The organism is Vibrio ichthyoenteri ATCC 700023 (genome assembly GCF_000222605.1).
GTDB classification, from domain to species: domain Bacteria; phylum Pseudomonadota; class Gammaproteobacteria; order Enterobacterales; family Vibrionaceae; genus Vibrio; species Vibrio ichthyoenteri.
Genome location: NZ_AFWF01000278.1, coordinates 1 through 41,279, shown reverse-complemented (window position 1 = coordinate 41,279; position 41,279 = coordinate 1). Strand labels below are relative to the sequence as shown.

The 41,279-nt window shown below is 44.7% G+C and carries 39 protein-coding genes, 2 pseudogenes, 1 riboswitch and 1 other annotated feature; of the genes and pseudogenes, 14 read left to right on the top strand and 27 right to left on the bottom strand.

Annotated features, from left to right (window positions below; all coding sequences use genetic code 11):
* The 10 genes from RH85_RS18505 to RH85_RS18460 all read right to left on the bottom strand — a co-directional run.
* On the bottom strand, positions 1 to 1,701 hold a 1,701-nt coding region (locus RH85_RS18505; protein WP_006714247.1), incomplete at its 3' end, for a methyl-accepting chemotaxis protein.
* A 372-nt stretch (positions 1,702 to 2,073) separates the two neighbouring features.
* Positions 2,074 to 2,709, bottom strand: coding sequence for a bifunctional phosphoribosyl-AMP cyclohydrolase/phosphoribosyl-ATP diphosphatase HisIE (gene hisIE, locus RH85_RS18500; RefSeq protein WP_006714246.1), 636 nt, complete (start codon positions 2,707 to 2,709; stop codon positions 2,074 to 2,076).
* Complete coding sequence (gene hisF / locus RH85_RS18495; RefSeq protein WP_006714245.1) at positions 2,706 to 3,494, bottom strand: imidazole glycerol phosphate synthase subunit HisF; 789 nt, start codon at positions 3,492 to 3,494, stop codon at positions 2,706 to 2,708. The genes hisIE and hisF overlap by 4 nt, the downstream gene beginning before the upstream one ends.
* A complete protein-coding gene (gene hisA / locus RH85_RS18490; RefSeq protein ID WP_006714244.1) occupies positions 3,476 to 4,213 on the bottom strand; it encodes a 1-(5-phosphoribosyl)-5-[(5-phosphoribosylamino)methylideneamino]imidazole-4-carboxamide isomerase in 738 nt (245 codons plus the stop codon). Before hisA ends, hisF begins: the two co-directional genes overlap by 19 nt.
* 12 nt (positions 4,214 to 4,225) lie before the next feature.
* Complete coding sequence (gene hisH, locus RH85_RS18485) at positions 4,226 to 4,840, bottom strand: imidazole glycerol phosphate synthase subunit HisH (RefSeq protein WP_006714243.1); 615 nt, start codon at positions 4,838 to 4,840, stop codon at positions 4,226 to 4,228.
* A 9-nt stretch (positions 4,841 to 4,849) separates the two neighbouring features.
* A complete protein-coding gene (gene hisB / locus RH85_RS18480; protein ID WP_006714242.1) occupies positions 4,850 to 5,923 on the bottom strand; it encodes a bifunctional histidinol-phosphatase/imidazoleglycerol-phosphate dehydratase HisB in 1,074 nt (357 codons plus the stop codon).
* A gap of 91 nt (positions 5,924 to 6,014) precedes the next feature.
* Positions 6,015 to 7,055, bottom strand: a complete 1,041-nt coding sequence (gene hisC, locus RH85_RS18475; protein WP_006714241.1) for a histidinol-phosphate transaminase — start codon at positions 7,053 to 7,055, stop codon at positions 6,015 to 6,017.
* Complete coding sequence (gene hisD / locus RH85_RS18470; RefSeq protein WP_006714240.1) at positions 7,055 to 8,356, bottom strand: histidinol dehydrogenase; 1,302 nt, start codon at positions 8,354 to 8,356, stop codon at positions 7,055 to 7,057. The genes hisC and hisD overlap by 1 nt, the downstream gene beginning before the upstream one ends.
* Positions 8,357 to 8,360: 4 nt before the next feature.
* On the bottom strand, positions 8,361 to 9,257 hold the full coding sequence (gene hisG / locus RH85_RS18465; protein WP_006714239.1) for an ATP phosphoribosyltransferase: 897 nt from the start codon (positions 9,255 to 9,257) through the stop codon (positions 8,361 to 8,363).
* A 52-nt stretch (positions 9,258 to 9,309) separates the two neighbouring features.
* Positions 9,310 to 9,445 (bottom strand) — a sequence feature (His leader region).
* A gap of 214 nt (positions 9,446 to 9,659) precedes the next feature.
* A complete protein-coding gene (locus tag RH85_RS18460; RefSeq protein ID WP_006714238.1) occupies positions 9,660 to 11,255 on the bottom strand; it encodes a Na+/H+ antiporter NhaC family protein in 1,596 nt (531 codons plus the stop codon).
* A 110-nt stretch (positions 11,256 to 11,365) separates the two neighbouring features.
* Positions 11,366 to 11,549: riboswitch (Lysine riboswitch) on the bottom strand.
* 518 nt (positions 11,550 to 12,067) lie between these two features.
* Here RH85_RS18460 and RH85_RS18455 point away from each other — a divergent pair.
* A complete protein-coding gene (locus RH85_RS18455) occupies positions 12,068 to 12,475 on the top strand; it encodes an H-NS family histone-like protein (RefSeq protein WP_006714237.1) in 408 nt (135 codons plus the stop codon).
* 93 nt (positions 12,476 to 12,568) lie between these two features.
* Here RH85_RS18455 and RH85_RS18450 read toward each other — a convergent pair whose 3' ends face one another.
* Both RH85_RS18450 and RH85_RS18445 read right to left on the bottom strand, forming a co-directional pair.
* Positions 12,569 to 13,873, bottom strand: a complete 1,305-nt coding sequence (locus RH85_RS18450; RefSeq protein WP_006714236.1) for an inosine/guanosine kinase — start codon at positions 13,871 to 13,873, stop codon at positions 12,569 to 12,571.
* Between the two features lie 92 nt (positions 13,874 to 13,965).
* The gene (locus tag RH85_RS18445) at positions 13,966 to 14,235 is read right to left on the bottom strand and encodes a hypothetical protein (protein WP_006714235.1); all 270 of its coding nucleotides are present in this window, start codon (positions 14,233 to 14,235) and stop codon (positions 13,966 to 13,968) included.
* 337 nt (positions 14,236 to 14,572) lie between these two features.
* Here RH85_RS18445 and mnmA point away from each other — a divergent pair, with 337 nt between their 5' ends.
* The 3 genes from mnmA (at position 14,573) to purB (ending at position 17,861) form a co-directional block, all read left to right on the top strand.
* On the top strand, positions 14,573 to 15,694 hold the full coding sequence (mnmA, locus tag RH85_RS18440) for a tRNA 2-thiouridine(34) synthase MnmA (RefSeq protein WP_006714234.1): 1,122 nt from the start codon (positions 14,573 to 14,575) through the stop codon (positions 15,692 to 15,694).
* A 27-nt stretch (positions 15,695 to 15,721) separates the two neighbouring features.
* Positions 15,722 to 16,339 (top strand): high frequency lysogenization protein HflD, encoded by a 618-nt coding sequence (gene hflD / locus RH85_RS18435; RefSeq protein ID WP_006714233.1) that lies wholly within the window; start codon positions 15,722 to 15,724, stop codon positions 16,337 to 16,339.
* Positions 16,340 to 16,490: 151 nt separating this feature from the next.
* Complete coding sequence (gene purB, locus RH85_RS18430; RefSeq protein WP_006714232.1) at positions 16,491 to 17,861, top strand: adenylosuccinate lyase; 1,371 nt, start codon at positions 16,491 to 16,493, stop codon at positions 17,859 to 17,861.
* Positions 17,862 to 17,983: 122 nt separating this feature from the next.
* On the opposite strand, the gene RH85_RS18425 is transcribed toward purB, so the two are convergent.
* The 9 genes from RH85_RS18425 to htpX all read right to left on the bottom strand — a co-directional run bounded on the left by RH85_RS18425 (position 17,984) and on the right by htpX (position 25,165).
* Entirely contained in the window at positions 17,984 to 18,514 is a 531-nt protein-coding gene (locus tag RH85_RS18425) for a DUF3833 domain-containing protein (protein ID WP_006714231.1), read from the bottom strand.
* On the bottom strand, positions 18,511 to 19,086 hold the full coding sequence (locus RH85_RS18420) for a chalcone isomerase family protein (protein WP_006714230.1): 576 nt from the start codon (positions 19,084 to 19,086) through the stop codon (positions 18,511 to 18,513). The genes RH85_RS18425 and RH85_RS18420 overlap by 4 nt, the downstream gene beginning before the upstream one ends.
* Positions 19,064 to 19,570, bottom strand: coding sequence for a DUF2878 domain-containing protein (locus RH85_RS18415; protein ID WP_006714229.1), 507 nt, complete (start codon positions 19,568 to 19,570; stop codon positions 19,064 to 19,066). The genes RH85_RS18420 and RH85_RS18415 overlap by 23 nt, the downstream gene beginning before the upstream one ends.
* Positions 19,571 to 19,579: 9 nt before the next feature.
* Positions 19,580 to 20,821 carry an SAM-dependent methyltransferase gene (locus tag RH85_RS18410; protein WP_006714228.1) on the bottom strand — a complete coding sequence of 414 codons (1,242 nt, stop codon included), beginning with the start codon at positions 20,819 to 20,821 and terminating at the stop codon, positions 19,580 to 19,582.
* A gap of 4 nt (positions 20,822 to 20,825) precedes the next feature.
* On the bottom strand, positions 20,826 to 21,644 hold the full coding sequence (locus tag RH85_RS18405; protein ID WP_006714227.1) for a DUF1365 domain-containing protein: 819 nt from the start codon (positions 21,642 to 21,644) through the stop codon (positions 20,826 to 20,828).
* Positions 21,645 to 22,949 carry an NAD(P)/FAD-dependent oxidoreductase gene (locus tag RH85_RS18400; RefSeq protein ID WP_006714226.1) on the bottom strand — a complete coding sequence of 435 codons (1,305 nt, stop codon included), beginning with the start codon at positions 22,947 to 22,949 and terminating at the stop codon, positions 21,645 to 21,647.
* 12 nt (positions 22,950 to 22,961) lie between these two features.
* Entirely contained in the window at positions 22,962 to 23,687 is a 726-nt protein-coding gene (locus RH85_RS18395) for an SDR family NAD(P)-dependent oxidoreductase (protein WP_006714225.1), read from the bottom strand.
* Complete coding sequence (locus RH85_RS18390; RefSeq protein WP_006714224.1) at positions 23,684 to 24,103, bottom strand: nuclear transport factor 2 family protein; 420 nt, start codon at positions 24,101 to 24,103, stop codon at positions 23,684 to 23,686. Before RH85_RS18390 ends, RH85_RS18395 begins: the two co-directional genes overlap by 4 nt.
* A 192-nt stretch (positions 24,104 to 24,295) precedes the next feature.
* Positions 24,296 to 25,165, bottom strand: coding sequence for a protease HtpX (gene htpX / locus RH85_RS18385; protein WP_006714223.1), 870 nt, complete (start codon positions 25,163 to 25,165; stop codon positions 24,296 to 24,298).
* 349 nt (positions 25,166 to 25,514) lie between these two features.
* On the opposite strand from htpX, the gene RH85_RS23220 reads away from it, so the two are divergent.
* Positions 25,515 to 25,682 (top strand): hypothetical protein, encoded by a 168-nt coding sequence (locus RH85_RS23220; RefSeq protein ID WP_006714222.1) that lies wholly within the window; start codon positions 25,515 to 25,517, stop codon positions 25,680 to 25,682.
* Positions 25,683 to 25,744: 62 nt separating this feature from the next.
* On the opposite strand, the gene bioD is transcribed toward RH85_RS23220, so the two are convergent.
* The 4 genes from bioD to bioB are packed head-to-tail and all read right to left on the bottom strand — an operon-like array spanning position 25,745 to position 29,420.
* Positions 25,745 to 26,425 (bottom strand): dethiobiotin synthase, encoded by a 681-nt coding sequence (gene bioD / locus RH85_RS18380; protein WP_006714221.1) that lies wholly within the window; start codon positions 26,423 to 26,425, stop codon positions 25,745 to 25,747.
* On the bottom strand, positions 26,422 to 27,240 hold the full coding sequence (bioC, locus tag RH85_RS18375; protein ID WP_006714220.1) for a malonyl-ACP O-methyltransferase BioC: 819 nt from the start codon (positions 27,238 to 27,240) through the stop codon (positions 26,422 to 26,424). The genes bioD and bioC overlap by 4 nt, the downstream gene beginning before the upstream one ends.
* A gap of 4 nt (positions 27,241 to 27,244) precedes the next feature.
* Positions 27,245 to 28,384 (bottom strand): 8-amino-7-oxononanoate synthase, encoded by a 1,140-nt coding sequence (gene bioF / locus RH85_RS18370; protein ID WP_006714219.1) that lies wholly within the window; start codon positions 28,382 to 28,384, stop codon positions 27,245 to 27,247.
* Positions 28,368 to 29,420 (bottom strand): biotin synthase BioB, encoded by a 1,053-nt coding sequence (gene bioB / locus RH85_RS18365; protein ID WP_006714218.1) that lies wholly within the window; start codon positions 29,418 to 29,420, stop codon positions 28,368 to 28,370. Before bioB ends, bioF begins: the two co-directional genes overlap by 17 nt.
* A gap of 163 nt (positions 29,421 to 29,583) precedes the next feature.
* Between bioB and bioA the strand changes: the two genes are divergently transcribed.
* Positions 29,584 to 30,861 (top strand): adenosylmethionine--8-amino-7-oxononanoate transaminase, encoded by a 1,278-nt coding sequence (bioA, locus tag RH85_RS18360; RefSeq protein WP_006714217.1) that lies wholly within the window; start codon positions 29,584 to 29,586, stop codon positions 30,859 to 30,861.
* Positions 30,862 to 30,928: 67 nt separating this feature from the next.
* Here bioA and RH85_RS18355 read toward each other — a convergent pair whose 3' ends face one another.
* On the bottom strand, positions 30,929 to 31,576 hold the full coding sequence (locus tag RH85_RS18355; protein ID WP_006714216.1) for a YccT family protein: 648 nt from the start codon (positions 31,574 to 31,576) through the stop codon (positions 30,929 to 30,931).
* A gap of 87 nt (positions 31,577 to 31,663) precedes the next feature.
* Positions 31,664 to 32,656 (bottom strand): porin, encoded by a 993-nt coding sequence (locus RH85_RS18350; protein ID WP_006714215.1) that lies wholly within the window; start codon positions 32,654 to 32,656, stop codon positions 31,664 to 31,666.
* Between the two features lie 518 nt (positions 32,657 to 33,174).
* Here RH85_RS18350 and dinG point away from each other — a divergent pair.
* The 8 genes and pseudogenes from dinG to RH85_RS18310 form a co-directional block, all read left to right on the top strand.
* Complete coding sequence (dinG, locus tag RH85_RS18345; protein ID WP_006714214.1) at positions 33,175 to 35,247, top strand: ATP-dependent DNA helicase DinG; 2,073 nt, start codon at positions 33,175 to 33,177, stop codon at positions 35,245 to 35,247.
* Positions 35,248 to 35,288: 41 nt separating this feature from the next.
* Positions 35,289 to 36,067: pseudogene (locus tag RH85_RS18340) on the top strand (sulfite exporter TauE/SafE family protein).
* Positions 36,064 to 36,612 carry a primosomal replication protein gene (locus RH85_RS18335; RefSeq protein ID WP_006714213.1) on the top strand — a complete coding sequence of 183 codons (549 nt, stop codon included), beginning with the start codon at positions 36,064 to 36,066 and terminating at the stop codon, positions 36,610 to 36,612. The pseudogene RH85_RS18340 and the gene RH85_RS18335 overlap by 4 nt, the downstream one beginning before the upstream one ends.
* Before the next feature lie 2 nt (positions 36,613 to 36,614).
* Positions 36,615 to 36,779, top strand: a complete 165-nt coding sequence (rsmS, locus tag RH85_RS18330; protein ID WP_006714212.1) for a pleiotropic regulatory protein RsmS — start codon at positions 36,615 to 36,617, stop codon at positions 36,777 to 36,779.
* Between the two features lie 11 nt (positions 36,780 to 36,790).
* Complete coding sequence (locus RH85_RS18325) at positions 36,791 to 37,930, top strand: cupin domain-containing protein (protein ID WP_006714211.1); 1,140 nt, start codon at positions 36,791 to 36,793, stop codon at positions 37,928 to 37,930.
* 41 nt (positions 37,931 to 37,971) lie between these two features.
* Positions 37,972 to 38,778, top strand: a complete 807-nt coding sequence (gene xthA / locus RH85_RS18320; RefSeq protein WP_006714210.1) for an exodeoxyribonuclease III — start codon at positions 37,972 to 37,974, stop codon at positions 38,776 to 38,778.
* Between the two features lie 177 nt (positions 38,779 to 38,955).
* On the top strand, positions 38,956 to 40,635 hold the full coding sequence (locus RH85_RS18315; protein ID WP_006714209.1) for a type I secretion system permease/ATPase: 1,680 nt from the start codon (positions 38,956 to 38,958) through the stop codon (positions 40,633 to 40,635).
* Positions 40,628 to 41,279, top strand: a pseudogene (locus RH85_RS18310) (HlyD family type I secretion periplasmic adaptor subunit); the annotation flags it as partial. The gene RH85_RS18315 and the pseudogene RH85_RS18310, both read left to right, overlap by 8 nt.

The window sequence follows — 41,279 nt, the reverse complement described above, 5'->3', positions numbered from 1 at the left end:
ATCAATCTCATTAAGTGATTGCCCTGCTTTCCCCGCTTGATCAACTAAACGGTCGGTCGTCACAATGCTATCTTGCATACTCTTAACGGCCAATTTCGCCCCTTGTTGCAGCTCTTCAATAATATGCTTTATCTCTTCGGTTGAATGCTGAGTTCGACTAGCAAGAGCTCGAACTTCATCAGCCACAACCGCAAATCCACGTCCTTGCTCACCAGCACGCGCGGCTTCAATCGCTGCATTAAGTGCCAATAAATTGGTCTGCTCGGCGATGCTCAAAATAACCTCTAAAACGGTATCAATTTCTGAGCTTTGCAGTTCTAGTTTCTCCAAAGCTTGGGCGGTATGTTTTATTTCATCAGCCAATTGATCAATATTGCTTTCCACTCCTTGGACGATGCTCAGCCCCGCACTCGTGGCCTGATCAGCAAGCTCAGTCGATGCTGCAGCGTCAGTGGTATTGCGGGCGACATCCTGTACCGTGGCAATCATCTCATTCATTGCGGTAGACAGTTGCTCTATTTCAATTTGCTGCCCTTGTATATTGGCATTGGTTTGATCAGAGACATTGGCCAATTGGTCCGCTGACACGTTTAAGTTAAGAGCGACTTGTTTTGCATCAACGACGATGTCATGCACCTTTGTGGAAAACTGATTAAATCTCGCCGCAAGTTCGCCGATCTCATTGCGTGCGCTGTCATCAAGACGCGCGGTTAAATCACCATTACCATGCGCAATATCTTCCATCGCTTTAGCAGTACGGTTGATCGGATTAATAATGCTGACAGCAATAAAGTAGGCCACGAGTACACCGATAATCAGTGCAATCACTGCGCCCATTAGAGCATTAAGCAATAACTCAGATTCGGCCGCAACGTTATGGCTTGTATCCATAATGATTTCAATGACCGCTAAAGGTTGGCCGGAATAATCTGGTACAACGGCTAAGAAGGTTGTCACTGGAACACCGTTTAATTCACTACGAGCAGAAGCCGAGGCTTGCTCTCCCTTAAATACGGCTAAAATATCAGTTTGAGAAACAAGACCGACCTCTTTAGTGGTCGACGCGAAGGTATTAATCTTATCGCCGGTAAACGTATATAGATTGCTATCGACCCCAAACGCGACCTTAAACTGCTCAAAAAAACTTTGATTCAGTGACATGCCAAATTCAACAGAACCAACATGCTGCTGCTGATAATAAACCGGTACAATACCGCGAATACCGATCCCTGCCACTCCACGCTCAAGACCGGTAACGGGCTTTTGTGTTTGATTGGTTTGAATCACGGTTTTGCGGAACGACGACAGATCATCACCAAACTTTGCCGGGCTATGAGCACGGAAGAAAGAAGTCGCTGGCTCAGTATGAAACTGAAATTGTCGAACATTGAATTCTTGCTTTAGTTGCTCAAACATCGGCACAGTGCGCGCTGCCAACGCATCTCGGTCTCGATTGGCAAAATCACGCTGTACTTCTGGCGTTAGTGCCACAACCTCGGCAAGCGACGTGGCTAATTGACCACGACTTTCCATCTGTGCCAATGCAATATCGTATATTCCTTCAAGTTCACGTTGTTCCGCTTCGCGCAAGCTTTGATTCGATTTTGAAAAGGACAGACTGATCACTAATGCCGATATAAACACGACCAACAGCATGATAGAAACGATCAAACGGGTTTTTATTTTTAATTTGCTAAACATGACTTATTACTATTCCTGCACTTTTTGAACTAAAGAGTAAAACAGCTCACTTGCCAGCAAGTCGATGTCAAAATTGATTTGAAAGAGACGAACTCTAAAAGTAAGAACAACCAATCAATAACTATTTCCGGCGATGAATTCACTCACAAAAGTTACACACACTAATAACCACCCTATATTTCGAGTGGTAACATTTTTTACTATTTTATAAATTAAACAGGGGTTAAAGTGCGACACTGCCTGCATAGTGTTTGTTTATAATATTTGTCAATTCGATTAAAAATATGGATGGTTGCATTTATCCAGCCGCGATGAATAAAAAAAGCCGTAAGTATTCACTTACGGCTTAGTAAAGGAGAAACTTAACTGTAATTAACTATGGCGTTCTTTGAGTTTATTAATGACGTCATTTAACGACAGACCTTGGTCTTGCAGCAATACCAACAAGTGGTAAATTAAATCGGCAGATTCACACACTAGTTCCGCCTTGTCACCCGACGTTGCCGCAAGCGCAACTTCAACGCCCTCTTCGCCCACTTTTTGCGAAATACGTTTGGTACCACGAGCATAGAGGCTGGCGGTGTAGGAAGAATCTGGATCGGCATTTTTACGATCAGCCAAGAGTTGTTCAAGCTGATGAAGCCACACCAATTGCGACTCTTCTTGCTTGTCTGCATCCCAACACGTTGTCGTACCCGTATGGCACGTTGGCCCTACTGGCGTCACTTTAACCAACAAAGTGTCGTTATCACAATCTAGTGCGGCATTGACCAATTTCAATACGTTGCCAGAACTTTCACCCTTAGTCCAAAGTCGCTGCTTAGTACGCGAGAAAAAAGTCACGTGACCCGTTTCACCTGTCGTCACCAGCGCATCTTGGTTCATGTAACCCATCATCAGCACTTGGCTAGAAAGAAAATCCTGCACGATAACCGGGACTAAACCATCGACTTTTTGCCAATCGATACGCTCAATCAGGGTGTTCACATCGCTTGTTTGAAAACTCATAACTTCACCTCTACTGGCCTAGCTTCAACACCTTGACGGATCAAATACTGCTTTAACTCACCAATATTAATCACTTGTTTATGGAACACCGATGCAGCGAGTGCGCCATCGACATTGGCTTTATCAAATGCTTCAGCAAAGTGCTCCATCGCACCTGCGCCACCTGAAGCGATCAGTGGTACATGGCACACTTCGCGGACCATATTAAGTTGCTCAATATCATAGCCGTTGCGCACGCCATCTTGGTTCATCATATTCAATACGATTTCGCCCGCACCACGTTTCTGTACTTCCTGTACCCAATCACGAGTTTGCCACTGGGTTGCTTTGGTGCGTGCCTCGTCACCGGTGAACTGATAAACCTGATATTGGCCCGTCTCTTTATCGTAATAAGAGTCGATCCCCACCACGATACACTGCACCCCAAATTTATCGGCTAAATCCGTAATCAGTTGTGGATTAGCCAGTGCTGGAGAATTAATGGAAACCTTATCGGCACCAAACTCTAAAATACGTGCCGCATCTGCAGCCGACTTAATACCACCAGCAACGCAGAAAGGAATATCGATCACTTCGGCAACACGTTTCACCCAGCTTTTATCCACCACACGACCATCGCTTGAAGCGGTGATATCATAAAACACCAGCTCGTCAGCGCCTTCTTGCGCATAACGCTGTGCCAATGGCACGATGTCGCCAATGATCTCATGATTACGAAACTGAACGCCCTTAACCACCTGACCATCACGCACATCAAGACAAGGAATTATTCGCTTTGCCAACATGCAAATGCCTCCTCTGCAGTAAATTTGCCATCGAGCAGAGCACGACCAACAATCACACCCGCTACGCCAGAGCCTTTTAGGGCGGCGATATCATCGAGAGAACCAATGCCGCCTGACGACTGAAATTGCACTTGTGGGTATTGCTGGCAAAGATCGACATACAACTCAACGTTAGAGCCTTCCAACGTGCCATCACGTGAAATATCGGTACACAATACGTGCTTAAGACCCACGGTAAGATAATCATTAATCAAGGCTTCAATCGTGACACCTGAATCTTCTTGCCAGCCTGAAATCGCCACTTTACGCGTACCATTGGCATCGATGTTAATATCCAATGCTAAGACGATCTTTTCTGCGCCGTATTTTTCCATCCAACCTTTGACTAGCTCTGGTTGTTTAACCGCAGTTGAGCCGACGACAACACGTTGCGCACCCGCTTCTAGCAAATCAACTACATCTTGTTCGCTGCGTACGCCACCGCCAATCTGGATCGAAGCTGGTGTGCTGGCAAGTAGTTTGGCGATCAAATCCAATTGACGTGCCGTGGTATCTTTCGCACCGGTTAAATCCACCAAGTGCAGCCAATCTGCGCCCGCTTGATGATAAAGATTGAACTGCTCAGCTGGGTCGACTTTGTATTCAGTTACTTGCCCGTAGTCCCCTTGATAAAGGCGAACTACCTGTCCTTCAATTAAATCTAGTGCTGGAATAATCACAAATAATTCCCTTTATAAGTTTAAGAAGTTCTCAATTAGCTTTGAGCCCGCTTTGCTCGAACGTTCTGGGTGGAACTGCACACCGTAGTAATTACCACTTTGCACCGCCGCCGTGAACGGCTGGCCATAATCGCATTCCGCAATCGTGTACTCGCCCACTGGCATTGCAAAGCTGTGCACGAAGTAGAAGTATTCCCCCTCTTCGATACCTTTAAATAGCGGGTGTTCCGGTAGAGACTTAACGGTATTCCACCCCATATGAGGAAGTGGTAACGCGCCTGTTTCCATCCGTTTTACTTCTCCATCACACAGGCCCAAACACTCAACCAGTTGGTCTGCTTTTTGGCCTTTCTCTTGTGACGACTTACCGAGAAGTTGCATGCCAAGGCAAATACCCAATAGCGGTTTTTCAACTTGCTTAACCAAGCTGATCAAATCGCGCTCTTGCAGGTTTTTCATCGCTTCACTCGCCGTGCCAACACCGGGAAGAAATAGCTTATCCGCACTCAATACCACTTGCGGTTCTTTGGAGATTTCTACTGCGAAGCCCAAGCGTTCAATGGCGAATTTAACCGAAGAAACATTGGCACAACCGGTATCGATAATAACAACTTTCTGCTCGCTCATGACCACTCCTTACAATACGCCTTTGCTGCTTGGCAGCTCGTTACCTTCCACTTTGATCGCTTGACGCAGCGTACGTCCGAACGCTTTAAACAGACTTTCAATGATGTGGTGATCGTTATCCCCCGCTGACGATAGGTGCAAGGTACACGCTAATGTATCGGTCAATGAACGGAAGAAGTGCACTACCATTTCCGTCGATAAATCACCCACTTGATCGCGGCTAAATTGAGCATCAAATTTCAGGTATGGACGACCAGAAAGGTCAAGCGCGCATTGCGCCAAACATTCATCCATCGGCAGGCTAAAACCAAAGCGGCCAATACCACGCTTATCGCCTAGTGCATCTTTTAATGCTTGTCCTAGCGCCAATGCGGTATCTTCAATCGTGTGGTGATCATCAATGTGTAGATCACCTTCAACAGTACACTTCATTTGAAAGCCGCCGTGAGTGGCGATTTGATCGAGCATGTGATCAAAAAAGCCTAAGCCCGTGGAGATCTCATTGCCGCCCTGCTCATCCAAGTTAACCAATACTTTAATGTCGGTTTCTTTGGTGGTACGAATCACTTCCGCCACACGTGCTTTAACCGTCAAATCTTTGAGAATTTGCGGCCAACCCATCGTTTGCGGATGGTATTGAATACCTTGAATTGCCATGTTTTCAGCTAACTGAAGATCAGTGTGGCGATCACCAATCACAACCGAGTGTTGGAAGTCGACTTTACCGTTTTGTAGATACTCCTTCACCATACCGAGTTTTGGCTTGCGGCAAGAGCAGTTTTGCTCTTCAAAGTGCGGGCAAATCAACACGTCATCAAACTTCACGCCTTGTGATGCGAAGATTTCCATCATCATGTCATGTGGCGCATCGAAATCCGCTTGTGGATAGCTATCTGTTCCTAAACCGTCTTGGTTAGTGACCATCACTAAACGATACCCAGCATCTTGCAGCGCAAGCAAACTTGGGATCACAAACGGTTCTAGTTTTAACTTGTCTAAACGATCAACTTGAAAATCAACCGGCGGCTCAACAATTAAGGTGCCATCACGGTCAATAAAAAGTATTTTTTGCTGCTTGCTCACTCGAACATCCTTATTTCTATTTTTACCCTCTTAACTAAGCAAGAGGGTTTTCATTATTATTGCTATCCAAACGCCTAGCGTTTTAGAGGGATTAAGCGTAAAAATTCCGGATAAAACCAACCGTTTTTTCACACTCATCGCGGTTACCAACACTAATGCGCACACAATTTTCTATCGGTGAATTACGCAGAATAATGCCTGTATCCCATGCTCCTTTAAACAGAGCATCACCATCACTAAACTTAACTAATAAGTAATTACCCCAGCCTTCAAATACTTCGACGCCAGCAATCATCGATAGACCCACTTGTAAGTAAGCGCGGTTGGCATTGAGATCGAGCATTTGGTATTTGGCGCGTGCAAGGCCCGCTTCAGAGAGCGCTTGAATGGCAATATCGGCAACAGGTATTGGTACTGGATACGGAGCAATCACTTTGAGTAAAAGATTAATAATCTCTTCGCTCGCCAAAGTGAAACCACAACGTAAACCTGCCAGTGCAAATGCTTTCGATAAGGTACGTAAGATGGCCAGATTTGGATATTGTTCCAGCAAATCAACCGTCGACGCCTCTGGACAAAAATCGATATACGCTTCATCCATCACCACAATCGCGCGGTCTTTGGTCATTTCAAGCAGTGAGATAATGTCTTCACGTTTAACCAAATTACCGGTTGGGTTGTTTGGGCTACACACAAAGACCAGTTTCACGTTATCTAGGTTTTGCTCGATAGTGGCTAAATCTAATTGCCACTCTGCCGTTAAAGGCACGACTTTACGCGTCACACCCATGGTTTCGGCACTGATGCCGTACATGCCATAGGTTGGTGGACAAAATAGAATCGCGTCTTCATTCGGTTCACAAAAAGCACGAATAAGCAGCTCAATACCTTCATCTGCGCCACGAGAAGTGAGCGTTTGCTCTGGCTTCACGCCTGCATAGGAAGCGTAAGCCTCAATCAGCTCTTTTGGCTGACATTCACTGTAGCGGTTAAGACGAGCAAAATCGGTCTTATATTCATTATTAAATGGCGATTCATTTGCGTTAAGCCATACATCACCACAGCCACCAATGCGGCGCGCTGATAAATATGGCGTTAGCTGTTGGACCTGCTTACGAGCTAACTTTTCCATTATGCTTCTCCTCGTTGAAGCAATTTTTCAACACGAATAGTCACCGCACGTTTATGTGCATCGAGACCTTCTGCCTCTGCCATGGTCACCACCGTTGGCGCCAATGCTTTTAAGCCTTCCGCTGACAGTTCTTGCACCGTCATACGTTTAGAGAAGTCAGCTAAACCAAGGCTTGAATAGGTGCGGGTATAGCCGTAAGTTGGCAATACGTGATTAGTGCCTGATGCATAATCCCCCGCAGACTCAGGTGACCAATCACCTAGGAATATCGAACCGGCGTTATCCAGTAATGGCAACAACTCACGTGGATTTTTGGTTTGCACAATCAAGTGTTCTGGGCCATAAAAGTTTGAAATAGATACCGCTTGAGTTAGAGACTCAGAGATAATAATCAAACTTGATGCGAGTGCTTTCTCGGCAATATCTGCGCGAGATAGCTCTTTCAATTGACGCAGAACAGCGTCAGCCACTTGATCCGCAATCACCGGTGAAGGCGTAACCAAAACCACTTGAGAATCAGGACCATGTTCCGCTTGGCTCAGCAAATCTGAAGCAATAAAGTCAGGATCAGCGGTTTCATCGGCAATCACCAGCACTTCCGAAGGACCAGCTGGCATATCAATCGCCGCGCCGCGGAAATCATTGCTCACTTGACGCTTAGCTTCGGTGACATAGGCATTCCCTGGGCCAAAAATCTTATCTACTTTGCTGACCGATTCTGTGCCGTAAGCCATGGCCGCAATCGCTTGACCACCACCAATGTTATACACCTCGTCGATGTTACATAACTTAGCAACATAAAGGATTTCATCGGCAATCGGCGGAGGTGAGCAGAGCACCACTTTTTGGCAGCCGGCTATTTGCGATGGCACGCCCAGCATCAATACTGTTGAAGGCAATGGCGCACTGCCACCGGGAATGTATAGCCCCACATTTTGAATAGGACGCGTCACTTGCTCACACACAACACCCGGTTGGGTTTCCACCTTCAGAGGCTGTGGTTTTTGCGCTTTATGAAACTTGGCAATATTGCTATACGCTTGTTCAAGCGCTTGCTTCATTTTTTCACTCAATCGCCCTGAAGCGTCATCGATTTCTTGCTGTGAAACACGAATAGAGTTTGGAGAGACACGATCAAACTTTTCAGTCAGTTCTCGCACCGCTGCATCGCCCTGTTGGCGAACCTGCGCAATCACTTGCGACACTGCCGCCGTGATATTTGCCCCTTCCGCAATCGCTGGACGCTCTAATACCGCATCTTGCTGTGTTTCACTCAGAGATTGCCATACCACTGTTCTCATTGGCTTACTCCATCATTTTTTCAATCGGTAGTACAAGAATCGAGCTCGCACCTAATTCTTTAAGTTGTTCCATGGTTTCCCAGAAAAGATTTTCTGTACTCACTAGGTGAACAGCCACTTTTTGTTTATCCGCAGACAGCGGCAACACCGTTGGATCTTCTGCACCCGGCAGCAAAGCTTTCACTTGCTCTAAACGATCGACAGGCGCGTGCAGCATGATGTACTTGGATTCTTTGGCTTGCTGTACGCCTTGCATGCGCGTAAGTAGTTTTTCGATCAACGCTTGTTTATCCGCGGCAAACTCGCCCGTGCGTTGAATCAAGGTCGCTTTCGAGCGGAAGATAACTTCGGCTTCTTTTAGACCATTAGCTTCAAGGGTTGCACCGGTTGAAACGAGATCGGCAATTGCATCTGCCAATCCGGCACGGGGGGCGACTTCAACAGAGCCTGTGAGCATACAGGTAGAAAATGGAATGCCTTGCTCATCCATGTAGGCTTTGAGCAGGTGTGGGTAAGTGGTGGCGATGCGCTTACCCGCAAGATCTTGAGGGCCGGTATATTGCTGGTCTTTATTGATGGCAATTGAAAGACGACAACCACCAAAATCAAGACGACGCAGTTGCAGAAACTCATTTGGCTCACCAAGCGCTTTACGATCTAAGCGAACTTCTTCTAGCTCATTCTCACCAATAAAGCCTAAATCAACCACACCGTCCATAATGAGGCCGGGAATATCATCGTCACGAACCAGTAACAAATCAATCGGCATGTTTTGCGAATGAACCACGAGGCGCTCACCCATGATGGTAAATTTGACGCCACACTGTTTCAGCAGTAGTTGACACTCTTTGCTGAGGCGACCTTTCTTTTGTATTGCGATTCTTAGGCGTTGTGTTTGCATTGCGATATCCCTGTGCAAATTTTTGATAATTCTTAGTTTTCAAGACACTAAAATTGAAAAACCCTCGGAAGATGTGAGTCTCCCGAGGGTTAATTCTAAAAATCTTTTGATTTAGCCTCCGGGAGTTTCCTGTCCCCCGGGTATGCGATCATCTCCCGAAAGACTACATTGGGTGATGGTGATTGTTCATTACAATATTTCGCATACTAATTAAGCTCTTCAATTCCGCTTGGTTGATAACCACACTAACCAAGCCATTAACTTTTTTCAACCTTTAATTTAAGTTTTTTTCAACGCACTACACACAGCTTTTCTATTAACCTTTATCAATAAGTTAGCTTAGAAACAAAAAAAGAGAGCCTAAGCTCTCTTTTTCACCAAACTAACATCATCAATCGTAGATTATTGCGTCGTCATCTTTGATTTGGACAAGCTGTTCAAAACAAAACATACCGCGATAAATGCTGCACTACACGCAGTTAGAGACAACATTAATGACTCTGTCATACCAAGCACAATAAAGCCGATACACGAAATCAAAGCTACCGACAATGCATAAGGAAGCTGAGTCGTTACGTGATCAATATGGCAGCAACGAGCCCCCGTTGAAGACAAGATGGTCGTATCCGAGATTGGAGAACAGTGATCGCCAAATACTGAGCCAGCGAGCACTGCACTAAGCATCGGTAGCATTAGCGTGATATCGGTGTTACCGGCCATATCACCTGCGATTGGCAACATAATACCAAACGTCCCCCATGAACTACCGGTTGCAAATGCCATCACACCAGACAACAAGAATAGGATCACTGGTAACCAGTGTGGGTCCACGTTACCTTGCGCCATAGTAGATAAGTAACTACCTGTTTTCATGTCACCAATAACCGTACCAATCGACCATGCAAAAATAAGAATTAGAATTGCACCGAACATCGATTTAGCACCAATAACCAGGGTACGAGTCACTTCAATAGCAGGAATACGTTGGCGAATAACAGTGATCAGAGCAACAAGAAGACCAACTGAACCACCGTAAATCAATGAGGTGCCTACATTGGTATTTTCAAATGCACCAAGCAAAGCAAATGGCTTACCGCTTTCTGCAAGGACTTGACCGCCGGTGTACAGCATCGAAATCACCGTCGCGATAATAAGTAGGACAATCGGTAGAACAAGATCAGACACTCGACCTTTATCACTTTCATTAATATCCAGCTCTTCGTCTAGAGAACGTGCTTCTTCAAGTTCATCTGTTTGCTTTTCGTCATCAAAACCACGGCCTTGAGAAGCGGCAATTTCATGCTCACGCATTTTGCCAACATTCAAACCAAACCATGAAACCGCAAATACCATTAGTAGTGCAAAGATGGCATAGAAGTTCATCGGTACTAAGCGCATGTACGCGCCTAAAGCAGAATATTCTGTGATGCCGTGCGAAACCAAAATACCACTAATAATGGTCATGATGTATGCACCCCAGCTAGAAGCGGGCATCACAACACACATAGGGGCAGCGGTTGAATCGAGAATGTAAGCAAGTTTCGCGCGTGATACATAGAAACGGTCAGTCACCGGGCGAGAAATCGCACCCACTGCGAGGCTGTTAAAGTAATCATCAATGAAGATGAAAATACCTAAAAATGCCGCTAATAGTTTCGCACCACGTTTACTTTTAATACGTGATTGAGCCCAATCGGCAAAAGCGCGCGTACCGCCAGACAATGTCAATAACGCCGTCATCATACCCAGCAACAACAAGAAGCCAATAATGCTCATGTTACCGGCATTTAATGCGCCATCTTCAATAAAAACGCCAACGACCGTATTTTTGACGTAGCCAGCTGCGCCACCAAGGGAATAATCAGCCAACAAAACTGCGCCTAATACGATACCCGCGCCCAACGAAAGCAGAACACGACGAGTAATAATGGCAAGACTCAAGGCTACTACCGGAGGCAGCAGTGAAAAAGGGGATGTAGCAAAATCGATTAAATTCATGATCTTCAAAAACCAGTAATAATTGGTTAGAGATCTACTGCAGACGCAAGGACTAAAAAGATAGTCTATGCATTTAAAACATAGCGATAGGAAAGTGAACACTTGCCCTAGCCTACAGTAGCGCTCCATAGTTATACAAATAATAGACTATGGCAGTGTTGCCCCTATTCGAGTGCAACCCCAGCAAGCTGTTTTGATCTACAAACTCACTTCGGCGGAAAAGACCTTTTACGTTTGCTCATTGGCATCACCCCAACAAACGCGACTCATTCATTCCGCTCCTCTACCGCATTGACCAAATATCAAACTGCATTAAACTAAATTTAACATAGCTTTAACTAAGACAACGCATCAGGTGACGACCATTGTACTTATCTTAAACATCATTTCAATACATCGACCTAAACTTTATTGCGTTTTTTATCAGCGTATATCCCTCTCCGCAGACCAACATATGCAACAAAGGTGTAAACGAGTCTCTCTTGTCATTACGCTGCTATTTCATACTAAATTGTCAGCTTTCGGTTAATACTGTCATATATACTCAAGCTAAATTTATTATAACTTGCATTCCACAAGATAAATAATTTTGCTAATCGACTAGCATATATGAAACCAAGCACTAAACTTAATGTCGTTACTTCTCGCTAAATTGAAGTATTAAGTAAACAATAGAATGTGAAGTGAGCTTAAAACTTACTTACGTTGGAATTGTAATAATTATTTTTTATTTAATTTTATATAATTGAATTGTAATATCCCCATTACGGGATTAATATCCATTTATCGCTTAATTATTATTGGTGCCATTTATGTCGGAATTAACAAAAACACTTTTAAACATCCGTAGCCTGCGTGCTTTCTCTCGTGAACTGACTCTAGAGCAACTAGAAGAAGCATTGGAAAAATTAACGCTTGTTGTATCAGAGCGTAAAGAAGCAGACGAAGCTGAACTCGCTGAGCGCGCAGAGCAAGAAGCAAAACTTGCCGCTATCGCTGAACAAATCGCAAAAGACGGTATCGATGTAGAAGCACTAATTAGTGCGTTGGCTGGTGAAACAAAAACAAAAGCGAAAGCAAAACGCGCACCACGCCCAGCAAAATACAAGTACCAAGATACTAACGGCGATGAAAAGACTTGGACAGGTCAAGGTCGTACACCATCAGCTATTCAAGCACTATTAGATTCAGGTCGTAAACTAGAAGAGTTCTTAATCTAGTCTTCAACCAACAAAAAAGGCTCCTAATTAGGAGCCTTTTTTATACCGGCAATAAAAATAATGCCAGCTCAATAGCAGGCATTATTCTATTTATTATCTTTCCCAGTAAGCTTCTTCCAAGCTATCTTCTCGTTCAGGCAAGCCTCGCGATAAACGAGGGGAGTGTTGAACGAGTACTTCATAACTGGCACGGTTTGAGTATTTACACACTTGAGAAAACGAAGAGTATGTCAAGTATGCGTGTGCATGCTTACTTGAGTTTGGTACGTTTTCTTTGTGGTATTTATTTGCCGCCATATCATGCAATAAAGCTGATAACGCCGCGTCGCCTGCACCATTGGTATTTTTGATTTTCTCTGGGCCACCCATATAAGGTGAAATATGTGAATAGACTTTAATTGGATCATCACATAGTGCTTTAAATGCCGGACGACTGAACTCGTATTGGTTAAATTCAGCAATACAACCCGGCAATAGCGGCAGCGATGTCTCACGCTTAGCGCTGTCTTCAGTGTAACCAGCCATATATAGACCAACAGGGCCTGCAGTACATAAAACCAGATCAACCCACTCAAGAGCTTTATCTGATGCAGCAAGTGGGTCCGCTTCACCCGTTAGGGCTTCAGCTTCATCTTCATTCATTGCCACAACAGAAACATGGTCACGTAAAAAGTCTTGCCAGAATGTAGGATCATCTTGAATAACGAATTTGGTACCAAGTGTTAATACCACTGGCACATCATATTTTTTCGCGTATTCAATCGCACGCATTGTAGCTTCAGGCATAGGATCACCTGGTTTACAGCGCACTAAATAAGCCGTTAATACCAGCGCTGATGCATTTTTGAATATCTTTTCTGGAATGCTATCAGGGCGAAGTTGGTTCATTTGACCTTCACTAATTGCAAAAGTACGTTCACCATCTTCAGTAATAAGTGCGAAACAGCGACCAATTGCACCTTCAACACCTTGTAGGTAGTTCAAGTCCATTCGGCTCGATGTATTACACAAATAACGGTAGCCATAGCTGCCAATTTTAATATCTTGGCTCATAACACCCAACAAGGTTGAACGATCATCCGCCAACACTGAGTAGTTATGAAGTGTATTACCAATCGTACCACCCGCATATTCATTAGTAATAAGCGCTTGGTCTTTCAGTTCGTTATATAACGCTTCTGCCGTTTGGTCGTCAATAACCAGTGAGTGTCCCTTACTCAGTCCGTATTTTTCGATCAGATCCGAACCGACTTTCGCTTCAATATCCACCAATGTCTGATCGATACCAATAATATGGGTACGAGACATCTTCTTGCTCTCTTGCGCTTGGCTTACCAATGGGTCGCGAGCATGGACGGGAAAATAGTGCTTCGATTTACGTTGACCAGGAAATTTCATAACTATGATTCTGATTAAGGGATGACAGGAAGGCGGATTCTACCGCGCCGTGGATAGCGCGGCAATAACTGGGATTATAGCAAACGTTTGCTCTATTCACCTTCCATAAAGTATAGGTCTGGTAGGCTATCTAGATGCTCAGAATAACGCTTCAAATTAAATTCTCCGCCGTTTTTCATCACGTCGAAAATCTCAATAGAAACAGCACAAGCCATCATTGCTACTGCATCATCACGGCTAGTACCACTCATGCGTAAACGCATTAGCGTTTCTGTCACTTTAACTGGGTTACGATCTTCAAGTTGATTTTCAATCACTTCAATCAGATCCGCTTCTTGTAATATTTGGTTTTCATCTGTCACAGGTTTATACCTTAAACTTACCACTTGAATTTTCGTCACTATGCCATATATAGAGAGCTAATACCCCTACTACTTGAATGCAAATTCGTTCAGCAGCTTAAAGGCAAGTGCATAGACACCCATCAACTGAGGTAAACTCGATGAATGGAATGAATGGACATCGCCAACAACGTTGCTACGTCAATTCTTTTGGGAAGTGGGTAATCGTTAACGCAGATTATTTCAGCAAAGTAGCTAAAATTCCTCAAATTCGAAGTGTGATTTCGATCTCGGATCTGTCACCGAGAAATGCTTTCTGTTAGAATCTGCCTCCAGTAAATTTTTGTGGTGTTAAGCAATGTCTGAGAACTGTACTGACAACAGTCAAAAGAAAGTCATCGTTGGTATGTCTGGCGGTGTTGATTCATCGGTTTCTGCGTATCTTCTAAAAGAGCAAGGCTATCAAGTCGAAGGTCTTTTCATGAAGAACTGGGAAGAAGACGACAACGAAGAATACTGTACCGCGGCCCAAGATCTGGCCGATGCACAGGAAGTTTGTGACAAGCTTGGCATCCATCTGCACAAAATTAACTTTGCCGCAGAGTATTGGGACAACGTGTTTGAGTACTTCCTAGAAGAGTACAAAGCAGGCCGTACGCCAAACCCAGATATTCTTTGTAACAAAGAAATCAAATTTAAAGCGTTTTTAGAATACGCTGATGAAGTGCTTGATGCTGATTACATCGCGATGGGTCACTATGTTGACCGTTCTTTCCCACAAAACGGTGAAAAACCGCAAATGCTACGTGGTAAAGACAGCAACAAAGATCAAAGTTACTTCTTATACACCTTGAGTCACGAGCAAGTTGCGCGCAGTCTATTCCCTGTGGGCCAGATTGAAAAACCTGAAGTTCGCCGTATTGCGGAGGAACAAGGCCTGATCACGGCGAAGAAGAAAGACTCGACGGGTATCTGTTTCATTGGTGAACGCAAGTTTACCGACTTCCTTGGCCGCTACTTACCAGCGCAACCGGGTAAAATCGAAACGCCTGAAGGCTTAGTGATTGGTGAACACCAAGGCTTGATGTACCACACCTTAGGCCAGCGTAAAGGCCTACACATTGGCGGTCAGAAAGGCGGCGGTGGTAATGAAGATCCTTGGTACGTAGTAGAAAAAGATCTGAAACGTAACGTACTTATCGCGGTACAAGGTGCTGACCACCCACTTTTGAAATCTAATGGGTTGGTTGCATCACAATTACACTGGGTTGATCGCACCCCGATTAAAGAACCGTTAAAATGCACAGTGAAAACACGTTATCGTCAAACAGACATCGCGTGTACTATCATTCCAGTCGATGATGAAACCATCAAAGTCATTTTTGATGAACCACAAGTCGCGGTAACCCCTGGGCAATCCGCTGTATTCTACCAAGGCGATGTTTGTCTTGGTGGTGGTATCATCGAACAACGCATTTAATTGACGTATAACTAGGAGTAACTCTACGTGGCGAACACTCTTTATGACCGTACCATCGCATTTGCTGGTATTTGCCAAGCGGTGGCTTTAGTTCAGCAAGCTGCAAAAAACGGTCATTGTGACTCAGACGCGTTTGAAACTTCGTTAAAGGCGATACTGAACACCAATCCAAATAATACCGTCAGTGTATTTGGCCGAGAAGCCGATCTAAAACTTGGCTTAGAGTGTCTAGTAGAAGGCATCGACAGTACCCCCGCTGGTAGTGAAATTACCCGCTACATCATTAGTTTGATGGCTCTTGAGCGCAAACTAAGTAGCCGTAATGATGCCATGTCTCAGCTTGGTGACCGCATCAAAATGCTTGAACGACAAGCTGACCATTATTCGTTAACTGACGAACAAATGATGAGCAACTTGGCCAGTGTTTACCTTGATGTGGTGAGCCCAGTTGGCCCACGAATTCAAGTGACAGGCACGCCATCGGTGCTGCAGCAATCGAGTAATCAAAATAAGGTTCGCGCCTTGCTGCTTTCGGGTATCCGTTGTGCGGTGCTGTGGCGTCAAGTGGGTGGCAAGCGCCGCCATTTGATTTTTGGTCGCAAGAAAATGATAGAGCAAGCACAGATTCTACTCGCTCGAATGTAAACAAAATTAAAGTAACAGCTCGCATTCATTGCGAGCTTATTTTTTTAAGTCAGACAACCCTTGCGCAAACGTTTGCGCAATATTCGTGACAATTGCCAAAGTTATTGGTATAAAGCACACGAATTTTAGAAACCCAATTCAGGAGAAAATCATGGAATTGTCAGCATTGACTGCTGTTTCACCAGTAGACGGTCGTTACGGAAGCAAGACGATTGCGTTACGCGAAATTTTCAGTGAATACGGTCTATTGAAGTACCGTACCATCGTCGAAATCCGCTGGTTACAAAAGCTTGCTGCAACCGCTGAAATTGCTGAAGTTCCAGCATTTAGCGCAGAAGCAAATCAATTCCTAGATAACCTTGCAGAGAACTTCTCTGAAGAAGACGCATGTCGTATCAAAGATATCGAACGCACAACGAACCACGACGTTAAAGCGGTTGAGTACTTCCTTAAGGAAAAAGTTGCGGGCATGCCTGAGCTGCACGCGGTTAACGAATTCATTCACTTTGCGTGTACTTCTGAAGATATCAATAACACTTCTCACGCTCTAATGCTTAAAGAAGCACGTGAGACGGTAATTCTTCCTGAAATTCGTAACCTAATTGACGCGATCAAAGCGCTTGCTGTCGAGCACCGCGATATTCCGCTGCTGTCTCGTACACACGGTCAACCAGCCTCTCCTTCTACTATGGGTAAAGAGATGGCAAACGTTGCATACCGTATGGAACGTCAATACAAGCAAATCGAAAACGTTGAGATTCTTGCTAAAGTAAACGGTGCTGTAGGCAACTACAACGCACACCTATCTGCTTACCCAGAACTTGACTGGCACAAATTTAGCGAAGAGTTTATCACTGAGTCACTTGGTGTAACTTGGAACCCATACACAACTCAAATCGAGCCGCATGACTACATCGCAGAGCTCTTTGACGCGGTTGCTCGTTTCAACACCATTCTAATCGACTTTGATCGTGACGTTTGGGGCTACATTGCACTGGGTCACTTTAAACAAAAGACTATCGCAGGTGAAATCGGCTCTTCAACTATGCCACACAAAGTCAACCCAATCGACTTTGAGAACTCAGAAGGTAACCTAGGTCTAGCGAACGCTGTTTTTGGCCACCTAGCACAAAAACTGCCTGTTTCTCGCTGGCAGCGTGACCTAACTGACTCAACGGTTCTACGTAACCTAGGTGTTGGTGTGGGTTATGCGATTATTGCTTACACTTCAACGCTCAAAGGCATCAGCAAGCTTGAAGTAAACCGTGAAGCGCTTCTTGCTGAGCTAGATCGTAACTGGGAAGTATTGGCTGAACCAGTACAAACAGTAATGCGTCGTTACGGCATTGAAAAACCATATGAAAAGCTAAAAGAGCTGACTCGTGGTAAACGTGTTGATGGTGAAGCTATGCGTAACTTTATTGACGGTCTTGAGCTTCCAGAGCACGAGAAAGCACGTCTTAAAGAAATGACGCCAGCAAACTACATCGGCCAAGCAATCGAGTTGACCGACAAGCTGTAATCGCACTCTAAAAAGTGCTCAAAAGGGTTGCCCTAGTTTCTAGGGCAACCCTTTTTTATTTCTCGAACAATACCTATTAGCGACTCAACGGTATATTGAGCGGCGAATGTGGTGTTATCACCTTACTGCTTTTGAAAGAAGATCGTCACCTGCCCGACTTCAATACCAAATTTACTGATCTTAGTAATATTGAATAGATGCTTCTCATCTTGTCGATAGAGCCAATCGTCCATCGCGACTTGTGTGGTGCCATCGTTCCAAGGCAATTGCAGATCATATTGCCAATGCATCACATGCCCTTGCTCTGAGCCCAACGCGACTCCCACAACATCGTTAGCGGTGCCGCGATAGCTTCCATCTGCTTGACGTTCAATAACCCAAATTCTCTGTTGAATCTCTCCGTCATCAAACACAAAATCTTCAACCAAGGTCAAGCGATCTCCTTCAACCGTGCCAACAATCACTACCTCAAAACGGCGAGTTTGCTTATCGCTAAAATCCTGCACCATCCCCCACGCTGTTGTGTTACCGACAAAATACTCAAATAAGTTAAATGTCGGAGTCGAATTATCAGCTTGATAATCGCTAATCTGAGTATTACAGCCAAATAACAACCAAGTAAAAACAACTACTACCCATCGTTTTACGTTCATTTTACCTGTCCTATTAAATGTTTACGGAGGTCGGAATATTCGGTTTTAGGCGACAGCCAAATCGCTAGAAATGCGTCATTAAGTTGCTCGTCGTCAATGGTGCCCAAGGACTGATTGCTATTAACATTAGGTGAAAATTCAAAGCGACCACTTTCACCATTGGTAATATAAGTCAGTCTTTGCCCTTCTTTGACACTGGGGAAAATAGTCGCCAATTGCGCTATCCATTGCTTCGATTGTGCTTTGTCATAGCCTTGCTTGATCCATTGCTCATATGTTGCGTCTAGCAGTTGCTCTCGGCTTATACTGCGTTGGTACTCTATGCTCAAAGCCAAAGGATGAGGACTCACGTCTTGGCTCACTTGATAGTCACCTGTTGGGCTGAATAATGTCGAATTATAGACATCAAAGAAAAGTACCTTGAGCTCGGCCCGGCCAACCGTTTGCCACTGCTTCCAATCACATGATTGACAACCTTGTGCATCGTTTATTGGTGCACTGAGTGCGCTGTGCCCCGTTAAACCAAGTAAAGCTGCAATAACAAAAGCTCTAAGCATCCGATGGTTTTTCATTGTTCAGACTCCTTACACACAACAGCGTCACCATCACCCATACCAGAAAGAACCAGAAAAACGTAAACAGTGTCGAGTAACCGAATTGAACTGCGCCCAACTTATATCCGGCTATATAACTAAGGCTGCCCGCGATCCCTCCAACGAGTGATACGAGTATCAAAGGATAGCGGCTCACCGCTGGGACTAAAAATTGGGCATACCACATAAACATCCCCCAAAGCACAACCAGCCAAAGAGGTATCGCAAACGAGTTAAAAATCAAAATACCCGCGGAAGCATTGACCATATCAACCCCCACCCCGAATAAGGTCAACGCCCCCCATTTTTGCCAATTCAAGGGGTGAAATTTAACACTCAGAGCAAGAGTCATAAGCAAGCACACCAACGCTAACCATTGCCAACGTTCACTGCCAACTACAGCCAAAAACCAGATGAGCTGGAACCAAGTCGAAGCAATTAATAAGGACTTAAACTGGCTCATTTTCGGCTCCTAAGGTCTTTGAAAAGTCATATGAACCGTACTAATCGTTTTGGCACGAAAGCCCCCTTCGCAGTAACAGAAATAGTAATTCCACATGCGAATAAAGCGTTCATCAAAGCCTAGCTCTGTCACCGTATCAAGATTGCGATTAAAGCGTTCATGCCAATGGCGCAACGTTTTACCGTAATCTTCGCCAATATCGAACAAGTCTCTCATCACTAAATCACTATGCTGAGTCGCGGCTTGCGTTAACGCCGTTATTGAAGGAAGAAAACCTCCAGGGAAAATGTATTTCTGAATAAAATCAACACTATTGCTATAACTTTTATATCTTTGATCAGCAATCGTTATCGCCTGAATAGCCATTAGACCTTGCGGTTTCAATAAGGCTTGGCATTGACGAATATAAGATGGCAGATATTCTTTACCCACCGCTTCAATCATCTCAATCGAAACCAATTTGTCGAATTGCCCTTCTAGCAAGCGATAATCTTTTTTCAACAGCGTAATTTGTTTCTCTAATCCAAGTTGCTCCACCTTATTTTTTGCGTATTCAAATTGAGCATCAGAAATGGTTGTGGTGGTCACTTTGCATCCATAATTCAGCGCCATATAAAGCGCCATCGCTCCCCAACCTGTGCCAATTTCAACCACATGATCGGTCGGTTTTAATTGCAATTGTTGACACAAACGTTCCATTTTATTTATTTGCGCTTGTGCCAATGAATCGTGGCTTGATTGATAAATCGCCGCCGAGTAGAGCATATTTTCATCAAGAAACGTTTGGTACAAATCGTTACTCAAGTCATAATGGGCTGATATATTTTTCTCTGAGTTTTCAACCGTATTACGATTCAACCAATGGCTAAATTTATTTAATAATGTCGATAAAAAGCTACTACGGCTTTCAATGCTATCTAGCGCAGACAAATTCAGTGCCATTAACTCCATCAATACCGTTAAGTCTGGAGATTCCCACCAATCATCCATATAGGCTTCCGCTGCCGCGATGCTGCCACCTTTGAGTAGTCGACTATAAAAGGCAGGGTTTTTAACGGTGATTATTGCCGCTGGCTGATTTGGCTTGTGCTCACCAAACCGTTCGCGATGTACGATTTTTCCAGACTCAAATTCCTCAATAATATTTAATGTACCTATCGACAATTTACATAAACAAGTAAAGGTCACACTACGCGCCGTTTTGTCTAATGTACTGAGTTGCTTAGGAAGAGTTAGAGTTTGAGTTGTCATGTTCCTATGCTCCTTGCTTATCATTTCTGTTGGTTGAACGCGTGGTGCGCTTGGCTGGCTGCGAGCTCTTGTTGTGATCACAGTCAGCTGACTTCTCTAGCGAATCTGCATTTGGGTGGGTATATAAAGGTGCCCCTTTGCACCACAACTTGAACGCATGCCAGTAAATCCCAATAACGACTTTTACTGCCATAATTGGCGTGGCGATCAAATGGCGAATGAGGCTACTCGAATCCAACGATGTTTTTTTCATCGCCATCGTAGCTTCGAACTCTTTTTCTTTGCGGTGGCACTCTAAGTGGATATTTAACGTTTTGTTTAGTGGCTTAATACGCCATTGGTATAATTGTTCTATCGGGTTAAATGGTGAGACATGGAATGATTTTTCATGCTCAAACTGACCCGATTCTGTTGCAGGAATGGCATAGTAGTGTCGCTCATTCCAAGGCGTATTACTCACCTCTGCGAGTAGATAACGCCACTCGCCATGACAATCATAAACGTAATAAAAATTCACTGGGCTAAAATAGATACCGAGATAACGAAGATGAATAACGGCTTCTACTTTGCCCTTTAAGCGCTCTCCAGTCAGTTGTTCTACCTTGTCGAGTACCGCTTGTTTTAAGCTGCCTTGACCAAGATAATCTTGGCGACGAAATCGAGCCCAATGCCACCAACCAGCCCCCATCCCCCACACCTGAGTGAAGACCTGATCAAGTTCATCCAGATCCAAGCAGGGCATGAAAAGCGGATAATTCAATTCATGAACCACCGGAACACTGCGCTTATGGCGAACCATACCAACCAAAAGAGAACTGTTCATTTAGGCCGCCCCTTTGTGCTCTAGTGGCGTAATCAGGCTAGCGGACTGCTCTTCGATTGCTTTAACCACGTCAAGCGCACTGCGTACACCATCTTCATGAAACCCGTTGTACCAGTACGCGCCACAAAACCATGCATTCACACAGCCATTGATGGTGTCGCGCTGTGCTTGTGCGCGCATCGAGTCATGATTGAACACTGGATGACTATAGTTAAACGTGCGCAATATTTTGCTCGGGTCGATATGCATTTCACTATTAAGGGAGACGCAGAACGTTTCCTCGCACTCAATCTGCTGCAAGATGTTCATGTTGTAAGTAAGCGTTGGTTGAGTCTTTTGTTCTTGTTCATCCCCGGTAAGGCGGTAATTCCAAGCCGCCCAAGCCGCTTTACGCTGCGGTAACAACGAAGTATCAGTATGTAATATCACCTGATTATTTTGATAGGCTAAGGCTGACAAAACTTCCTGTTCTTGCGCAGTGGCATCACCGAGTAACCCCAAAGCTTGGTCGCTGTGACAAGCAAAAATAACTTGGTCATAACTTTCAACGGTACCATTCACCATCAAATGCACACCGTTGACATCACGCCATACCGATTGAATCGGAGCAGAGAGACGAATACGATCAGCGAACGCTCGCGTTAAAGCGGGAATATATTGTTTTGAGCCTCCCTCAATGACATACCATTGCGGGCGATTAACCACGTCAAGCAACCCATGATTAAGAAAGAAACGGGCAAAGAAGTCGAGAGGGAAAGCGCGCATGTCCGCTAAGGTAGAAGACCAAATAGCCGCGCCCATTGGCAAAATATAATTGTCACTAAAATAATCATTAAAACCATGTTGGTTGAGAAAATCCCCTAAGGTTTGCTCACTTTGTTGATGGTCCTCACCAAGATCACCCGCGTGGGCTTTAACCAGTTTATTGAAACGTAAAATATCAAGAATGAACTTGTAGAAACGAGGTTTAAACCAATTGCGTTTTTGTGCAAACAAGGTCGTTAACGTATGGCCATTGTATTCCAAACCGTTGGCTTGATTAGAGACGCTAAAACTCATCTCCGTTGCCAAACCTTTCACACCTATCTCTTCCATTAGCTGAATAAAATTAGGGTACGTACGATCGTTATAAACAATAAAGCCCGTATCCACAGCAAACGAATGTCCGTTAAGTTCAACATCGACTGTTGCCGTGTGACCACCAATATAGTCATTGGCCTCATAGAGCGTTATATCGTGATTTTTATTCAGGTAGTAACCGCAAGTTAATCCAGAAATACCGGTGCCGACAATTGCAATTTTCATGGTGATCTTCCTTTATTCTTGGATTAATTTCGCTGTGATTAGATTTTGCCAACGGTAAGGAAGCAAACTTAATAAACGTATGATGAGAGTAAATCGAGTCGGAAAATAAATGTAACTGGAGCCTCGCTCGATACCTTCTCGAATCGCCTTAGAGGCTTGTTCTACCTCTACCATCATCGGCATAGCAAAGGTGTTTTTTTGTGTCAAAGGCGTACGCACGAAGCCTGGATAAACCACCGTAACTCGCACGCCTCGCGGCTTGAGGGTCTGCTGCAGTGTTCGCGCTAAATAACTCACCGCTGATTTCGATGCGCCATACGCCTCTGCTCTGGGTAAAGCAAGCTCGCTGGATATCGAACCAACAACAACGACATGAGTACCAGCAGTAAAATGTGTTTGCGCCGCTTCAATCGCATGCACTAAACCCATCACGTTGACCTCAAATACCCGCCTTATTAACTCACTATCTAACTCCCCCTTCTCTATATACTCACAATCTCCGGCGTTAAAAATCCACACATCCGGAGATGATTGCATCGCCGAAATTGTGTGCTGAGTTTGTTCTCGATTCGTGAGGTCAAAACAGAGTGTTTCCAGACTGTGATTGTCAGTATGAAGCGTATCTAATGCCGCTTGATTGCGTCCACAAGCCACAACACGAGCCCCAGAGTTAAGGTAGTCAGCGGCGAGTTGATAGCCAATACCTGAGGTAGCGCCAGTAATAAAAACCGTTTTCATTCGCCAAGCCTCTGTTTAATGGTTCGGATCACAGAGCCAAGCAGCGGCAAGTTCTCATATAGCATTTCTCCGAGATCGAAGTAATCACGGTGATAGATGACTTTACCGTCGGAAAATTTAAGATGGCTAACACCATTGACATAGATAGTATTACCTCGTTGTAGCTTAGGATGCTCCAGCGCCATCGTCCAAGTGATAAACCCCGCATTTCCCTGCTGCTGAAGATCTTGGATATCGAACTGGCAACGCTGAACATTGCGATAAAGGGCGTCAAAATACCGTTTTAACTCATCCCACCCTTCAAGTCGGTGCGCCGCATCCTCAAAGACAACGTCTCGGTGATAGACATCATCCAGCAAATACAGATTCGATTTATTCAGTTGTTGGTATATCGAACCAACCGCGGCAACATCCATGCTAAACCTCACTTAGACTTGTACACTATTTATTTGTGTACAATAAACTTAGAACAACAAACAAAGTTGTACAACTTTATTTTTGTATAACTTAGTGAAGATTACGTAAGCAAATACGAATGGATCAAAAAAGGCTTGGATATTATCCAAGCCTTTCTTTAATAATTTGATGATGTTACCTGAGTATAGTCGTTACAAACCGTTACGTAATGCGGCAATACGTTTATCTAACGGTGGGTGACTCATTAACAGTTCCGTCATTGACGCTTTGCCATTAATACCAAACGCCATCATTGAGCCTTCGAGTTGAGATTCGTGACTCATTTTTAAACGTTCCAACGCTGCGATCATTTTCTCTTTACCGACTAACTGAGCTGCGCCCGCATCCGCGTAGAATTCGCGATGACGGCTGTACCACATAGTCAGGAAGCTTGCTAAGAAACCAAATACCAGCTCAAGCACCATCGATACGCCAAAATACACCATCATATTGCTGCCACCTTCACCTTCTTCATCACTGTTGGATGACACGATGTTGGCAATAAAACGTGATAAGAAGATAACGAATGTGTTCACTACGCCTTGCATTAGCGTCATCGTGACCATGTCACCATTGGCAATATGGCTCACTTCATGAGCAAGCACTGCTTCTGCTTCATCGCGAGTCATGTTGTGCAATAGACCCGTCGAAACCGCGACAAGCGAATCATCACGCTTTGCGCCGGTTGCAAATGCGTTGATATCTCCCGATTCATAAATCGCTACCGTTGGCATACCAATACCAACTTGCTGCGATTGACGACGAACCGTTTCTAGCAACCAATGTTCTGTTTCGTTACGTGGACTTTCAATCACCATGCCGCCAACAGAGCGCAGTGCCATGCCCTTTGACATCATCAATGAGATAAATGAACCACCGAAACCAAATACTGCCGCCATAACCAATAGGCCAGATAGGCTACCAGGCTGCATCCCCGTAACAGCATAAACAATATTCAAAACAACACTCAGAACCAATACAACGGCTAAGTTGGTTGCTAGGAATAACATGACTCGTTTCATTACTTTTCTCCGAAACAGAAAGCTTTTTGTTAGTGGCTTACGTGCATAGAATATCGAGTTAAAGATAAATTACACCGCAGCCTTTAGTCTACCATCTGATTCAACTCATCCGGTTAGCATATAGATATAGCTTAATGACTTTAAACACAAGGGCTAGAAGTAAATTGAAACATTTGTTTGCACCTTGAATATCTTGCCCAAGCGCTGAAAAGCCGCTAAACCTCAAAATACTCGCCAATACGTTAGACTTTGGTCTTATTGTAGACCAGTGAAAAAGTGCTAGATTTCTAAGGATACAGATATTCGCTTGTTACTTAAGTTAACGCTACAACGTCAAAGGAATGCAAAAATGGTTGAAACTAACAACTATCAAATGGCTATCGATCTGTTGTGCTGCCACCTTGGCATTACTGAAGATGAAGCTAAACAACAGCTCGGCTTAGCCACAGATCAGCAAATGCAACAGCGCGTAGCTGAAACACAATCAGCTCTGTTTGGCATGACTGCTGAAATGTAAGCTTATACAACAAAAAAGGCTGCCAAATGGCAGCCTTTTTTTGATGTGTAACTTTAACTTTTCTATCCAAGTAACGGAGACACATCAATATACTTGGCAAGGTCTTTACGCTTAACAGCCGGTACGTAAGGAATTTCACCAATTTTAGGTGCGGAAATTTTTTGCTCTAACATCTCAATAATTTCCGCGTAGTTTTCTGTACCTGGGTTGATGCGGTTGGCTACCCAACCTGCTAGCTCAAGACCATCAGCTTTAATGGCGTCAAGAGTCAGTAAAGCATGGCTTAAACAGCCCAGTTTAATACCAACCACCAAAACGACGGGTAGCTTCTCTTGTTGTACCCACGTCGACAAACAGTCACTGTCTGATACCGGCACGCGCCAACCACCCGCACCTTCGACTAAGACAATATCTGAGTTCTGCTTATGCTGAGCTAATTTATCACTTAACACCGCATAGTCGATTACCACATTTTCACGCTTAGCGGCAATATGTGGAGAAGCTGGAAGCTCAAGTGCATAAGGGTTAACGTCGTCGTAATCCACGTCAACCGTAGCGGCATTTTGTAGGTATAACGCATCAGAGTTACGCAACCCCTGCTCCGTTCTATCACTGCCTGCAGCGACAGGTTTGTAACCTATCGTCTGTAAATTTTTTGCCGCTAAAGCGTTTAAAATAGCTTTTGACGCGACAGTTTTCCCAACATCGGTATCCGTACCTGCAATAAAAAATGCATCAATCATAGATTAATTATCCCCAAACAAACCTGATATGTTGCGGGTAGAAGACCCTGATGTTCTTGACGAAAGGTTTGATATTCACGCTCAAGTCGTCTCAGCGAATGCTTGCTGGTTAAACCTTGAGAGCGCCCTGCGACATGATTCGCCCCGATGCCTTTGAGATCTCGCATCAAGCCAAGTGCAGAACCATACCAAACCACGATTTCGGGCAAGTCTAAGTGATGGGTATGACACTGGGATTGAGCTAACGCAATATTTACCTGATTGAGCGAGATAAAATCGTTGACGTGTTGATATGTGTCAATTTTTGCCCAAGCCTGTTTCAACTCACGCAGTGAACCATCCAAGAGGGTCGAAAATAACAATTGCCCACCGGGTTTCGTTACTCTGCTCATTTCTCGTAACGGTATTGCAAGATCCTGACACCATTGCAGAGCCAAGCTTGAGAAGACACAATCAAATTGATTATCCGCAAATGGCAACTGTTCTGCATCGCCTTGTTGATAAGTTATACCATCATTACCACAACGTTTTTGGGCTTGCTCAAGCATCGAAGCTGAGAGATCTAAGGCTACAACATTTGCCCCCCGATCTCGTAACTGCTGGCTAAAATAGCCAGTACCGCAACCCAGATCAAGAATGCGCCAAGAGGATAAATCCGACGGTAAAAGACCAATTAAACGCGCACCGACTTCACGTTGAAACGCGGCATGCTGATCATAGCCCTGCGCCGCTTTACCAAACGCTTCAGCGATGGCCTCTTTATCGCTATATCTGTTATCCATATCGAGAACATTCGCTCGTAATGCAGGATTCATGTCACTAAACCTCCAACGCAACTTTTAATGCCGCTGACAACTGGGTCACTTGTTCTAGCGTGTGGGCAGCGGTTAACGTGATACGCAGTCGCGCACCATCAACGGGAACCGTTGGTGGTCTAATCGCGGTAAGCCAAAAACCTTTCTCTCTTAGTTTAGTGGCGACTGACAATGCCCGTTCACTGCTAGCGATAAGTAAAGGCTTAATCGGGGTTTGCGTTTCAACATAGCCGGGCAGTTGCCCGCACAACTCATCATAACAAGCTTGCAGTTGCTGCAACTTATCCCTTCGCCATTGCTGAGCATCAATCATGTCAATCGCATGAGTCAGTGCATAAGCTAGACTAGGCGGGATAGCCGTAGAGTAGACATGGTGGCGGGCAAATTGGGTCAAATAATCTCCGGTTTGCTCATCACACAATATCGCTGCGCCAGATAAACCAAATGCTTTACCAAATGTCACCACCTGTAGCTGCGGTTTTATTCCAGCCTGATGACAACTACCACGGCCTTGACCTAACACTCCAATACCGTGAGCATCATCCACCGCTAGCCAAGCATTGTCCTGGGTGATATTCGCGATGGCAGGCAAAGGCGCCAAATCGCCATCCATACTAAATACACCTTCGGTGACGACCAATGGATGGCCTTCAAGCAAGTTTTCTAAGTGTTCGATATCGTTGTGTTTGAAACGCTTCATTGTCGCCGCAGATAACATTCCCGCCTCAATCAAAGAAGCATGATTGAGCTTGTCTTGCAGCAACAAATCCCCTTTTTGCATTAACGCAAAAATCATGGCTTGGTTCGCAGAAAAACCTGAGCCAAAGAGAATCGCACGTGAGTAACCCAGCCACTCACACAGACGGTGTTCCAACGCTTGATGGGCATGACTAAACCCCGTGACTAACGGAGAAGAACCGCTGCCATTACCCAATAAGTCGATGCCTTTCTTCCACGCTTCCGCCAAAGAGCCATCACGAGCTAAACCGAGGTAATCATTGCTGGAAAAATTAAGGTAATGCTGACGTTGTTGGTAAAGGCTGACGCTGTTAGCGTTATCTAACTGCATCAGTTGCCGTTGCAAGCCTTGCGTTTGACGCTCTGCAAGGGCTTGCTTTATACGCTGATCAAACGTTAGCTTCATAGAAAAGATCATCTGCAGAAGGTCTGGCGGCAACACGCTCAACGACGCGATCGAGCAATTCGCTCTCTTCAATTTCATCAGGGCGTTGCGAAACATGTTGGCTGTTGATACCCAGTTTATTAAACAGTTGCATGTCTTTATCTTCAGATGGATTTGGCGTGGTTAGCAACTTGCAACCATAGAAAACCGAGTTGGCACCTGCCATAAAGCACAAAGTTTGCATCTGTTCGTTCATATCTTCACGGCCAGCGGACAAGCGCACAGCCGAAAGTGGCATCATGATCCGTGCTACCGCAATCAAGCGAATGAAATCAAATGGCTCAACATCTTCAACACTTTCCAGTGGCGTGCCTTTGACCTTCACTAACATATTAATCGGAACACTTTCTGGGTGAGTGGGCAAGTTAGCCAGTTCTACAAACAAGCCGGCACGATCGCTGGCGCTCTCCCCCATGCCGATAATGCCACCAGAGCAAATTTTCATACCTGCATCACGGACATGCGATAAAGTATCAAGGCGATCTTGGTAAGTACGCGTGGTAATAATGTTGCCGTAAAATTCTGGCGAGGTGTCAAGGTTGTGGTTGTAGTAATCAAGACCTGCACCCGCGAGTTTTTCAGCTTGATCGGGTGTTAACATCCCCAAGGTCATACAGGTTTCCAAGCCCATCCCTTTCACGCCTTTGATCATCTCGGTCAAATGAGGCATATCACGCTCTTTAGGGTTTTTCCATGCAGCCCCCATGCAAAAACGGGTAGAGCCTGCACTTTTGGCTTTTTGCGCAGCATCCAGCACTCGTTCAACTTCCATTAAACGTTCTTTTTCTACATCCGTGGTGTAACGAGCACTCTGAGGGCAATATTTGCAATCTTCCGGACAGGCGCCCGTTTTAATTGACAGTAGAGTGCTGACTTGTACGTAATTGTGCTGTTGATATTGACGATGAACCAATTGCGCTTCAAACAACAGATCCATAAACGGTTTTTCCATAAGCTGCTGCACTTCAGCAACCGTCCAGTTATGACGAACTTCCACGTGTTTTCCTTTTTATATCCTTGCTAGTTCAGAGTCGAACTAGAGTGCTCACTATAATTTTGCTCTTGGCTAGTCTAACCACAGCCGTTAGACTGTCAACACAAATGAAAAACCAAAGTTTACAGATGGTTAAATTTCAATCAAATATAAAATGGAACTTCTCATGGATTTAGCGTTTGATCGCCGTCATATCTGGCATCCCTACACGTCGACCTTAACACCTCTGACCTGCTATCCGGTAAGCCGCGCTGAAGGCGTTTACTTATATCTGGAAGATGATAGAGCGCTCGTCGATGGTATGTCCTCTTGGTGGTCAGCGATTCATGGCTACAATCATCCGCACCTTAACCAAGCCGCTCATCGACAAATTGATCAAGTTTCTCATGTTATGTTTGGTGGTATCACTCATCAACCCGCGATTGATTTGTGTAAGAAATTGGTTGCGATGACCGCAGAGCCTTTACAGCATGTGTTTCTCGCCGACTCGGGTTCTGTTGCGGTGGAAGTAAGCTTAAAGATGGCCTTGCAATATTGGCAGGCAAAAGGCGAATCACGCAGTCAATTTCTCACTTTACGTGATGGCTACCATGGTGACACCTTTGCGGCGATGTCAGTCACAGATCCTGACAACTCCATGCATTCACTCTACAAAGGTTTTCTGCCTCAACATATCTTTGCTCAATCACCAAAAACTGAATTCTGGCAGCAATGGGATGAGAGTGATCTGGATGACTTCAAAGCCAAACTCACCCTGCACCACCGTGATATTGCGGCGGTAATCTTAGAGCCAATCGTGCAAGGAGCCGGTGGCATGCGTATTTACCACCCAAAATTCCTCCAAGGTGTACGCCGTTTGTGTGATGAGTTTGGGGTGTTACTGATCTTAGATGAAATCGCAACTGGATTTGGCCGCACTAGTAAGCTGTTTGCCTATGAACACGCACAAATCGAACCGGATATTTTATGCCTTGGCAAAGCGATAACCGGCGGTTATATGACGTTATCCGCCACACTGACCACCTCACACGTCGCAAATACGGTGTGCGGCGGAGAAGCCGGCTGCTTCATGCATGGACCCACCTTTATGGGTAACCCTCTTGCCTGCGCCGTGGCGAATGCCAGTATGGAAATTCTTGAGCACGGCGAGTGGCAAACGCAAACGAAAGCTATTGAGCTGCAATTTTCGCAGCTACTGCCTCAACTGGCAGAGCACCCATTAGTTAAACAAGTGCGCTGGTTGGGCGCAATCGGCGTGGTGGAAGCTACGGTTGCCGTCAACATGGAAGTGATTCAAGCCCACTTTGTTGAACAAGGGGTATGGGTCCGCCCATTTGGCAAACTAATTTATATGATGCCGCCGTTTATTAGCCAACCAGAGCATATCGAAAAGCTTGTCACAGCCATTGAGAGCGCGCTGAACAAACCGGAATGCTTTAAGTAAAGATTAAACAATAGAATGCAAAAAGGGTTGGCAATGCCAACCCTTTTTATAGTCATGAAAGTATCGACTACTCTTGATCGATCATCCAACGACGGAATTCTTTACGCTCTTCTTTGCTTGCTTGCAAGTACCAAGCTTTCAATTGATCGACATTTTTTGTCGCCACTGTCGTCGCTTTTGGTTGGCTACTCTTTACCACAGAGCTTGTTACCGCGGCTGTTTCTACTGCAACCGGCGCATCAATCAGCTGACCATTTTGGAAGTAAATGCCGCGTTGTTTATTGTGCTCAGCAATCAAGTTTTCCATGCCCCCGTAAGGCATAAAGCCCTTTTTGCCTTCTAGTAGGGCTTGATCGAATTCAACTTCGCTGCCATTTGATTCTAATCCCCAGTTAGGTGATGCTTTGGCAAATTCTTCTTTAGCAGCCATCTCACTGTAAAACTTAGGCAGCGTTATTTTGTAATCTTTATCTTGAGCATCAAAGTTGATCACATAAGGTTTTGACGTAAAAACATTTCCCTTACCTAACTTATCATCTAACTGGACAACAACTTGAGTAAATCCTTCACCAACCTTATTAATACCTATTTTTTGCTCAGCTGCTTGGCCGTTGATATACAAAATAGAAACACCGCGACTTGCTGTGATCTCCGCGGCATGAAGAGGAAGTGCAAGCAAGGTTGCAGCGAATGCGATAAAGCCTTTAGCGTTCAAAGAAAACTCCTGAAGAATATCTGTTTTTATAAGGAAATTGAAAAAGCCACCCGAAGGTGGCTTTAGTATAACTATGTTAGCTCATTCTTAGAATGATGCTTTAACACCTACAGCCATTGCTGTTGTGTTATCGCGGCCATCAGTTTTACCGTCGTTACCAGCAACTTCAGCGTACACTGTAGTGTTCGGCGCTAGGTTGTAGCCTGCGTTTAGGAACCAGCTGTTTACGTCTTCTGCATTTTGTTGTGCAGCTAGAGAGTAAGCAGTTGCGAATGTCCATTTGCCTAGGTAGTAGTCAGCACCAACGGTGTAAACATCTGCGTCATCGCCTTCACCATCAAGATCAGTTGCGTAGTAGCCAAGACCTAGACGGATGCTTTCAAGACCTGAGTAATCAACTTCAAGACCGTAAGCGTGTTCGTTAGACTCACCAGCTTCTTTGTGGTCTACGTTTGCGTAGAAAGCAGATAGGTCAAAATCAGCCACACGGTAACCAAAGCGAGAATCGTAGTAGTTTACATTTGTTGCTTCAACAACTGAAACACCAGTTGCGCCTAGTTTAAATACATCTGGGTTACCCATCTTGTCTTGTACGAAGCCAAGAGTTGTGTAGAAAGAACCGTTGTCGTAATCGTAACGGATTGCTTCGTCATGACATGCGAAGTCACCAGACGCACCATTGTACAGTTTGTTTACGTCAAATTGGTAATCGCTAGTAATGCCACCTAGGTCATCGACAGCAGTACATAGACGACCAAACTTGATAGAACCGTAAGTTTGAGAGTAAAGCGCTACGTAAATGTCGCCGCTGCGAGTTACTTCTGCGTTGTTAGAATCAGAACCATCGTAGCCCCAGAAAGCACCAAATTGTAGGTCGTCATTTAGAGCGTAACGAGCGTCAAAACCGAAATCTGCATCTTCAATTTGTTGCTTCATTGAGCTGTCAGAGAAAGAGTTTTGGTAAGTAACTTCGATATCACCAACTAGATCAACAGATACGCCGTCTTGGTTGTAAAGTTCGATCGCTTGTGCAGATGTTGCTGCAAAAAGTACTGAAAGAGCTACTAGAGTCTTTTTCATAATAATCCACTGCCTTTTCTTAATATTGGGAAATCCATATCCGGTTCCCTTTATGTATTTTTTGGTGGTGATTCGTGCTCTTCAATGGCTCGATATCACCGCTCTCAAATTTCGAGGCCTAGATTGCAAAAGATTGCTCTGTGTGTCAAATCTTCTAAAACAGAAATATAAAAAAAACATAAAATTCATATAAATCAAATTATTACACTTATTGCACTAACTTTTTCGACTAACTTCTAACCATTGTGATGCTTTTATCACTAAATGAAGCTCGTCGCAAAAACAGCATTAACAGCTATAAATATGCGACCCAAATCAATTTGACAGAGTTTTACGCTATTTTGAATGCCATTTTGCTTGAGGATATTTTTCACATTTAGAATTAATTCTAAGTTCCTGAAGGTTCAATCTTTTTTTGTGAAGGAGATCTAGATTTGGTTGAAAAGGATTCTATTTCGTGAACTACGTAACGATTAGAGAAGTGTGCTACACTCCTTTTCCCCGAGAAAGGCGCCCGTATGTCAAACAGTAAAATACAGCAATCCATCCGCAAAAGTTATCAAAACCTACAAGCTCAACTGGATAACTTTGTACCGCGTCGAGCACAAAATTATCTTGTTGCAGAAATTACCAAAACGCTGTGCGGTGAGTATCATAAATCGAACCGTATTATCGTGGCAGAAGCTGGAACGGGGATCGGAAAATCACTCGCCTATCTCATGGCGACGATTCCTGTCGCAGTGCAAAATAACCGCAAAGTCGTAATTTCAACTGCGACAGTGGCACTGCAAGAACAGCTAATTAATAAAGACTTGCCTCTGTTTCGCCGTATTACCGACCGTGAATTTTCTTTTATTTTAGCCAAGGGACGTCAACGCTACTGTTGCGCCGAAAAACTCGCCACTGCGTGCGGGGCTGATGGCGGTCAAATGGCGATGTTTGAATCTAAACCAAAGAAAAAAGATATCGAATTACTTGAACGCTTACATAAAGCCTTTCAGCAAGGCAAATGGGATGGTGATAGAGACTCTTGGCCTAAAGCCATTGATGATGAAATATGGCGCCATATCGTCAGTGATAAGCATAGCTGTAACAACAGCATGCCATCACATCGCGGTTGCCCCTTCCAAAAAGCACGCTCTGAACTGGATAAAGCCGATGTCATTATTGCCAATCACAGCTTGGTGATGGCAGATGCCGATCTCGGCGGCGGCGTGATTTTGCCCGAGCCAGAAAATACCATTTACGTGTTCGATGAAGCGCATCACTTACCGCATGTGGCGCGTGATCACTCATCAGCGGCGGCCAGTCTCAAAGGCGCAGCCACTTGGCTTGAGCGGCTAAACCAATCCGTTAGTAAGTTTGCTGGCTTAGCCGATGAGAAGCGCGTAGGTCGTTTTCGTAATGAGCTACAAGACTCTATCCAACAATTGATTCCAGCGTTATCTCAGCTCACTGCTCGATTTGACCCAGCTCATTTCGTTGATGGTCTGTATCGTTTTGAGCACGGCGAGTTGCCAACATGGCTTGAGGAAGAATCAAAACAACTAAAAATTCTGTCACAAAAAGGCGCGCAAGCGACCGCTAAAATTGCTGATCTAATTGCCGAGCGAGTTAAAGATGGCGAAATTGGCGCACGTTTGGCAGAACCAGCACTTGCAGAGCTCGGCTTCTATATTCAAAGAATGGATAATCTCGCGCAGGTTTGGCGTTTAATGGCTGAGCCGCAACGAGAGAAAGGAGCACCTCTTGCTCGCTGGCTAGAAACGAGCAACGAGCGAGAAGGCGATTTTGTAGTCAACGTTTCGCCATTAGAAGTAGGCTGGCAACTCGATCAGCAAATCTGGAGCCGTTGTTTAGGGGCGGTACTCGTTTCAGCGACTATGCGCGCTCTTAACTCATTTAACTTTTATTGCCGTCAGGCTGGGATCAGTGAAAAAGCGGAGGATGGCACACGCTTCCTCGCTCTTGCTTCGCCTTTTGATTATCAAAATCAGGCTGAATTGCACATCCCTAAAATGAAGTATGAGCCGCAAGCAAGTGAGTTTACGGAATATCTTATTGATATTCTGCCTAACCTAATTGCAGACAAACAGGCCAACTTAGTTTTATTCTCTTCTTATTGGCAGATGAACCAAGTAGCTCAGGCACTTGAATCCTCTTTCATAAAAAAAGGTTGGGCATTGCAAGTTCAAGGTAAAGAGTCGCGCTCAGAAATTCTCAATAAACATAAAACGCTCGTCCAATGCCAAATGACCAGCATATTGTTTGGTACAGGCAGTTTTTCTGAAGGCTTAGATCTTCCTGGAGAGCTACTCGAGAACTTGATTATTACCAAAATCCCGTTTGGGGTTCCTACCTCACCCGTGGAACAGGCGCATGCCGAGTATATCGAGCAAAAAGGGGGCAATCCTTTTATGCAGATTACCGTACCAGAAGCGAGTAAAAAACTGATCCAATCAGTGGGCCGCTTACTACGCAAAGAACGGGACTCTGGCAAGGTGATCATCTTGGACCGACGCATTGTGACGAAACGCTATGGCAAGTCACTACTTGACTCATTACCACCTTTTAAACGCGTTATTGAATAAGTGGCCTAGATAAGGCCACATCATAAATAGAAGAAGAATCAATGGAAATGTTGGAACCAACCATGTTGTTGGTATTAGCGCTTGTCGCATTTTTTGCTGGATTTATCGATGCTGTCGCGGGGGGCGGAGGCATGCTGACCGTCCCTACTTTGCTCTCTTTAGGCCTACCACCGCATGTCGCTCTCGGTACGAATAAATTGGCGGCAAGCTTTGCATCATCAACCGCCGCTTTTACCTATTACAAAAAACGTTTATTCAAACCTCGCTGTTGGGGCCGTTCTTTTTTGCGACACTGATTGGCGCGATTATCGGTACCTTAGTGGTCGACGCCATCAGCACCCAATGGTTAGAGAAGACATTACCCCTGATTATCCTTGCTGCTGCGGTCTATACCATATGGCACAAAACACCAAAGAACAGCAGTAATGAACCGCCACCACCTTGCCCTACCTTTCGTAAAAAACAATATGGACAAGGGCTCATTCTCGGCTTTTACGATGGCATTGCAGGACCCGGTACTGGCGCATTTTGGACCGTGAGTACCATGGCACTCTATCGGTTGAACATCTTGGTGGCATCCGGCGTCGCAAAAGCGATGAACTTCACCAGTAATTTCACCTCGTTAATCACTTTTGCTATCTTAGGGCATATTGACTGGGTTCTGGGCCTAACCATGGGCGTATGTTTAATGGCGGGGGCATTTGTCGGCGCACATTCCGCGATTCGCTTTGGCGCCAACTTTATTCGCCCTGTCTTTGTCACCGTCGTTAGTATACTGGCGATAAAGCTCGCTTATGACGCATGGTTTGTAGCTGTATGAATCAACTAAGACAACTCGTTACTACGCTTGAGCAACTTGCCGTTCAAGCAGCGCAAATCGATCGCAGACGCAGTGAACATCATCAACCTTTGTTTGATGAAACACTTTTTCATTGCAAAGCTCGCTTACTGGTTCCTTGTGTTAAAGAAACACAATCAACGCTTGATACCATTATTCGAGAACAAGAAAGTGGCCGCCTGACCTCATTGCGAGCGGAATATCTCACCGAGCGTTTATACGCTCAAGTTGCAGCGCTGCAACGTGAAATTGCCACTCAACCGATTCGAAAAAATGAGCCTAAGCACTACAGCCACTATCAAAAACCAATTAACGTCCTCTATCAAGAATTGGCCCAACATCAAGATTGGGAAAGACGTTTAATGGAGATGGTGAGAGACAAACTCGCAGAACTCGAAACCGCCCCTCCTTTTGCGAAGCAGACGGCACAACAGACTTTGCTGTCGACCGAACAGCGCCTCGAGCGTTGCCGCGCAGCAAAGCTTAAAATTGAAAAACAAATAACCTACCGTGAGAGACATCAATAATTATGACGTTACCTGCTACAGGGCTCGACAATGCACCCGATGAAATAAAACTGGCTGTTGATCTTATCTATTTATTAGAAAGCAACAATGTTGCCCCCCAAACGGCATTAGAAGCGATTAAAATCGTCCAGTCTGATCTTGAAGCCAAATTGGCGAATAAAGCATAACGGAAACATAGATGTTCACACTAAATTTTGATATCACCGAATTTCTCGCAACCTACTGGCAAAAAAAACCAGTGGTGATTAAAAATGCCTTTAAAGAGTTTTCCGACCCTATTACCCCAGAAGAACTGGCTGGCCTCTCGTTAGAAGAAATGATCGACTCTCGCTTTGTTTCTAATAAAGATTCTCAATGGACGGCGCAACACGGCCCCTTTGAAGAAAGCTTCTTTGACAACTTGCCAGAGACCCATTGCCAACTGATCGTGCAAGCTTGTAACCACTGGCATCCTGAAACTGCGCAACTTATCGAACCTTTTAAACAACTGCCGCAATGGTTGTTTGATGATGTCATGGTCTGCTACTCCGCCCCACATGGTGGCGTAGGTCCTCACATCGATCAATATGATGTTTTCATTGTCCAAGGCCAAGGTAAGCGCCAGTGGAAAGTAGGGGCAAAAGATGTGGGCCAATATCAAGAAGTCATTCAAGGTGGAGCACTGCGACAAATCGAAGGCTTTGACGCTATTATAGATGACACATTGATGCCGGGTGACATGCTGTACATTCCACCCGGTTTTCCTCACGAGGGCACCACATTAGAAGCGAGTTTAAGTTACTCTCTTGGCTATCGCTCACCAACTGAGCAAGAGCTTGTTAGCCACTTTGCCGATCATCTTATCGCCCATGATTTAGGCAACCAGCACATGCATGATCCCGCGATGCCTGCGCAGGATCAACATGGCCAAATTGGTCAGCACAGCCTCAATACGCTCAAGCAAATGTTACGTAATGCCTTGAATGCCGAGGATGCGATTGAAACGTTTATCGCCACTCAATTAAGCCAATCTCGTCACCAAATGAACATTATTGAAGCTGATGAAGAATATAGCCTCGATGAAATCAATGAGTTGTTAACGCAAAATACCTTATGGGAAAAAGTGGCTGGATTGAAAACACTTTACCTCGAGGGCAATTCCGAGCAATTGTTTGTTAACGGCGAATGCTTTGTGATCAACAGCGATGATCAGCAACTATTAGAGCTACTGTGCGACAATGAGCGCTTTAACAGTGAAGAGATCACTTGTTTTCCTCAACATGACACACGTCAAACATTTCGGGCTCTGATTAACCTTGGCTATTGGTACGTAGCCTAAACATCGTCTCCATTGAAAAAGAATTAGACAAGGAATCCAAGATGAAAGTAGTTTCTTTCAATATTAATGGCTTGCGCGCAAGACTGCATCAACTTCAAGCTCTGATTGAAAAGCATCAACCGGATGTGATTGGTCTGCAAGAAATCAAAGTGCATGATGAAGCCTTCCCGTTAGAAGCTGTCGAAGCGATGGGATATCACGTTTATTTCCATGGCCAAAAAGCCCACTACGGTGTCGCCATGCTATGTAAACATGAGCCAATTTCGGTACAGAAAGGTTTTCCTACTGACGATGATGAGCATCAAAAGCGCATGATCATGGCGACATTTGCTGACGAAAATGGCGAAAAAACCACGATTTTGAATGGCTACTTCCCTCAAGGCGATAATATTAGCCATGAAACCAAATACCCATATAAGCGCCAATTCTATAAAGACTTGATGACATATTTGAATGAGCACCATAATAAAGATGAAAATATCATCGTAATGGGTGACATTAATATCAGTCCATTAGATTCAGATATTGGCATTGGTGAAGTAAACCGAAAACGTTGGTTAAAGACAGGCAAGTGTTCATTCCAATTAGAAGAGCGTGAATGGCTTAAAAGCCTATTGGACTGGGGATTTATTGATACCTTCCGCCAAATTCACCCAGATGTCACCGACAAGTTCTCTTGGTTTGATTATCGCTCACGTGGTTTTGATGACAACCGTGGACTGCGCATTGATGTTATTCTCGCCACCCAATCTTTAGCCCAAAAATGTATCGAATCTGATATCGATTATGTTTTGCGCGGTATTGACAAGCCATCTGACCACGCTCCAATTTGGTCAACATTTAAATAATAGATCTATTCAAAGGGTTTCTTAAAAATAGGAAACCCTTATTATCCCAATGTTTTTTATAAATAAAATTATACCGCACATTATTTAATCCTAATATCCCCTAGTCTCCTCTCTCGCAATGTCGAATATTACAATGTTAGGATTGCGTCAATTTTAGGCAAGGCAGCATTGGTTGAGATGGAAATCAAAAAGAACGATTGGGATCAACTAACACCATTTAATAAGACGGTGTTCTATACGCTTATTGTGGCAGGGTTTATTCTCAATGCTCTTATTTTGGTTGTACCCATTTATAGCTTGCAAGTTTTTGACCGCGTCCTCACCAGCCGAAGTCTTGATACCTTATTTTTGATCAGCCTCATTGTGATTTTCCTGCTGGTTATCCAATCGATTCTGGACATTCTAAAAAATCGTTACTTACAACAAAAATCAGCAAAATTAGATGCCATAGGATCAAGTTTTTTATATCAAGCCATCATGCGTTCGGGCGAAAAAAATAATGCCCACCTGCAAGATGTCCGAGAAATAAAATCATTCATGGTCTCCCCTGCCTTTTCCCTCGCTTTCGACATGATTTGGGCTCCGTTATTTCTGTTGGTGATGTTCCTCCTTCACCCTATTGTTGGTGTCGTCGGTCTAAGTGCAGTGTCACTGGTCGCTGGTTTTTCTTTTTACATTTATAAAAGTAAGGCCAAGCAAAATTCAGAGGCTCAAACAGCGACATCTGCTTGTCGTTTTGCCACTGAGCAAGCCAGCACCCAACGCGACAACATTAAGTCGCAATACCTGATGGACGGCTTAACTCAACAATTTCAACATATGACAGCCGAGAGGGTTTGGTACGATCAGCAACTCGGCCTAACGTCAGCCACGCTGGCTTCTATCGCTAAATGTTTACGCTTCGTATTGCAAATGGCGATTATGGCCATTGGGGCTTGGTTGGTGATCGAAAACACCATGTCTGCCGGGGGCATCATCGCAGGTTCCATTTTAATGTCGCGCGTGTTGCAACCTTTTGAGCAACTAGCCAGTACACTGCAAGCATGGCAACACGCTTCTGCGGCTAATCATCGCCTTACCGCCTATTTCTCCCAACAAGCGAATGGCGGCACGACGACCCAATTTAGTGATGTTAATGGCTCACTGCATATTGATAATGTTACTTGGTACCCTCCCAAAGCTAAATTACCACTACTGAAAAATATTCGACTCAAATTAGAGCCCGGTAATCGCGTGATGATTATGGGAACGAGTGACTCAGGTAAGACAGCATTGTGCCAACTGTTGGTCGGATTATTCCAACCTAACTCTGGTTCAATAAGAATCGACAATGCCAGCTTATCGCAATGGGATGTTGGTCAGCTAAAACACATCATTGGCTATGTCCCACAGAAAATTGATTTTTTACCCGGCACAATCAAACAGAATATCGCTCACTTCGATAACATGATGAGTGACGAAGAGGTTATCTCGGCAGCAAAAAGTATTGGTATCCATCAAGATATCGTTCTCTTAGAGCACGGGTACAATACGCCTCTCGGCGCAACTGGCATCCCCATTTCAACGGGGCTTGCTCAAGCGATCGCGATCGCCCGCGCCCTTTATTTTCGCCCCAAATTACTCGTTCTCGATGAAGCGAACGCTCACCTTGATAGCATCAGGCTGAACGCTTTCAAACAACTACTAACAACACAGCAGCAACAGGGAAATGCGGTGGTACTTATTTCCCACCAGCGAGAGCTAATTCCCCACGTTGATTGGGTTGTCACACTAGATCACGGTGAAATAACCACAGCACAAAAAGCGGATAAATTAGCCAAAGTAGGTGAGATAAAACAGGTGGTATCCCATGGCTGATTCAATGTTTCATCAAATTAGTTCCAATGGAATTCAATACAAAGATTCACGCCAGTTGAGCTTCAAGTCGAGCTTCATCAGCAAAATGTCACTTGCCGTTGTATTAGTGATGTTGTTTGGGTTTCTGCTTTGGGCAACATTCGCCAAACTCAGTAGTGCGGCTATTGCTCCGGGAGTTATTATCGTCGAGTCAAAGCGTAAACCTATCCAACATTTAGAGGGAGGGATCGTTAAGACCATCCATATTGCAGATGGACAGGCGGTTGCACAAGGCGATCTGCTGATCACTTTAGATGCTTCACAGGCCCATGCTCAACTGCATGGCTTACGAGCTCAGTGGCAAAGTGACCTCGCGCGGCTGAATCGCTTACAGGCGGAGCTCAGCGATCAAACTCAAATACAATTTGATCCCCGCTTACTTGAGCTCACACACGATCCTCGAGTGCAAACCATTCTCGACACCCAAGCCAAACTATTTGATAAGCGTCGCTCGTTACGCAGTGGCGAAGATAAAATTCTCAACGAGAAAATAGCGCAAGCCAATCTTGACCTCGATGGCTTACGTAAACGCTACCAAGCTGATGAACAAGGTTTGGTGTATCTAAATGAACAACTCGAAATGCACGAAACCTTACTTGAAACCC

Bases quoted from the DNA above. Each gene is read 5' to 3' on its own strand.
- hisIE (WP_006714246.1), bottom strand. From the start codon at position 2,709: ATGAGTTTTCAAACAAGCGATGTGAACACCCTGATTGAGCGTATCGAT.
- hisF (WP_006714245.1), bottom strand. From the start codon at position 3,494: ATGTTGGCAAAGCGAATAATTCCTTGTCTTGATGTGCGTGATGGTCAG.
- hisH (WP_006714243.1), bottom strand. From the start codon at position 4,840: ATGAGCGAGCAGAAAGTTGTTATTATCGATACCGGTTGTGCCAATGTT.
- hisC (WP_006714241.1), bottom strand. From the start codon at position 7,055: ATGGAAAAGTTAGCTCGTAAGCAGGTCCAACAGCTAACGCCATATTTA.
- hisD (WP_006714240.1), bottom strand. From the start codon at position 8,356: ATGAGAACAGTGGTATGGCAATCTCTGAGTGAAACACAGCAAGATGCG.
- hisG (WP_006714239.1), bottom strand. From the start codon at position 9,257: ATGCAAACACAACGCCTAAGAATCGCAATACAAAAGAAAGGTCGCCTC.
- RH85_RS18460 (WP_006714238.1), bottom strand. From the start codon at position 11,255: ATGAATTTAATCGATTTTGCTACATCCCCTTTTTCACTGCTGCCTCCG.
- RH85_RS18455 (WP_006714237.1), top strand. From the start codon at position 12,068: ATGTCGGAATTAACAAAAACACTTTTAAACATCCGTAGCCTGCGTGCT.
- RH85_RS18450 (WP_006714236.1), bottom strand. From the start codon at position 13,873: ATGAAATTTCCTGGTCAACGTAAATCGAAGCACTATTTTCCCGTCCAT.
- mnmA (WP_006714234.1), top strand. From the start codon at position 14,573: ATGTCTGAGAACTGTACTGACAACAGTCAAAAGAAAGTCATCGTTGGT.
- purB (WP_006714232.1), top strand. From the start codon at position 16,491: ATGGAATTGTCAGCATTGACTGCTGTTTCACCAGTAGACGGTCGTTAC.
- RH85_RS18425 (WP_006714231.1), bottom strand. From the start codon at position 18,514: ATGAACGTAAAACGATGGGTAGTAGTTGTTTTTACTTGGTTGTTATTT.
- RH85_RS18420 (WP_006714230.1), bottom strand. From the start codon at position 19,086: ATGAAAAACCATCGGATGCTTAGAGCTTTTGTTATTGCAGCTTTACTT.
- RH85_RS18415 (WP_006714229.1), bottom strand. From the start codon at position 19,570: ATGAGCCAGTTTAAGTCCTTATTAATTGCTTCGACTTGGTTCCAGCTC.
- RH85_RS18410 (WP_006714228.1), bottom strand. From the start codon at position 20,821: ATGACAACTCAAACTCTAACTCTTCCTAAGCAACTCAGTACATTAGAC.
- RH85_RS18405 (WP_006714227.1), bottom strand. From the start codon at position 21,644: ATGAACAGTTCTCTTTTGGTTGGTATGGTTCGCCATAAGCGCAGTGTT.
- RH85_RS18400 (WP_006714226.1), bottom strand. From the start codon at position 22,949: ATGAAAATTGCAATTGTCGGCACCGGTATTTCTGGATTAACTTGCGGT.
- RH85_RS18395 (WP_006714225.1), bottom strand. From the start codon at position 23,687: ATGAAAACGGTTTTTATTACTGGCGCTACCTCAGGTATTGGCTATCAA.
- RH85_RS18390 (WP_006714224.1), bottom strand. From the start codon at position 24,103: ATGGATGTTGCCGCGGTTGGTTCGATATACCAACAACTGAATAAATCG.
- htpX (WP_006714223.1), bottom strand. From the start codon at position 25,165: ATGAAACGAGTCATGTTATTCCTAGCAACCAACTTAGCCGTTGTATTG.
- RH85_RS23220 (WP_006714222.1), top strand. From the start codon at position 25,515: ATGGTTGAAACTAACAACTATCAAATGGCTATCGATCTGTTGTGCTGC.
- bioD (WP_006714221.1), bottom strand. From the start codon at position 26,425: ATGATTGATGCATTTTTTATTGCAGGTACGGATACCGATGTTGGGAAA.
- bioC (WP_006714220.1), bottom strand. From the start codon at position 27,240: ATGAATCCTGCATTACGAGCGAATGTTCTCGATATGGATAACAGATAT.
- bioF (WP_006714219.1), bottom strand. From the start codon at position 28,384: ATGAAGCTAACGTTTGATCAGCGTATAAAGCAAGCCCTTGCAGAGCGT.
- bioA (WP_006714217.1), top strand. From the start codon at position 29,584: ATGGATTTAGCGTTTGATCGCCGTCATATCTGGCATCCCTACACGTCG.
- RH85_RS18350 (WP_006714215.1), bottom strand. From the start codon at position 32,656: ATGAAAAAGACTCTAGTAGCTCTTTCAGTACTTTTTGCAGCAACATCT.
- dinG (WP_006714214.1), top strand. From the start codon at position 33,175: ATGTCAAACAGTAAAATACAGCAATCCATCCGCAAAAGTTATCAAAAC.
- RH85_RS18335 (WP_006714213.1), top strand. From the start codon at position 36,064: ATGAATCAACTAAGACAACTCGTTACTACGCTTGAGCAACTTGCCGTT.
- rsmS (WP_006714212.1), top strand. From the start codon at position 36,615: ATGACGTTACCTGCTACAGGGCTCGACAATGCACCCGATGAAATAAAA.
- RH85_RS18325 (WP_006714211.1), top strand. From the start codon at position 36,791: ATGTTCACACTAAATTTTGATATCACCGAATTTCTCGCAACCTACTGG.
- xthA (WP_006714210.1), top strand. From the start codon at position 37,972: ATGAAAGTAGTTTCTTTCAATATTAATGGCTTGCGCGCAAGACTGCAT.
- RH85_RS18315 (WP_006714209.1), top strand. From the start codon at position 38,956: ATGGAAATCAAAAAGAACGATTGGGATCAACTAACACCATTTAATAAG.